Source organism: Streptomyces sp. NPDC059788 (assembly GCF_042732265.1).
Taxonomy (GTDB): domain Bacteria; phylum Actinomycetota; class Actinomycetes; order Streptomycetales; family Streptomycetaceae; genus Streptomyces.
The window spans coordinates 115,344-170,418 of the sequence record NZ_JBHWHY010000006.1; the positions used below are offsets into that span (position 1 = coordinate 115,344).

At 72.2% G+C, this 55,075-nt stretch carries 57 protein-coding genes (1 of these 57 running past the window's edge); 27 read left to right on the forward strand and 30 right to left on the reverse strand.

The features are described from left to right. Positions 1-64: 64 nt before the first annotated feature. The 3 genes from ACFV57_RS07390 to ACFV57_RS07400 all read left to right on the forward strand — a co-directional run bounded on the left by ACFV57_RS07390 (position 65) and on the right by ACFV57_RS07400 (position 1,962). Entirely contained in the window at positions 65-781 is a 717-nt protein-coding gene (locus tag ACFV57_RS07390; protein WP_385226687.1) for a DUF4232 domain-containing protein, read from the forward strand. A gap of 96 nt (positions 782-877) precedes the next feature. Continuing rightward, positions 878-1,108, forward strand: coding sequence for a DUF6458 family protein (locus ACFV57_RS07395; protein WP_385226689.1), 231 nt, complete (start codon positions 878-880; stop codon positions 1,106-1,108). A 95-nt stretch (positions 1,109-1,203) separates the two neighbouring features. Continuing rightward, positions 1,204-1,962: a class I SAM-dependent methyltransferase gene (locus ACFV57_RS07400; protein ID WP_385226691.1), complete on the forward strand. Its 759-nt coding sequence runs from the start codon at positions 1,204-1,206 to the stop codon at positions 1,960-1,962. Positions 1,963-2,180: 218 nt separating this feature from the next. Here ACFV57_RS07400 and ACFV57_RS07405 read toward each other — a convergent pair whose 3' ends face one another. Together ACFV57_RS07405 and ACFV57_RS07410 are read right to left on the reverse strand one after the other, a co-directional pair. Then, on the reverse strand, positions 2,181-2,351 hold the full coding sequence (locus ACFV57_RS07405) for a hypothetical protein (protein ID WP_385226693.1): 171 nt from the start codon (positions 2,349-2,351) through the stop codon (positions 2,181-2,183). A gap of 24 nt (positions 2,352-2,375) precedes the next feature. Then, entirely contained in the window at positions 2,376-2,861 is a 486-nt protein-coding gene (locus ACFV57_RS07410) for an ATP-binding protein (protein WP_385226695.1), read from the reverse strand. A gap of 266 nt (positions 2,862-3,127) precedes the next feature. On the opposite strand from ACFV57_RS07410, the gene ACFV57_RS07415 reads away from it, so the two are divergent. The 4 genes from ACFV57_RS07415 (at position 3,128) to ACFV57_RS07430 (ending at position 5,493) form a co-directional block, all read left to right on the forward strand. Further along, positions 3,128-3,982 carry a helix-turn-helix domain-containing protein gene (locus ACFV57_RS07415; RefSeq protein WP_385226697.1) on the forward strand — a complete coding sequence of 285 codons (855 nt, stop codon included), beginning with the start codon at positions 3,128-3,130 and terminating at the stop codon, positions 3,980-3,982. 10 nt (positions 3,983-3,992) lie between these two features. Further along, positions 3,993-4,187 (forward strand): DUF397 domain-containing protein, encoded by a 195-nt coding sequence (locus tag ACFV57_RS07420; protein WP_385226699.1) that lies wholly within the window; start codon positions 3,993-3,995, stop codon positions 4,185-4,187. A gap of 95 nt (positions 4,188-4,282) precedes the next feature. After that, positions 4,283-4,480 (forward strand): DUF397 domain-containing protein, encoded by a 198-nt coding sequence (locus ACFV57_RS07425; RefSeq protein ID WP_385226700.1) that lies wholly within the window; start codon positions 4,283-4,285, stop codon positions 4,478-4,480. A 344-nt stretch (positions 4,481-4,824) separates the two neighbouring features. After that, a complete protein-coding gene (locus ACFV57_RS07430; protein ID WP_385226702.1) occupies positions 4,825-5,493 on the forward strand; it encodes a DUF4232 domain-containing protein in 669 nt (222 codons plus the stop codon). A gap of 77 nt (positions 5,494-5,570) precedes the next feature. Here ACFV57_RS07430 and ACFV57_RS07435 read toward each other — a convergent pair whose 3' ends face one another. After that, a complete protein-coding gene (locus tag ACFV57_RS07435) occupies positions 5,571-7,421 on the reverse strand; it encodes an NHL domain-containing thioredoxin family protein (RefSeq protein WP_385226704.1) in 1,851 nt (616 codons plus the stop codon). An 88-nt stretch (positions 7,422-7,509) separates the two neighbouring features. Continuing rightward, positions 7,510-7,698 carry a hypothetical protein gene (locus ACFV57_RS07440; RefSeq protein WP_385226706.1) on the reverse strand — a complete coding sequence of 63 codons (189 nt, stop codon included), beginning with the start codon at positions 7,696-7,698 and terminating at the stop codon, positions 7,510-7,512. Between the two features lie 167 nt (positions 7,699-7,865). Here ACFV57_RS07440 and ACFV57_RS07445 point away from each other — a divergent pair, with 167 nt between their 5' ends. Further along, the gene (locus tag ACFV57_RS07445) at positions 7,866-8,360 is read left to right on the forward strand and encodes an LURP-one-related/scramblase family protein (protein ID WP_385226708.1); all 495 of its coding nucleotides are present in this window, start codon (positions 7,866-7,868) and stop codon (positions 8,358-8,360) included. Positions 8,361-8,458: 98 nt separating this feature from the next. Here ACFV57_RS07445 and ACFV57_RS07450 read toward each other — a convergent pair whose 3' ends face one another. Beyond that, positions 8,459-9,247 (reverse strand): carbon-nitrogen family hydrolase, encoded by a 789-nt coding sequence (locus ACFV57_RS07450; RefSeq protein ID WP_385226710.1) that lies wholly within the window; start codon positions 9,245-9,247, stop codon positions 8,459-8,461. 143 nt (positions 9,248-9,390) lie between these two features. Between ACFV57_RS07450 and ACFV57_RS07455 the strand changes: the two genes are divergently transcribed. Beyond that, positions 9,391-10,215 carry a maleylpyruvate isomerase family mycothiol-dependent enzyme gene (locus ACFV57_RS07455; protein ID WP_385226712.1) on the forward strand — a complete coding sequence of 275 codons (825 nt, stop codon included), beginning with the start codon at positions 9,391-9,393 and terminating at the stop codon, positions 10,213-10,215. Between the two features lie 87 nt (positions 10,216-10,302). Here ACFV57_RS07455 and ACFV57_RS07460 read toward each other — a convergent pair whose 3' ends face one another. Then, positions 10,303-11,556: a nitrate/nitrite transporter gene (locus ACFV57_RS07460; protein WP_385226981.1), complete on the reverse strand. Its 1,254-nt coding sequence runs from the start codon at positions 11,554-11,556 to the stop codon at positions 10,303-10,305. A 65-nt stretch (positions 11,557-11,621) separates the two neighbouring features. Continuing rightward, positions 11,622-12,353, reverse strand: coding sequence for a GntR family transcriptional regulator (locus ACFV57_RS07465; RefSeq protein WP_385226714.1), 732 nt, complete (start codon positions 12,351-12,353; stop codon positions 11,622-11,624). Between the two features lie 296 nt (positions 12,354-12,649). On the opposite strand from ACFV57_RS07465, the gene ACFV57_RS07470 reads away from it, so the two are divergent. Continuing rightward, a complete protein-coding gene (locus tag ACFV57_RS07470) occupies positions 12,650-13,267 on the forward strand; it encodes a TetR/AcrR family transcriptional regulator (RefSeq protein WP_385226716.1) in 618 nt (205 codons plus the stop codon). Then, positions 13,264-14,817 (forward strand): MFS transporter, encoded by a 1,554-nt coding sequence (locus ACFV57_RS07475; protein ID WP_385226718.1) that lies wholly within the window; start codon positions 13,264-13,266, stop codon positions 14,815-14,817. The genes ACFV57_RS07470 and ACFV57_RS07475 overlap by 4 nt, the downstream gene beginning before the upstream one ends. A 21-nt stretch (positions 14,818-14,838) precedes the next feature. Here the strand turns inward: ACFV57_RS07475 and ACFV57_RS07480 are convergent, their stop codons facing one another. Further along, the gene (locus ACFV57_RS07480) at positions 14,839-15,801 is read right to left on the reverse strand and encodes an NAD-dependent epimerase/dehydratase family protein (protein WP_385226720.1); all 963 of its coding nucleotides are present in this window, start codon (positions 15,799-15,801) and stop codon (positions 14,839-14,841) included. Between the two features lie 253 nt (positions 15,802-16,054). Between ACFV57_RS07480 and ACFV57_RS07485 the strand changes: the two genes are divergently transcribed. Together ACFV57_RS07485 and ACFV57_RS07490 are read left to right on the forward strand one after the other, a co-directional pair. Further along, positions 16,055-16,780, forward strand: a complete 726-nt coding sequence (locus ACFV57_RS07485; RefSeq protein ID WP_385226722.1) for a TetR/AcrR family transcriptional regulator — start codon at positions 16,055-16,057, stop codon at positions 16,778-16,780. 181 nt (positions 16,781-16,961) lie between these two features. After that, positions 16,962-17,651: a hypothetical protein gene (locus tag ACFV57_RS07490; RefSeq protein WP_385226724.1), complete on the forward strand. Its 690-nt coding sequence runs from the start codon at positions 16,962-16,964 to the stop codon at positions 17,649-17,651. Positions 17,652-17,724: 73 nt separating this feature from the next. On the opposite strand, the gene ACFV57_RS07495 is transcribed toward ACFV57_RS07490, so the two are convergent. Continuing rightward, the gene (locus ACFV57_RS07495; protein WP_385226726.1) at positions 17,725-18,021 is read right to left on the reverse strand and encodes a hypothetical protein; all 297 of its coding nucleotides are present in this window, start codon (positions 18,019-18,021) and stop codon (positions 17,725-17,727) included. A gap of 246 nt (positions 18,022-18,267) precedes the next feature. Between ACFV57_RS07495 and ACFV57_RS07500 the strand changes: the two genes are divergently transcribed. Continuing rightward, positions 18,268-18,390 carry a hypothetical protein gene (locus tag ACFV57_RS07500; RefSeq protein WP_385226728.1) on the forward strand — a complete coding sequence of 41 codons (123 nt, stop codon included), beginning with the start codon at positions 18,268-18,270 and terminating at the stop codon, positions 18,388-18,390. Here ACFV57_RS07500 and ACFV57_RS07505 read toward each other — a convergent pair. Together ACFV57_RS07505 and ACFV57_RS07510 are read right to left on the reverse strand one after the other, a co-directional pair. After that, complete coding sequence (locus ACFV57_RS07505) at positions 18,384-18,602, reverse strand: DUF397 domain-containing protein (RefSeq protein ID WP_385226730.1); 219 nt, start codon at positions 18,600-18,602, stop codon at positions 18,384-18,386. The genes ACFV57_RS07500 and ACFV57_RS07505 overlap by 7 nt on opposite strands. A gap of 3 nt (positions 18,603-18,605) precedes the next feature. Further along, the gene (locus tag ACFV57_RS07510) at positions 18,606-19,487 is read right to left on the reverse strand and encodes a helix-turn-helix domain-containing protein (RefSeq protein WP_385226732.1); all 882 of its coding nucleotides are present in this window, start codon (positions 19,485-19,487) and stop codon (positions 18,606-18,608) included. A gap of 148 nt (positions 19,488-19,635) precedes the next feature. Here ACFV57_RS07510 and ACFV57_RS07515 point away from each other — a divergent pair, with 148 nt between their 5' ends. After that, positions 19,636-20,079 carry an ATP-binding protein gene (locus ACFV57_RS07515; RefSeq protein ID WP_385226733.1) on the forward strand — a complete coding sequence of 148 codons (444 nt, stop codon included), beginning with the start codon at positions 19,636-19,638 and terminating at the stop codon, positions 20,077-20,079. Here ACFV57_RS07515 and ACFV57_RS07520 read toward each other — a convergent pair. Beyond that, on the reverse strand, positions 20,042-20,821 hold the full coding sequence (locus ACFV57_RS07520; protein ID WP_385226735.1) for a GNAT family N-acetyltransferase: 780 nt from the start codon (positions 20,819-20,821) through the stop codon (positions 20,042-20,044). The two genes, ACFV57_RS07515 and ACFV57_RS07520, sit on opposite strands and share 38 nt — an antisense overlap. A 296-nt stretch (positions 20,822-21,117) precedes the next feature. On the opposite strand from ACFV57_RS07520, the gene ACFV57_RS07525 reads away from it, so the two are divergent. Further along, entirely contained in the window at positions 21,118-21,294 is a 177-nt protein-coding gene (locus ACFV57_RS07525; RefSeq protein ID WP_385226737.1) for a hypothetical protein, read from the forward strand. Positions 21,295-21,379: 85 nt separating this feature from the next. On the opposite strand, the gene ACFV57_RS07530 is transcribed toward ACFV57_RS07525, so the two are convergent. The 3 genes from ACFV57_RS07530 to pdhA (ACFV57_RS07540) are packed head-to-tail and all read right to left on the reverse strand — an operon-like array spanning position 21,380 to position 24,999. Continuing rightward, complete coding sequence (locus tag ACFV57_RS07530) at positions 21,380-22,807, reverse strand: dihydrolipoamide acetyltransferase family protein (protein ID WP_385226739.1); 1,428 nt, start codon at positions 22,805-22,807, stop codon at positions 21,380-21,382. 21 nt (positions 22,808-22,828) lie between these two features. Further along, entirely contained in the window at positions 22,829-23,812 is a 984-nt protein-coding gene (locus ACFV57_RS07535) for an alpha-ketoacid dehydrogenase subunit beta (protein ID WP_385226741.1), read from the reverse strand. A 2-nt stretch (positions 23,813-23,814) separates the two neighbouring features. Further along, on the reverse strand, positions 23,815-24,999 hold the full coding sequence (pdhA, locus tag ACFV57_RS07540) for a pyruvate dehydrogenase (acetyl-transferring) E1 component subunit alpha (protein ID WP_385226743.1): 1,185 nt from the start codon (positions 24,997-24,999) through the stop codon (positions 23,815-23,817). Between the two features lie 351 nt (positions 25,000-25,350). Here pdhA (ACFV57_RS07540) and ACFV57_RS07545 point away from each other — a divergent pair, with 351 nt between their 5' ends. The 3 genes from ACFV57_RS07545 (at position 25,351) to ACFV57_RS07555 (ending at position 27,716) form a co-directional block, all read left to right on the forward strand. Next, on the forward strand, positions 25,351-26,010 hold the full coding sequence (locus ACFV57_RS07545) for a response regulator (RefSeq protein ID WP_385226984.1): 660 nt from the start codon (positions 25,351-25,353) through the stop codon (positions 26,008-26,010). A gap of 225 nt (positions 26,011-26,235) precedes the next feature. Then, positions 26,236-26,652, forward strand: a complete 417-nt coding sequence (locus ACFV57_RS07550; RefSeq protein ID WP_385226745.1) for a pyridoxamine 5'-phosphate oxidase family protein — start codon at positions 26,236-26,238, stop codon at positions 26,650-26,652. 23 nt (positions 26,653-26,675) lie between these two features. Beyond that, positions 26,676-27,716, forward strand: coding sequence for a phosphotransferase (locus ACFV57_RS07555; protein ID WP_385226747.1), 1,041 nt, complete (start codon positions 26,676-26,678; stop codon positions 27,714-27,716). Between the two features lie 115 nt (positions 27,717-27,831). Here the strand turns inward: ACFV57_RS07555 and ACFV57_RS07560 are convergent, their stop codons facing one another. Next, positions 27,832-29,478 (reverse strand): protein kinase, encoded by a 1,647-nt coding sequence (locus ACFV57_RS07560; RefSeq protein ID WP_385226749.1) that lies wholly within the window; start codon positions 29,476-29,478, stop codon positions 27,832-27,834. A 467-nt stretch (positions 29,479-29,945) separates the two neighbouring features. On the opposite strand from ACFV57_RS07560, the gene ACFV57_RS07565 reads away from it, so the two are divergent. Continuing rightward, entirely contained in the window at positions 29,946-31,670 is a 1,725-nt protein-coding gene (locus ACFV57_RS07565; protein ID WP_385226751.1) for a protein kinase, read from the forward strand. 231 nt (positions 31,671-31,901) lie between these two features. On the opposite strand, the gene ACFV57_RS07570 is transcribed toward ACFV57_RS07565, so the two are convergent. From ACFV57_RS07570 to pdhA (ACFV57_RS07610), 9 genes are all read right to left on the reverse strand, one after another. Beyond that, positions 31,902-32,468, reverse strand: coding sequence for a bacterial proteasome activator family protein (locus tag ACFV57_RS07570; RefSeq protein WP_385226753.1), 567 nt, complete (start codon positions 32,466-32,468; stop codon positions 31,902-31,904). 125 nt (positions 32,469-32,593) lie between these two features. Continuing rightward, entirely contained in the window at positions 32,594-33,070 is a 477-nt protein-coding gene (locus tag ACFV57_RS07575) for a hypothetical protein (RefSeq protein WP_385226755.1), read from the reverse strand. A gap of 686 nt (positions 33,071-33,756) precedes the next feature. Further along, positions 33,757-34,734: an NAD(P)H-quinone oxidoreductase gene (locus tag ACFV57_RS07580; protein ID WP_385226757.1), complete on the reverse strand. Its 978-nt coding sequence runs from the start codon at positions 34,732-34,734 to the stop codon at positions 33,757-33,759. A gap of 206 nt (positions 34,735-34,940) precedes the next feature. Beyond that, a complete protein-coding gene (locus ACFV57_RS07585; protein WP_385226759.1) occupies positions 34,941-36,089 on the reverse strand; it encodes a potassium channel family protein in 1,149 nt (382 codons plus the stop codon). Next, positions 36,086-38,701 carry a molybdopterin molybdotransferase MoeA gene (locus ACFV57_RS07590; protein WP_385226761.1) on the reverse strand — a complete coding sequence of 872 codons (2,616 nt, stop codon included), beginning with the start codon at positions 38,699-38,701 and terminating at the stop codon, positions 36,086-36,088. Before ACFV57_RS07590 ends, ACFV57_RS07585 begins: the two co-directional genes overlap by 4 nt. Then, positions 38,698-39,597, reverse strand: coding sequence for an NTP transferase domain-containing protein (locus ACFV57_RS07595; protein ID WP_385226763.1), 900 nt, complete (start codon positions 39,595-39,597; stop codon positions 38,698-38,700). The genes ACFV57_RS07590 and ACFV57_RS07595 overlap by 4 nt, the downstream gene beginning before the upstream one ends. Positions 39,598-39,870: 273 nt before the next feature. Then, a complete protein-coding gene (locus tag ACFV57_RS07600) occupies positions 39,871-41,559 on the reverse strand; it encodes a dihydrolipoamide acetyltransferase family protein (RefSeq protein WP_385226765.1) in 1,689 nt (562 codons plus the stop codon). Continuing rightward, positions 41,559-42,593: an alpha-ketoacid dehydrogenase subunit beta gene (locus ACFV57_RS07605; protein WP_385226767.1), complete on the reverse strand. Its 1,035-nt coding sequence runs from the start codon at positions 42,591-42,593 to the stop codon at positions 41,559-41,561. The genes ACFV57_RS07600 and ACFV57_RS07605 overlap by 1 nt, the downstream gene beginning before the upstream one ends. Next, complete coding sequence (gene pdhA / locus ACFV57_RS07610; RefSeq protein ID WP_385226769.1) at positions 42,590-43,795, reverse strand: pyruvate dehydrogenase (acetyl-transferring) E1 component subunit alpha; 1,206 nt, start codon at positions 43,793-43,795, stop codon at positions 42,590-42,592. Before pdhA (ACFV57_RS07610) ends, ACFV57_RS07605 begins: the two co-directional genes overlap by 4 nt. 226 nt (positions 43,796-44,021) lie before the next feature. On the opposite strand from pdhA (ACFV57_RS07610), the gene ACFV57_RS07615 reads away from it, so the two are divergent. Further along, the gene (locus tag ACFV57_RS07615; RefSeq protein WP_385226771.1) at positions 44,022-44,513 is read left to right on the forward strand and encodes an Lrp/AsnC family transcriptional regulator; all 492 of its coding nucleotides are present in this window, start codon (positions 44,022-44,024) and stop codon (positions 44,511-44,513) included. Positions 44,514-44,582: 69 nt separating this feature from the next. Here the strand turns inward: ACFV57_RS07615 and ACFV57_RS07620 are convergent, their stop codons facing one another. Both ACFV57_RS07620 and ACFV57_RS07625 read right to left on the reverse strand, forming a co-directional pair. Then, a complete protein-coding gene (locus tag ACFV57_RS07620; protein ID WP_385226773.1) occupies positions 44,583-45,170 on the reverse strand; it encodes a TetR/AcrR family transcriptional regulator in 588 nt (195 codons plus the stop codon). 2 nt (positions 45,171-45,172) lie between these two features. Next, the gene (locus ACFV57_RS07625) at positions 45,173-46,693 is read right to left on the reverse strand and encodes a 3-hydroxyacyl-CoA dehydrogenase (RefSeq protein WP_385226775.1); all 1,521 of its coding nucleotides are present in this window, start codon (positions 46,691-46,693) and stop codon (positions 45,173-45,175) included. A 224-nt stretch (positions 46,694-46,917) separates the two neighbouring features. On the opposite strand from ACFV57_RS07625, the gene paaN reads away from it, so the two are divergent. Then, complete coding sequence (gene paaN / locus ACFV57_RS07630) at positions 46,918-48,624, forward strand: phenylacetic acid degradation protein PaaN (protein ID WP_385226777.1); 1,707 nt, start codon at positions 46,918-46,920, stop codon at positions 48,622-48,624. A 69-nt stretch (positions 48,625-48,693) separates the two neighbouring features. Here paaN and ACFV57_RS07635 read toward each other — a convergent pair whose 3' ends face one another. The 3 genes from ACFV57_RS07635 to ACFV57_RS07645 all read right to left on the reverse strand — a co-directional run bounded on the left by ACFV57_RS07635 (position 48,694) and on the right by ACFV57_RS07645 (position 51,931). Beyond that, positions 48,694-49,512, reverse strand: coding sequence for a TrmH family RNA methyltransferase (locus tag ACFV57_RS07635; protein WP_385226779.1), 819 nt, complete (start codon positions 49,510-49,512; stop codon positions 48,694-48,696). Positions 49,513-49,592: 80 nt separating this feature from the next. Beyond that, positions 49,593-51,062 carry an HTTM domain-containing protein gene (locus ACFV57_RS07640; RefSeq protein ID WP_385226781.1) on the reverse strand — a complete coding sequence of 490 codons (1,470 nt, stop codon included), beginning with the start codon at positions 51,060-51,062 and terminating at the stop codon, positions 49,593-49,595. A 200-nt stretch (positions 51,063-51,262) separates the two neighbouring features. Then, positions 51,263-51,931 (reverse strand): DUF5819 family protein, encoded by a 669-nt coding sequence (locus ACFV57_RS07645; RefSeq protein WP_385226783.1) that lies wholly within the window; start codon positions 51,929-51,931, stop codon positions 51,263-51,265. A 168-nt stretch (positions 51,932-52,099) separates the two neighbouring features. Between ACFV57_RS07645 and paaA the strand changes: the two genes are divergently transcribed. From paaA to ACFV57_RS07670, 5 genes are all read left to right on the forward strand, one after another. Further along, positions 52,100-53,059, forward strand: coding sequence for a 1,2-phenylacetyl-CoA epoxidase subunit PaaA (gene paaA / locus ACFV57_RS07650; RefSeq protein WP_385226785.1), 960 nt, complete (start codon positions 52,100-52,102; stop codon positions 53,057-53,059). Between the two features lie 179 nt (positions 53,060-53,238). After that, positions 53,239-53,505, forward strand: coding sequence for a 1,2-phenylacetyl-CoA epoxidase subunit PaaB (gene paaB, locus ACFV57_RS07655; RefSeq protein WP_385226987.1), 267 nt, complete (start codon positions 53,239-53,241; stop codon positions 53,503-53,505). Continuing rightward, positions 53,502-54,299: a 1,2-phenylacetyl-CoA epoxidase subunit PaaC gene (gene paaC, locus ACFV57_RS07660; protein ID WP_385226787.1), complete on the forward strand. Its 798-nt coding sequence runs from the start codon at positions 53,502-53,504 to the stop codon at positions 54,297-54,299. Before paaB ends, paaC begins: the two co-directional genes overlap by 4 nt. Continuing rightward, positions 54,293-54,787 carry a 1,2-phenylacetyl-CoA epoxidase subunit PaaD gene (paaD, locus tag ACFV57_RS07665; RefSeq protein ID WP_385226789.1) on the forward strand — a complete coding sequence of 165 codons (495 nt, stop codon included), beginning with the start codon at positions 54,293-54,295 and terminating at the stop codon, positions 54,785-54,787. Before paaC ends, paaD begins: the two co-directional genes overlap by 7 nt. Next, positions 54,787-55,075: the start of a 2Fe-2S iron-sulfur cluster-binding protein gene (locus ACFV57_RS07670; RefSeq protein ID WP_385226791.1), read on the forward strand. Its footprint extends 842 nt past the window's final position; 289 of the gene's 1,131 nt are visible here — the first part of the coding sequence; its start codon is at positions 54,787-54,789; the stop codon falls past the right edge of the window. Before paaD ends, ACFV57_RS07670 begins: the two co-directional genes overlap by 1 nt.

A 55,075-nucleotide genomic window follows, 5' to 3' on the forward strand; every position in this document is an offset into this window, starting at 1 on the left:
GGCAGGGTGGCACGTCAGGGTGGCACCACACCATGTAGAAACCGCAGCGACCCCGGGAGTCCCCATGCCGCGCCCCACCGTTACGGAGGCCGCCACCATCCGCAGCGCTCGCCGCCGTACCGACGGCGGGCGCGCTCGGGCCCGTACGCTCGCCCGTACCCGCGTGCTGCGGGCCACCGCCGCCGGGCTCACGGCGGTCGCCACGCTCGGCCTGCTCAGCGCCTGCGGCGGGCAGGAGGCGCTCAAGACCAGCGACGCCAAGCCGTTCCACCCCTTCGGCAAGGACTCCGGCGGCTCCGACGAGCCGCTGGGCCCGGGCATGCCCAGCAGCTCCCGTACCGACCGGGCCGCCAGCAACGACGGCCACCCGGCCTGCGACCCCACCAAGGTGGTGCTCGCGGCCAAGCCGCTTTCCCAGCCGCCCGGCCGCCTCCTCCTCCAGGTCACCAACACCTCCGCCCACACCTGCGACCTGTACGGCTTCCCCCGCCTACAGGGCGCCGGCGCGGCCCCCACCACCGCCCCGCACGGCAAGAGCGCGCCGCGCACCCCGATCGGCCTCTCCCCGGGCGGCACCGCGTACGCCTCCCTCACCCCGTCCGCCGCCGAGTCCGGCTCCGGCCACGAGGTGCGCTCCCTGTCGGTCGGCTTCACCGACCACCACGGCCGCGGCATACCCGGCCCCCGCGCGCACGTACGGCTCCCCGACGGCGTCCGCATCGACGACGGAACGCGCGTGTCCTACTGGCAGCACGACGTGAACCAGGCGATCCGGCCGTAACATCCCGTCCGCGCACTCCCGCGATTGGCGCCACCGGCCCCGGGTACCCGGTCAACGACCGGCCCGGAACATCCAATTGCGTACGGAGGCACAACCATGGGCATCGGATGGTGCATCGGTCTGCTCGCGCTGGGAGGCATCCTGACCTTCGCGGTGGACTGGCACATGGCCGGAGTCAACCTCCACCTCGTCGGCCTGATCCTGATGGCGGTCGGCATCATCGGCATCGCGGCCTACGTCAGCATCTTCAAGCGCCGCCGTATGCAGCCGCCGAGCCCGGCGGCCCCGGTGGTCGAGGAAACCCACCGGATGCACTACGACGACTGACGGCGCGCCAGGAGGGCTCTCGTCTCCCGGCTGACGGCGACCGGCTCGAAAAAACCCGTCGCCGCCACGCCCCACCCTGGTGGATCGTGGGCGCCATGCGACAGGACGACATCTGGGGTGAGGAAACCGCCCGTAGTTACGACACGTTCCACGCCGATATGTCCGCTCTGGAGGCACTCGCCCCGGTGGTGAGCCGCCTCGCGGAACTCGCGGACGGCGGCCGGGCCCTCGAATTCGCCGTCGGCACCGGCCGCGTGGCCGTACCCCTCGCACGGCGCGGCGTACCGGTCACCGGCATCGAACTCTCCCAGCCGATGATCGACCAACTGCGCACCAAGGCGGACGAGGAGACGATCCCGGTCATTCTCGGCGACATGGCGACCGCCGAGGCCCCCGGCCCGTACCAACTCGTCTACCTCGTCTACAACACCATCTCCAACCTCCTCACCCAGCCCGAACAGGTCGAGTGCTTCCGCAACGCCGCACGTCACCTCTCACCGGGCGGCCGGTTCGTCATCGAGCTGAGCGTCCCGGAACTGCGACAACTCCCGCCCGGCCAGCAGGCCGTGGTCTGGAAGACCGAGCCCGGCTACGCCGGACTGGACACCTACGACGTCCTCAACCAGCACCTCATCTCCCACCACTTCCGCTACGACGAAACCGGCCGCGCCCGCCTGACCCGCAGCCCCCACCGCTACATCTGGCCCGCGGAACTCGACCTCATGGCCCAACTCGCCGGCTTCCACCTGGAAACCAGGCACGCCGACTGGAACGCCACCGAGTTCACCGCCGAGTCGGGGTCGCATGTGTCCGTGTATCGGCTGGCGGGCGAAGAGCAGCGGCGGGGGCTGTAGCACCGCGTAGTCGCCGAAATCGCGGCGATAGCGCAGGTGTCCGGTCTCCTGCGTGTGCTTGCGCTGCCATTCCTCGACCGGCCCAGGACCGTGATGCGTGCCGGACCCCGCACCACACTCGGTTTCCTCGCCGGACACGCAGCGCGCCTCGTACTCCGGCTCCGCCGTCCGGTCCTGCGTGATCGTGAAGGGCACGTACCGGAACGTCCGCCGGGGCATCACGCGTGCTCCCGTCGCTGATGCTGGCGCATGAGGACGTTGGCGTCGGTCTGTGCGCTGGCGTCGAACCGCGCGCGGGCCTCAGTTCGTTGCGCGGCGAGCGCCGCGCACGTCTCGCAGCCCGGGGCGGGTACGGGCGGGCGGCTCAGGTCTTCCTGCGGTTCGTTCACGGCCTCTGGTTCTCCCATTTCAGGTCAGGCCGCCAGCGCGGGCGGCGTCTGCGGTGGCGGAGGGCCGGTACGTACCGCCAGCTCGAACCAGATGCTCTTGCCACCCGGCCCGAGCAACGAATCCCCGAGCGCGCAACCGCCCCACCGGTCCGCCACGCGGTCGAGGATGAACAGGCCGCGTCCGCCGCCTGCTTCCGGCGAGAGCGGTCGCAACGCGGCGGGCAGGAACGGAGCCGTGTCCGAGACGCTGACCCGCAGGACGGGGTGTGTCCAACGCAGGCGGACACTCGCGGAGCCCTTGGCGTGCCGTACGGAGTTGGTTGCCAGCTCCGAGGTCAGCAGCTCGGCTCGTTCGATGAGTTCCGGCACCCCGTGGGCGGCCAGCACCGCGCGCAAGGTCATACGGGCGATCCCGGGCCCGCGCGGATCACCGGGAAAGGCGAGTTCGTACTCCCACGGGTCGGTGAAAGCGAGGGGTTCGGGGGCCGGGGGCCACGGTTCGAAGTTCACGGGGCACCTCCATGCGGGGCGCGAAGGGGGGTACGGCACATGCGTGCTGTACGGGTCGAGACGCTCGGGGTGCTGGACGGTGGCCTTGCCGTGCCGGGTGCACGGTGCGCTTCCGCCGAGCAGACAAGGAGTGAGCGATCGGGCACCGACCGTAGCCGATGGCTACATAACAGTTCTACCGTTTGCCCTGAACGAGTTAATTTCTCGATTGCCGTGACTCGCCGACCATCACCTCGGCACACTGTGCGCGAGCGAGGAGAGAGAACATGGCACCGAGGCATACTCCAACGATCCGTCAACGCCGGTTCGGCGCCGAGCTGAGACGCCTACGCGAGGCGGCGGACATGTCCGCGCCGACGGCTGCGAACCTGCTCGGGACGGACCGCACAGTGATCTCCAACATCGAAGCCGGGCGCTTCGGTATCAGCGACGAACGCCTCCGCCGCCTCGCGAGCATCTACGAATGCGACGACGTCGCCCTGATCGATGCCCTGAGCCAGATGGCCGGGAGCCGCAAAGGCGGCTGGTGGGAGGAGTACCGGGGCAAGATCCCGCCCGGCTTTCTCGATGTCGCCGAGCTGGAGCACGATGCCGTACGACTGCGATCCGTGCAGACTGCCCACCTGCCGGGTCTCTTCCAGACAGAAGATCACGCGCGGGCGGTCTTCGAGCTGTTCACGCCGCAGCTCCCTCGTCTGGAAGTCGAGCTACGGGTGGCTCACCGCCTCAGAAGGCAGTCCGTTATCACGGGAGACCGCCCCGTCCCCTACGTGGGTGTGATCCATGAAGCCGCTCTGCGTATGCAACTCGGCGGCCGCGATGTGGCACGCACCCAACTCGATCACCTGCTGGAGTCCAGTGACCGGGACGACGTGACCTTGCTCGTCATCCCGTTCGCGGCCGGCGGTTTCCCTTTGATGGGCGACTCCTCCGTACTATATGCCTCATCGGCCAACTCCCGTTTGGACACGGTTCAGATGGACTCGCCGACAGGAGCAATCTTCATCGATGCTCCGACCCAACTGGCCCACTTCCGCACCCGACTGGACTTGGCGGGGAAGAGAGCGTTGACTCCGAAGGAGAGTGCCGACTACATCCGCGAAATCGCCAGAGAGCTGTGAGGTGCACACGGTGGCCGAGCTGAAGTGGCTCAAGTCCACGTACTCCGACGCCGGAGGGAACAACTGCGTCGAAGTCGCCGCGACAGGCGATGGCATCGCTTTGCGTGAGAGTGCCGCACCGGCCCAGGTCATGACCGTCGGGCAGGACGCCTTCCGAGCGCTGCTCGCCGGCGGCAAGGCGGGCTCGTACGACGCGGAACACTGAGAGGCGCAGTACGGAAGCCGCATTCGTCAGAAGCCGCAGGTTCTCGTCCTTGGCATCGTCAAGCGCCTCCAAGAAGGGTCCGAAGGGGTACTGCCATGCTCGATTCCCCGTGGCTCAAATCCTCGTTCTCCGAGGATTCCGGCAATAACTGCGTCGAGATCGCCTCGACGGGTCACCACGTGGTGCTCCGCGAAAGCGAAGATCTCAGCCGCACCATCACGACCGGACCAAGAGCATTCCGGAACCTCCTGGTCGGCATAAAGGCCGATATAATCGGTGCTACGCACCGCTGAGCACGACGTTCGGGCGCCACGCTCGCCCCATCGGGGCTCCGCCCGCCTCGCGTGGGGAAATGTGGCGGGCTGGTGTCGGGGAGGGGCGCCAAGTGGAGATTCGGTGCCGGATTACGGCGGACGAGGAGCGTCTGAGCCCCGCCCCGGCCCGCTCGCCCCGCCCCAACACCACACCTTCCACCCGCCCGGAAAGATGCCAATTGCGAATCATTGCGGTCTTGTGGGACTGAAGATGACGGCACTGGCGCGCCACGCCCCACTCGCTATGGTGGCGTTGCCATGACACCGACGCACGCACCGCCCAACCCGCACCACTGAACGCAGTGACATCACTGGGGGACCCCATGACCGCACGCCGCTCCCGCCGTTCCGCCGCCTATGCGGCGTTGGCCGTCTCGATGGCCGGGGCGCTCGCTCTGACCGGCTGTTCCGGGAATTCGAAGAGCAAGCAGAGCGCGAAGAAGTCGTCGTCGAAGTCGTCGAAGTCCTCGTCGAAGAGCAAGAAGAAAAAGATCATCGGTGGCGGCGCGGCGGCCGGTGCGGGCGCCGGTGCGGCGGCCGGGTCGCGTAGTGCGCGGGCGTGCGGTCCGGGGATGTTCCGGTTCGAGATTTATTCGCACGCGCCGAACGACCATGTCGTGATCAAGGCTGTGAACACCAGCAGCACCCGTTCGTGCCTGGTCTACAACCACCCGCTGATCCGTTTCGGCGGCGCCAAGGACCCGTTGCCGCTGCTCAAGGACAGCAACGTCATGGGCGGGGACGTGGAGACCGTCGCGCCCAAGGGCACCGTCTGGGCGAGCATCCCCACCGCCACCGCCGCCCAGAAGGGCAGCGGCAAGAAGACGTACGCGACGGTCGAGTTCAGCGGCAGCGACCTGAACGGCTCCCCGAAGGGGCCGCCGCAGCGCGTCGACTTCCCGAACGCGCCGGTGGCGGTCGGGGCCTCGCAGGTCACGTACTGGCAGAAGACGCTGAACCGGGCGGAGAGCTACACGAAGCCGAAGGGGTAAAGGGGGAGAAGGGGTAAAGGGGCAGGATAGGGACAAGGGGTGGGTGGCCCCGGCCGGGGCCACCCGCACGCGTGCGGCTACTGCCCGGCCGCGCCCTCGTCCATCCCCGCCAGCACCAGCGCCAGCCGGCCCGTGCCGCCCTCGACGACCCGAACCGGCACACCCCAGTCCTGCTGGTGCACGTGGCAGGCCGGGTACTCGATCGCCGGGTCGTCGTCGCAGGACGCCGCCATCGCGGAGACGTGCAGCACGCCCTCCGTCACGCCGTCCGCGAGGACCAGGTCACGGCCGAGGTCGGTGTCCGCGCCGTCGCCCGAGGCCAGCAGCTCCGGGGGCGTGGAACTGACGAGCAGCCGGGTAGACGGGCCGTAGCGGAGGTCCAGCTTCTGGCCCGCCGGGGCCTGGAAGACGACGTCCAGGCGGAGCTTGCCGGGGCCCACCTCGGTCGCCGCGCGCTGCGTGCGGTGCGCGACCGACTCGACGCGTACGGCCTCCTCGGGCAGCCGCAGCCGGGTCAGCCGGTGCCGCGCCGACTCGACGACGACGATCTCCGGGTCGCCGGAGCCCTCGCCGCCCACCAGCACCGCGTCCGACGGCTCGCGCAGGTCGGTGGCGAGCGTGGTGACCTGGCCGGTCGCCGGGTCGTAGCGGCGCAGCGCGTGGTTGTACGTGTCGGAGACCGCCACCGAGCCGTCGGGCAGCGCGGTGACGCCCAGCGGGTGCTGGAGCAGGGCCTGGTCCGCGGCGCCGTCGCGGTGGCCGAAGTCGAACAGGCCGGTGCCGACCGCGGTGTGCACGACCAGGTCCGTGTCCAGCCAGCGCACCGCGCTGGTCTCGGAGTCCGCGACCCACAGCCGGTCGCCGCCCGCCGCCAGGCCGGACGGCTGGGCGAACCAGGCCTCGGCGGCGGGGCCGTCCACCAGGCCCTCGTTCGTCGTGCCGGCGACCGCTTCGACGGTCCCGGTGGCCGGGTCGTACGTCCACAGCTGGTGCACGCCGGCCATCGCGATCCACAGCCGGTCCTGCCACCAGGCCACGTCCCACGGCGAGGACAGATCGACGTCGAGGGCGGGCCCGGTGGTCGCCGAGCCCTGCCACCACTGCTTGCCGGTCCCGGCCACGGTGCGGATCTCGCCGGTCTCCGGGTCGAACGTACGGATCGCGTGGTTGACGGTGTCGGCGACGGCGACCTTGCCGTCCGGCAGCAGCGCCAGCCCCTGCGGCTCGCTGAAGGCGTCCGGTCCGAGGCCGCGCTCGCCGCCGCCGATCCGGCGCAGTACGGTCTCGCCGTCCGCGGCCAGCTCCACGAGCTGGTGCCGGGTGGTGTCCGAGGCGAGGAAGGTGCCGCCCGGCAGACGCAGCGCCTTGCCGGGGAAGCGCAGGTCGGTGGCGACCGGCTCCGGCGGCACGTACGGGCCGTCGCCGCGCCGCAGCGTGCCCTTCGCCCCGTGCTCCGCCTCCAGCTCCGCCACCAGCGTCTCGATGGCGTGCGCGTGCCCCTCGCCGGCGTGCTGCGCGACGACGTACCCCTCGGGATCGATCACGACGAGCGTCGGCCAGGCCCGCACCGCGTACTGCTTCCAGGTGGCCAGCTCCGGGTCGTCCAGCACCGGGTGCTCGACCTCGTACCGCTCGACGGCGTCCACGACGGCCTGGTGCTCGGCCTCGTGCACGAACTTCGGCGAGTGCACCCCGATGATCACCACGGTGTCCCGGTGCCGCTCCTCCAGCTCCCGCAGCTCGTCGAGGACGTGCAGGCAGTTCACGCAGCAGAAGGTCCAGAAGTCCAGGATGACGATGCGTCCTCGCAGGTCGGCGAGGGTGTAGGCCTTTCCGCCGGTGTTCAGCCAGCCGCCCTTGCCGATCAGCTCGGGGGCACGGACACGGGCGCGGCGCGGGGTGTTCGGGGCGGGGGCGGCGTCGTTCATGGTTCAAGGGTGCCACCTGGGCATGAACACGCGATCACAGGAGTACGGCGGGCGGCCGGCAGCGGCGCGGAGCGGGCCGGGGCCCCTTTCACGTCCAGTCCGCTTCCAGCACCGTTCCGTGCGCGCTGTTCATGTGCGCTCTGATCAGGACCCGGGCGTCCGTCTCGGCGCTGCGGTCGCGGGTGGTCACCGCGCGGCGGCGTGCCGTGTCGAGGTGGGTGCAGCGGGGGCAGCCCGCCTCCGGGGTGAACCGCCGTTTCGTCACCGCTTCTGCCATGGGGCCATGGTCCGTGCGGGGCGGCCCGGGGCGGCGAAGGACCCGCGCAAGGGGCGGGCAAGGTCACCTGGCTGTACGGGCCGGGCCGCGGCGGACCGGGTCGGGCGGCGGCGTGTCCCGGAGCGCGCGGGGGGCATTGCGGCGGGGCGGCCGGGAACATGTCCGGCATGAAATTTCTCGTTCACGACCGGATCTTCGGCATCGGTGACGACTACTGGATCGACGACGAGCACGGACGGCACGTGTACCTCGTCGACGGCAAGGCGCTGCGGCTGCGGGAGACCTTCGAGCTGAAGGACACCGAGCGGCGGGTGCTGATCACCATCCGCAAGAAGTGGCTCGCCCTGCGCGACACGATGACCATCGAACGGGACGACCGGCCGCTGGCCACCATCCGCCGCAAGCGGCTGTCGCTGCTGCGCAACCACTACCGGGTGGAGCTGGTGGACGGTACCGAGCTGGACGTCAGCGGCAAGATCCTGGACCGCGAGTTCGCCGTCGAGTACGACGGCGAACTGCTGGCCGACATCTCGCGGCGCTGGCTGTCCGTACGGGACACCTACGCGGTGCACGTCGTACGGGAGGACGCCGACCCGCCGCTGCTGATCGCCATCGCGGTGTGCGTGATCCGGCTCGCGGAGCGCGAGAGGGGGGAGGACTGAAGGGCCCGGCGGGGCGCACTCGCCGTGCGGGGAGGGGGCCCGGGCGGGACTCGCCGAGCCGTCCCTCCCGGTTACGGCGCGCCGGGCCGAGCACCCGGTTACGGCGCGTCGAGGCCGAGCACCCGGTCGCGCAGGACCGGGAAGTCCTCGCGGGTCTTGCCCACCTTGGCCGGATCGAGCTCCACGGTCAGCACCTCCTCGTACGGCCCGGCCTCCGCGAGGACCTCGCCCCACGGGTCGACGACGACGCTGTGGCCCGCCTGCTCGACGCCGCCGTTGGTGCCCGCGGTGCCGCAGGCCAGTACGTAGCTCTGGTTCTCGACCGCGCGGGCGCGGGCCAGCAGCGACCAGTGCGCGCGGCGGCGGGCGGGCCAGCCCGCGGGGATCACGAGGGTCTGCGCGCCGGCGTCCACCAACTGCCGGAAGAGTTCGGGGAAGCGCAGGTCGTAACAGGTGGCCAGGCCCAGCGTCGTTTCCGGGAGCGGCACGGTGACGGGCCGGTCGCCGGCGCCCATCAGGACGGCCTCGCCCTTGTCGAAGCCGAAGCGGTGGATCTTGCGGTAGGAGGAGGCGAGGCTGCCGTCGGGGGAGAAGACGAGGGAGGTGTTGTAGAGGGTGCCGTCGGGGGCCCGCTCGACGAACGACCCCGCGTGCAGCCAGACACCCGCGTCCCGGGCGGCCTGCGACATCGCCTGGTGCGTCGGGCCCTCGAACGGTTCCGCCCGGTCGGCGAACGTCTCGAACGCGAAGGCGCCGACCGGCCACAGCTCGGGGAGCACGACCAGGTCACTGGCCGAACGCTCGCGGACCAGCGAACCGGCCCGTTCACGCCGTGAATTGACCGGTTCCTCCGTGTCCACACCGATCTGGATCAGTGAAGCGCGCACAGTACCACCGCCTAAGCATTCGAGCCGGTCCGCCGTCAAAAATCGACCTACGATGGTCACCCGAAAGCACTGCCGGGGTGCCCGTGCGCAGCGTAACTTAACTGCACAGACAGCAGCCCGCGTACGACCGTCCGAGGGGTTCCGTGACCGTCCATCCCAGCCTGCAGCCCTCCATCGACGCCTGGACGCACTCCATCGAAGCGATATCCGAGCTGGTCGCACCACTCGTCGAAGGGGAGTGGAACAGGGCGACGGACCTCCCGGGGTGGTCCGTCCGCGACATCGTCTCGCACATCATCGGCCTGGAGAGCGAGATGCTCGGGGACCCCCGGCCCATCCACTCGCTGCCGCGCGACCTCTACCACGTACGCACGGAATTCGCCCGCCGGATGGAGCTCCAGGTGGACGTCCGGCGGCACCACACCGGTCCGGAGATGACCGCCGAGCTGGAGTACATGGTCATCCGCCGCGCGCGGTCGCTGCGCAACGAGACCCGCGACCCCGAGACGGTGCTGCGCACCCCGCTCGGCGAGGAGCGCACCCTCGCGTACGCCCTGCGGCAGCGGGCGTTCGACGTCTGGGTCCACGAACAGGACCTGCGCCACGTGCTGAACGCGCCCGGCAACCTCGACTCCCCCGGCGCGCACCTCACCCGCGACCTGCTGCTGCTCGCGCTGCCGAAGGTGGTCGCCAAGGACGCGGGCGCGCCCGCCGGTTCGGCCGTGGTCTTCGACGTGAGCGGCGCGCTGGAGTTCATGCGTACGGTCCGGGTGGACGCGCAGGGCAACGGCACGATCGACGCGAGCGTCTCCCTCGGCCCGGCCGTGACCCTCTCCATGGACTGGGAGATCTTCCTCCGGCTGGCCTGTGGCCGGGTGCGGCCCGCCGCCGTCGCCGGACAGGTGAAGATCGACGGCGACCGGCCGCTGGCCGACGCGGTCCTCGCGCACTTCGCGGTCACGCCGTAGCCGGTCCCGGACCGCGCGCACCCCCGCGTACGCCCCCGCGCCCGCCCCGCACGCACGCCCGCGCGCACCCCCGCGCCCGCCGCCCGCTCACACCGGTACGTGCACCGCCTCCACCCGGCTGGTCACCAGCCGCTCCCGCTCCCGCCGGTGCGCCTGCCCGCGCAGCCGCAGGATCTGCGCGACGCCCAGCGCCTCCAGGACGAAGACGGAGACGAACGCGATCCGGTAGTTGTCGCCGGTGGCGTCCAGCAGGACGCCGATCGCCAGCAGCGTCGTCATCGACGCGGTGAAGCCGCCCATGTTGACGATGCCGGAGGCGGTGCCCTGGCGCTCCGGCGGGTTGGCCGGGCGGGCGAAGTCGAAGCCGATCATCGAGGCGGGACCGCAGGCGCCGAGCACCGTGCACAGCACGATCAGCAGCCATACGGGCGCGTGGTCGGCCGGCCAGGCCAGCGTGATCGCCCACAGCAGCGCGGTGACGGCGACGGTGCCGAGCGCCAGCGGCGTACGGGCGCTGTGGTGGCGGGCGATGACCTGCCCGTAGACCAGGCCGACGACCATGTTGGACAGCACGACGAGGGTGAGGAGTTCGCCCGCCTCGCCGCGCGTCAGGCCCTGGGCCTCGACGAGGAACGGCAGGCCCCACAGCAGCAGGAAGACCATCGCCGGGAACTGGGTGGTGAAGTGCACCCACATGCCCAGCCGGGTGCCCGGCTCGCGCCAGGCGTCGGCTATCTGACGGCGGACGAAGGCGGCGCCGGTGTGGGTGGCGGGCGCCGGGGCGGGTTCGAAGCCCTCGGGGTGGTCCTTGAGGAAGGCCAGCACCAGGGCGAGGACGAGGAAGCCGCCGAGCGCGCTGGCCGCGAAGGTCGGCGTCCAGCCGAAGGCGTGCAGCAGCCGGGCCAGGACGAGGGTGGAGACGAGGTTGCCCGCCATGCCGATGAGGGCGGCGATCTGGGCTATCAGCGGACCCCTGCGGGCCGGGAACCAGCGCGCGCCCAGCCGCAGCACGCTGATGAACGTCAGCGCGTCACCGCAGCCGAGCAGGGCCCGCGAGCCCAGCGCCATGGCGTACGACTGCGACAGCGCGAAGCCGAACTGGCCGACGGTGTAGAGCACGACGCCGAGGATCAGCACCTTCTTGGTGCCGAGCCGGTCGACCATCAGGCCGACGGGTATCTGCATGCCCGCGTACACGAGCAGCTGGAGGATGGAGAAGGTGGAGAGCGCGGAGGCGTTGATGTGGAAACGTTCCGCCGCGTCCAGTCCGGCGACGCCGAGGCTCGTACGGTAGGTGATCGCCACGAAGTAGACGGCGACGCCGATGCCCCAGACCGCCATGGCCTTGCGGCCGCCGGGCGGGTCCCCGGGCAGCAGGGCGCCATGGCCCCCGGATGATCCGTTGCTCATCGGACGTCCCCCTGCGCCAGGTTCCGCACCCAGCTGACGTGCCGGTGCACGGCGTCCACGGCCGCCGCCGCGTCCCCGGCGCGCAGCGCGCGGAGGATCTCCCCGTGCTCGGCGATGTTCTTGGCGATCCGGTCCGGGTTGGCGTGCATCACGGCGACGCCCATCCGCAGCTGCCGGTCCCGCAGCTGCTCGTACAGCCGGTCCAGGATCTGGTTGCCGGCGCTGCGCACGATCGCGGCGTGGAAGCAGCGGTCGGCGACGGACACGGCGGCGAGGTCGCCGGAGGCGGCCAGCTCCTCCATCTTCGCGAGCTGCTCCTCCAGCTCGGCGATGAGCGCCGGGGCGGCCGGCACGGCCTTGCGCGCGGCGTGCTCCTCGACCAGCAGCCGGGTCTCCACCACGTCCGCGATCTCCTGCGCGGAGACCGGCAGGACCATGGCGCCCTTCTTCGGGTAGAGCTTCATCAGCCCTTCGACCTCAAGGCGCAGCAGCGCTTCGCGTACGGGCGTGCGCGATACGCCGACGGCCTCGGCCAGCTCGCCTTCGGTGAGCAGCATGCCGCCCTCATAGCGGCGCTCCAGCACGGCCTGCTTGACGTACGCGTAGACGCGCTCGGCGGCGGGCGGGGCTTTGGTGGGGGTGGCGGGAGCGGCAGGGGTGGAGCCGGTGGCGTTCGGGGTGCGTGAGGTGTCCGGGGCAGACGTGACCGGAGCGGCGGCTGATGGCATGCGCACAGCATAGATACAACACGTATGCGTCGAGCAGGGCGGTCCAGGATGCGGACGGACGCAGAGCGGATGCGGACAGGCGCAGGGGAGATGCGGACGGGTGCGGGACGGGGGCGCGCGGGCCGATGGGGGGCGCACACGCCGGGCGCCCGCCCGGACCGCACCCCGTACGCGCTCCGAGCCCGGCGGCCGGTGGACGGCGAGCTGCGGGCCTTGGACCGCGGACCCGCCTCCGGAGACGCCCTCCACCCAGCAGGCGGTAGACACTGTCTACTCCCTGCTGGTAGACAGTGTCTATGCACAAGTCGAGCGGGGCGGCCGAGCCGCCGCAGGAAGACGGCGGCCTCCGGGACCGGCTGGTCGCCGTCGGGGCCGAACTGGTCGCGTCCGAGGGGGCGCAGGCGCTGACACTGCGGGCGATCGCCCGCGGCGCCGGCGTCTCGCACGGGGCACCGCGCCGCTACTTCCCCACGCACCTCTCCCTGCTGTCGGCCATCGCGCGGCGGGGATTCGACGAGCTGGCGGACCACCTGGCCGCGAGGACCGCGGAGGCGGACAGTCAGGCCGACCCGCGCACCCAACTCCACACCCTCGCCCGGACGTACCTCGACTTCGCCCGCACCCACCCCGGCATGTACGAGCTGATGTTCCGCCACGACCTGCTGGAAAGCGGCCACCTGGGCCTGCGCGAGACGAGCCTGCCGCTGTTCGGGACCCTCGTCGGCCTCGTCACCCGGGTACGGCCCCGCCCGGCCGCCGACCCGCCGGCCGTCGCGGGCGCCCTGTGGGCGAACCTGCATGGCATCGCCCAGCTGTGGGGCTGGGGCAGCCTCCAGCTCGCGACGGGCGCCGACGACGTCGAGCCGCTGCTGCGTGCCGCACTCGACGCGCACCTGGGCCCGGCCCCACGGTGACCTCCGGCCGCCTCCGGCATCTCACGCTCGTCAGCAGCATCACCGGGGCCGTGATCGTCGCCCTGGACGGCACCGTACTGACCGTCGTGCAGCCCACCGTTCAGCGGGACCTGGGCGCATCGTTCGTACAGGTCCAATGGGCGGGGACCGGATATCTGATCGCCGTGGCCGGTCTTCTCGTCTTCGCGGGACGCCTGGGCGACCGGTACGGCCACCGGCGGGTGTTCGCCGCGGGGGTGCTCGGCTTCGCCGCCACGTCGGCGGGCATCGGTCTGGCCACCGGCATCGGCTGGGTCATCGGCCTGCGCGTCGCCCAAGGGGTGTTCGGCGCGCTGCTGCAACCGGCCACGCTGGGGATGCTGCGCGCCGTCTATCCGCCCGACCGGCTCGGTACACCCATCGCGATACGGACGAGCGCCATCGGACTGGCAGCCGCGGCCGGGCCGGTCGTCGGGGGCGCGCTCGCCGCCCACCTGGGGTGGCGGGCCGTCTTCTTCCTCAACGTCGTGCCCGCGCTGGCCGCGTGTGCGCTGGTCCTCGCCGTACGGATGCCCGCGACGCAGGACCGGGCCTCGTCCGCCGACGTACAGGCCGTACGGCTCGACCTGCCCGGTGCCTGCCTGCTCGCCGTGGCTCTGGGCGGCCTGGTCCACACCCTCGTCGGGCTGCCCGGGACCGGCTGGACTCCGGCCGCCGCGCTGGGCCCGACCGCCGCCCTCGTGGCCGGCGCGGCCTTCGTACGGCACGAGCGGCGCACCGCCGACCCGCTGATCCCGCCGGGCGTGCTCCGCGCCCCGGGCGTCGGCCCTGCGCTCGGCATCCTGGTCACCGCGTCGGCGGCCATGTTCGGCGCCCTGTTTCTCTGCACGTACTACCTCCAGGACGTCCTCGGTCTGGACCCGTTCCGCGCAGGCCTGGAGACGCTGCCGCTGGCCGTGACGATGGTGCTGGGCGCCCCGGCCTCGGCCGTACTGATGCGGCGGCTGGGCACCCGGCGTACGACGGTGTACGGGACGGCGCTGGTCGCGGGCGGCGTGCTGCTGATGTCCCGGCTCGGCCAGGCGTCGGGCACCGTGGCCGTCGGCAGCTGCTTCCTCCTGCTGGGCGCCGGGTTCGGCACGGTGATGGTCACCGGTACGGCCGCTGTCGTACGCCAGGCGTCCGCGCACACCGCCGGGGTGGCCGGCGGCCTCCAGCAGACGGCGATGAACATCGGGCCGACGCTCGGGGTGGCCGCGGCGACCATGCTGATGGCGGCGTTCGCCGGGCCGGGGGACGGGGGTGCGCCGGGCGCCGGGCCGGATGCGGGCGGTGGTGTGGACGGCCATGCCTTCGTCTCCGCCATGACTCCCACGCTGACGGCCCTCGCGGGGGTGGCGGCCGTCGGCGTGGGGCTGGCAGCCTTCCGGCTGCCGGGGCGCGCAGGTGCGGCGGGGAGCGCGGGGGCGGCGGGGAGCGCGGGGGCGGCTGCGGCGGGAAGCGCCGGTGCGGCTGCGGCGGAGAGCGCGGGGGCGGCGCCCACCGCACCGCCCCGGCAGCCGACGCCCTGACGGCAGCCCCCTCCCCCTCTCTCAGGCCGCGTTCTGCTCCGCGAGCCAGCCGCGGTACCAGTCGACGGTCGCGCCGATCCCTCCGCGCAGCGGCATCGGCGCCATGCCGAAACGCTTCTCGAAGGCGTCCGAGACCATCGTCTGCCCCTCGGTGTGCTGGTAGAACAGCTCGGCGTACTCCGCCATGAACGACTCGTCGAACGGCCCCCAGGCGCGCGGCTCCGCCAGCACCTCCGTCTCGAACGGCACCCCGGCACACTCCCGGACCAGGGCCAGCGCCTCGCGCACGGTCGGCGCGGGGGCCGACGGCAGGTGCCAGGCCCGCCCGTACTCGTCCGGCTCCTGGCCGAGGCGGGCCAGGCCGCGGGCCACGTCACCTATGTACGTGAAGCTGTGCGGCAGGTCCAGGTCGCCGAAGGCCACGACCGTGCCGCCGTTCAGGGCTGCCGGGAAGGTCGCCGCGCCCAGGGTCGAGTTGAGGACGCGCGGCCCGTAGAAGTCGGCCGCGCGGGCCAGCACCACCGGCAGCCGACCCGCTTCGTGGGCCGCCAGGTACGCCTCGTCCAGCTGCGCCCGCATCCGGCCCTTACGGGAGGTCGCCCGCCACGGGGAGTCCTCGGTCAGCGGCTCGCCGCCGGACGGCCCGTACGGATACACCGTGTCCATCACCACCAGGCGGGCTCCCGCCGCGGCCGTGGCGTCCACGATCACCTTCTGGAGCCTGGGCATCACCTCGACCTGGAGCTCGTAGGCGACGTTGACGCAGTGGTAGACGACATCGGCCCCCCGCACCGCCTCCCGTGCGGCGTCCGGCGAGCCGAGGTCGGCGGCGACGGCCTCGGCGCCGGGCACCGTCGACCGGCCCGACCGGTCGACGGCCCGTACGCGGAGCCCTTGCCGCACGAGGATGTGGGCCAGCGTGGTGCCGGCCGGGCCGGTGCCGAGGATGACGTGCAGCGGGCGGGACGGCTTGGCAGCGGACATGTGCGAAACCCCAGTCTTCGAAGGAACACGGCAGCGGACGTACTCGGCAGCGCGGGACGCCGGACCACGGCACCCCTCGCTAGCACTCATCACTATAGCTATAACCTCTAACCGAAACTACAGGCGATACCCTCTCCGTACGAAACCGCGGCTAAAACCGCCGGGAACGACCCCCGGGAGACTCCCCCGTCGAGCCTCCACCGGGACAACACGTTTCCCGCCGCCGCCCTTCCCGCCCCGATGGAGCCGCCCCATGCCGCCGTCCACACCCGCCGCCGCGCAGACCCCACGCCAGCGCTACCGGGCCCAGGTCCAACAGGAGATCAAGCAGGCCGCACTGGCACAGATCGCCGCCGGCGGCATCGAAGCGCTCAGCATCAACGCCATCGCCAAGACCCTCGGCATGTCGGGCCCGGCCCTCTACAAGTACTTCCGCAACCGTGACGACCTGCTCACGGCGCTCATCACGGACGGCTACGACGACGCCGCCGAAGCCATCCGTACGGCGGGCCGCCAGGCCGCCGACCGGTCACCCCGCGACCGGCTGCTGGCCCTCGCCCACGCCTACCGCGACTGGGCCCTCGCCCAGCCGCACCGCTACCTGCTCCTCTCGGGCACGCCCGCCATGACGTACGAGGCGCCCGCCCACACCACGGACAGCGCCCGCGCGGTGATGGGACCGTTCCTGGCGGTCCTCGCCGAAGGCCGGCCGTGGCCCGCCGCCGAGGCCCTGTACGACCAGGTCCGCGCCTGGGCCGAGGACACCCCCGCGGTCACCGAATGGGCCGCCGCCCACGCCCCCGGCGCCGACCCGGTCCCCGTCCTCGCCGCCCACGTGCTCGTCTGGTCCCGTATGCACGGTGTCGTCAACCTCGAAGTCCACGGCAGCTTCGCGGGCATGGGCCACGACCCGGCCACCCTCCTCACCGTCGAAATCGGCGCCCTGGCCGACGCGCTGGGGCTCGCCGCCGACGCCTGAGCCCGGGTCCGGGCCTCGGGTGCGGATCTCCGGCGAGCGGACACGGCCCGGCGGTGTGCCCGCATACGTCGGGCCGCCGCTTCAGCGGTGCCCGCGGAACTGCCGACAGCAGCGCGCGGTGACTGAAAAGCGGAACCCCCGCGGCACGCCCCGCAGCCGCGGTCAAGGCCATACTGCCGAGATGGGCACCCACTCACGGGACGACGGGTCCAGTACCGAAGGCGCCGCGGCAAACCTGGACGAGCGTGAACGTGCCGTCGACGAACGGGAGCGGCTGTCCGACGCGCGGGAGGCCGCCGCCGACGCGCGCGAAGCGGACGCGGACGCGCGCGAAGCGGACGCGGATGCCCGCGAAGCGAACGCCAACTCACGCGAAGCGGACGCGGACGCCCGCGAAGGCCGTCTGGCCTCCTGGGAAAGGCAACTCGACGAGCAGGCCCGCGCGGCGGGGCGGCCGGCCGTCAGCCGGCGGGAGCGCTCCTACGAGCACATCGAGCGCTCCCGCCACCTGCTGATATCCGCCCACGACCGGCTGCAGCGCAGCGAAGCGGCGCTGCGCCGTGCGGACGCGCGCGATGCGCGGGAGCAGGACGCCATCGCCCGCGAGGCGGCTGTCACGGAGGCCCAGCAGGCGGCCGAAGGACCGGCGCGGCAACAGGCCCTGGAGGAGCGGGAGCGCCAACTGCACAACCTGGCGGTCACCGCGACGCTCGCGCTGGCCGACGCGCAGGACATCCTCGCCCGCGAGCACGAACAGCACGGCCGCCGGGAGCAGGCCGCCCAGTACCGTCGCAGCGCCCAGGAGTCCCGCCGCGCGGCGGTCAGCCTCCGCGCCGACATCTCACCGGCCGACGGCGAAGCCCCCGCCTGACCAGCCGACCACACACGCGGAAGGGCCCCGGCGAAGCACATCGCCGGGGCCCTTTCGCGTACAGGGCGCGCCCCTATCGCGCGGCACCCTTCTTGCAGGCGGGCTTCACGTGCTTGTCCTTGACGTGAATCCCCTCAAGCTGCTGCCTGCACCGGTCGAGCGAGGTCGCCGACCCCTCACCGTCCTCGGCGGTCGAGCACGCGTTGGCGGCCTTGCCGCCGACGGGCACGTTGTAGCCCGCGTGCCGCAGGTACTGCTGGCAGTCCCACGACATCGCCTGCGCCGGGCTCGCCGCGACCAGCGGAAACGCCCCCGCCACGACGACACCACTCGCGGCCACCGCTGCCCGCTGGACCCACTTGCTGCGCATCTCACGTTCCTTTCCACGCTCGGCTGTGCCGGGCCCGCCTGCCCACGATCGCAACGCGTCATGCCCGGTGCGCCGACGCGAGTCCGACCGGGCTCGCCATCTCGCCTCAGCAGCGCGCGGCCCGTGCGCCGCCTTAGGTTGCGAAGGCACGACGCCACCCAGCCTGCGTGCTGCCCGCTCGCGGATCGCGCCCACACGGGTACCCGAGATGCCGGCCGACCGCGACGATGCTCGCCGCGGTCACCGGTGGCTGAGTGGCGCTGGGAGTACGACCCCACCGCGGACCACGTCATCGGCGGTATCGACGGCTTGGCGTTCACCGCCACGATCTGCGTGCACGTCCTTCAGCGCACCGTGTCGCCCTACTGATGCCGCCCGGTGAGCAGCGCTGCGCGTATCCGCCCGTCGACCACGGCGGACCGGAACGCCAGCCACTCGCGGTCGCCGAACAGCAAGGTGCGTCCGGAGGGGTTCTTGGAGTCGCGGACGGCCACGACGGCGGGGACGTTGGTGGCCACCTCGACGCACTCGCCTCCGCCCGGGCTGCTGTAGCTGGACTTGGCGAACTGAAATTCGCTCACAGGTCAGAGCTCCTTGCGGATTGTGTCGATCAGAGCGACCGAGTCGCGTGGGGCCAGGCTCAGCCTGGCGGTCCGGTCGAAGAACGCCGCGTAAGTGGCACTGTCGTCCGCGTTCTCCACCCAGACGGTAGAGGCGATGCCGTCGACGTGTACGACGTCCACCGCCTCGGTCTCGGCGAACGAGACGATATTGAACGGGCCCGTGATGCACGGGTGACCGCCTGCCCGGTACGGCAGAACTTGCAGCCTTACGTTGGGCAACCCGGCCAGGTCCGTCAGGTGCTCCAACTGTTTGCGCATGACCTCGGCGCCGCCCACCAATTGCCGGAGTGCGGCTTCCCAGACCACGGCGTACATCTGGAGGGGCTGCTCTCCACCGAGCCTCGCCTGCCTGCGCATCCTGACTTCGACGACGTGCTCGATCTCATCCGGGTCCTGCCACGCCCCGTAACTCACCTCAAGCGCCCGGGCGTACGCACGGGTCTGGCACAGCCCGGGAACCAGCGACAACTGCCAGTTCCGTACCCGGTTCGCCACGTCTTCCAAAGCGACGTATTCGGTCAGCGACCCCGCATTCGGCGAGTGGTGCCACCACCCTTTCGCCTTACGCCTCTCGCGGTCCAGCTTCGCCAAGCTCAGCAGACGCCCCAACGTGGCCGCGTCGTCCGTCTCGTAGAGATGACACAGCGCACGGATGTCCGGGTCCCGCATCGGAACCAACCCGCGCTCCATCTTCGCCACCTTCGGGACCGAAGCGGTCAACGCCTCCGCCGCATGGGTCTGGCGCAGGCCCCGTGCCTCACGCATACGCAGCAGTTCGCCGCCCAGTCTGCGTCCCAGCACCGTCGAAACCGAAGTACCGCGTTCGGGTCGGTCACCCGCCATCTCCCGCCCCTTCCCGTCGAGTTGACCAAGCTATCGCGAGTAGAAATTTCTGCGCGTGCTACTTGCCTCATTACGCACAGCAACACTACCGTCTGTGTCGACTCGCTCGCACAGCGAGAACGTTGGCACCCCGACGGAGGCGATCGCCATGCCCGTTCCCCAACTCACCCACGAAGACAAGCTCGACTACACCCCCACCGCGCGCAGCGTCTCCCTCGCCCGGCGGCGAACGGCGCGGCTGGTGGCGGAGTGGGGGCGGGCGGACCGGGCCGGGGATGTGGCGCTGATCGTCTCGGAGTTGGCGACCAACGCCCTGCTGCACGGGTCGCTGCGGGGGCGGTTGTTCCGGGTGCGGCTGGTGATGAGCGCGACGGTGGTGCGGATCGAGGTGAGTGACCCGCGCGGTGAGCGCATGCCGCGGAAGAGGCGTGGGGTGGGCTCCACCTCGGGCTACGGGCTCGTGCTCGTGGGCGGGCTGGCCGACCGGTGGGGGACCGAGCCGCGGACGGTCGGAAAGACCGTGTGGGCGGAGATGGAGCTCCGCGACCGCTCCGCTACGCGGCCATGTGCCCCTGGGCGATCAGGCGGTTGACGACCTTCATGTGCGCGGGGGCGCAGCGTTCGCGCGCCTCGTGGCGGTCGAACCACGCGTACTCGGCGATCTCGCGGCCGGGGGCGGGGGCGATGTCCTGCGGGCCGCCGGTGAAGCAGGTCATGTGGAGGCGGCGGCCGGCGTTCACGCCGTGAGCCGTGGCGTGGATGACGAAGGCCTCGGTGAGGTCGGAAGCCGCAACGCTCAGGCCCAGTTCTTCCGAGAGTTCGCGGGAGAGCGCCTCGGGGGCGGTCTCGCCCGGTTCGTACTTGCCGCCGGGCAGGTAGAACGTGTCGTTACCGCGCGTACGGACGCTGAGCAGACGGCCGTCCCGTACGTGCAGCCAGCCGACGGAACGGAGGGGCGCCGGGCGGTCGAGGGCGACCAGGGTCTCGCCGGTGGCCTCGTCGGTGCGGCGGGAGTGTTCCGTGAAGCCGAGGTGGGTGCAGAAGGCGCGGGCAGCCGTGTTCACGCCTGGAACTTCCAGCGTGAGCGCGCCGTGCAGCGACGCGGCATGTTCCACGAGTTGGGTGCCGATACCGCGGCGCTGCGCCCCGGGGGCGACGTACAGGCCGCCGATCTCGGAGCCGAGCAGGACGAGGAGGCCGACGACACCGTTGCGCCCGTCCACCGCGACCCAGGTGTCCGCCCGGGACGACTGCCGTACGGCGCGGGGCCACAGGCCGGTGACGGCCGGCTCGTCCGCGGGGCGGCAGGGGCGGATGGTCATCGGGGTGCTCATCCGGCAGACGGTAGGCAGGAAGGGCGGAGCGGGCAACTCCATTTCGGCCGGGACGGCCCCGCCGGCGGCCCCGGCCGACGGCCCGCTGCCGCCCCGGCCGGCGGCCCGCTGCCGCCCCGCCCCCGCCCGACGGCCCCGTCCCGGCCGCCGGGATCTGCCGAAGGATGTATCGGGTGTCCGACTTAAGGCTGACGTGAGTCTGTACCTGGCGCGTACGAGATCGGCGATTTCCCGTGACGTAATGGAAGGGAGGGGCCGACAGGCAGGCTCCGCACCGTACGCAAGGGGAGACCACCATGCAGTCCAGGACGAACGCCGGCCGACGTGCTCGGACCACCGTCATGGTCGCGCTGCTCGTGGCCGCGCTGTGGGGCGGTATCGCGCTGACGAAGGGCGCGGCACAGGCCGACCACTCCGCGCCGGGCGGGCCCGTGGGGCACTTCAGCCGCGCCGTGGACATCATCCGGGGCTGAGAGCGGGCACCGAAGACACCGCAGGGCGGGCCCGGGACGACCTCGTCGGTCGTCCCGGGCCCGCCCGCGTGTGGTGCCCGAAAGGTTACGCCCAGGTGATCAGTCGCTTGGGGTGTTCCAGGATCGCCGCGATGTCCGCGAGGACCTTGGAGCCCAGTTCGCCGTCGACCAGACGGTGGTCGAAGGACAGCGCCAGCGTCGTGACCTGGCGGGGCTTGACCTTGCCCTTGTGGACCCAGGGCTGGAGCTTGACCGCGCCGAAGGCGAGGATCGCCGACTCCCCGGGGTTCAGGATGGGGGTGCCGGTGTCGACGCCGAAGACGCCCACGTTGGTGATGGTGACGGTGCCGCCCGCCATGTCGCCGGGCGCCGTCTTGCCCTCACGGGCCGTGGCGACCAGCTCGCCGAGCGCGGCGGACAGCTGCGGCAGCGTCTTGGCCTGGGCGTCCTTGATGTTCGGCACGATCAGACCGCGGGGGGTGGCCGCCGCGATGCCCAGGTTCACGTAGTCCTTGCGGACGATCTCCTGGTTCTCCTCGTCCCAGGCCGCGTTCACCTCGGGGTTGCGCCTGATGGCGACCAGCAGCGCCTTGGCGACGAGCAGGAGCGGGTTGACGCGCAGGCCCGCCATGTCGGGGTCCTGCTTCAGCTCCTGGACGAGCTTCATCGTGCGGGTCACGTCGACGGTCACGAACTCCGTCACGTGCGGCGCGGTGAAGGCGCTGTTGACCATCGCCTGCGCGGTGGCCTTGCGTACGCCCTTGATCGGGATACGGGTCTCCCGGGCGCGGACGGCCTCGGAGCCGCCGGTGGCCACGTCGGCGGACGGCTGCGGGGCCGGAGCCGGTGCCTCGGCGGCGGGCGCGGGCGCGGCGGCGGCGTGCACGTCCTCGCGGGTGATCACACCGTCCGGGCCGGTCGGGGTGACCGTGGCCAGGTCGATGCCGAGGTCCTTGGCCAGCTTGCGGACCGGCGGCTTGGCCAGCGGCCGCCCGGCTGCGGGGACGGCAGCCGGGGCGGCCGGGGCGGCCGGAGCCGGGGCCGGAGCCGCGTGCCCGTTCAGCTCCGCCTGGACCGCCGCGGCGGCCGGCTCCTGCGCCGGTACGCCCGCCTGCGGCTTGCGCGCCCGCCGCTTGGTGGACGAGGGCGCCGCGCCGTAACCGACGAGGACGGCCTGCCGGCCCTGCGGCTCGGCTTCCTCCTCGGCGGCGGGTGCGGCCTCGGCCGCCGCGGGGGCCTCGGCCGGGCCCGCGCCCGGGTCGGTGTCCACCGCGATGATCGAGGTGCCCACGTCGACGGTGGCGCCCTCCTCGAAGTGCACCGCGTGCACCACGCCCTCGAACGGGCTGGGCAGCTCCACGGCGGCCTTGGCGGTCTCCACCTCGCAGATGACCTGCCCGTCGGTGACGGTGTCACCCGGCTGTACGTACCACTTGAGGATCTCGGCCTCGGTGAGCCCCTCGCCCACGTCGGGCATCTTGAACTCGCGGAAGCGCTGCTCGGTTGCAGTCATGGTCACTACTCCTCAAGCCCTTCAGTACGCCAGCGCGCGGTCGACCGCGTCGAGCACCCGGTCGAGACCCGGCAGGTATTCGTCCTCCAGCCTGGACGGCGGGTACGGCGCGTGGAAACCGCCCACCCGCAGCACCGGTGCCTCCAGGTGGTAGAAGCACCGCTCCGTGATGCGGGCGGCGATCTCCGAGCCCGTACCGAGGAAGACCGGTGCCTCGTGGACGACGACCAGCCGCCGGGTCTTCTCGACCGAGGCCTGCACCGCGTCGAAGTCGATCGGCGAGATCGTGCGCAGGTCCAGCACCTCGACCGACTTGCCCTCCTCGGCCGCGACCTTGGCCGCGTCCAGACAGACCTTGACGGTCGGGCCGTACGCGGCGAGCGTCAGGTCCGTACCGGGCTGCGCCACCCGCGCCTTGTGCAGCTGGTCGGGGATCGCCTCGGTGTCCAGGCGGCCCTTGTCGTGGTAGCGGCGCTTGGGCTCGAAGTAGATGACCGGGTCGTCGCTCTCGATGGCCTGGCGCATCATCCAGTAGGCGTCCGAGGCGTTCGAGGGGGACACGCACTTGAGGCCCGCGACGTGCGCGAAGAGGGCCTCGGGCGACTCCGAGTGGTGCTCGACCGCGCCGATGCCGCCGCCGTAGGGGATGCGGATGACGACCGGCACCTTGACCTTGCCGAGCGCACGGGCGTGCATCTTGGCGAGCTGGGTGACGATCTGGTCGTACGCGGGGAAGACGAAACCGTCGAACTGGATCTCCACGACGGGCCGGTAGCCGCGCAGCGCCATGCCGATGGCGGTGCCGACGATGCCGGACTCGGCGAGCGGGGTGTCGATCACCCGCTCCTCGCCGAAGTCCTTCTGCAGGCCGTCGGTGACGCGGAAGACGCCGCCGAGCTTGCCGACGTCCTCGCCCATGACCAGGACCTTGGAGTCGGCCTCCATGGAGGCGCGCAGCGATTCGTTGATCGCCTTGGACAGCGTGATCTTCTCGAAGACGGTCATGGTCAGTTCTCCTCCGCGTCCATGAACGACGCCTGATACGCGGCGAACTGCGCGCGCTCCTCGTCGACGAGCGCGTGCCCGTCGGCGTAGACGTTCTCGAAGATCGCCATCATGTCGGGGTCCGGCATCGCGCGCACCACCTCGCGCACCCGCTTGCCGAGGGCCTCGTTCTCCTCCTCGACGGAGTCCAGGTACGCCTGGTCGGCGATGCCCTCGTTCTCCAGGTAGGTGCGCAGCCGCAGGATCGGGTCCTTGGCCTCCCACGCCTCGCGCTCCTCGTCCGGGCGGTAGCGCGTCGGGTCGTCGGAGGTGGTGTGGGCGCCCATCCGGTACGTGAACGCCTCGACCAGGGTCGGGCCCTCGCCGGCGCGGGCCCGCTCCAGAGCCGCCTTGGTCACGGCCAGGCAGGCCAGGACGTCGTTGCCGTCGACCCGTACGCCGGGGAAGCCGTAGCCGCGGGCGCGCTGGTAGAGCGGGACGCGGGTCTGGCGCTCGGTCGGCTCGGAAATGGCCCACTGGTTGTTCTGGCAGAAGAACACCACGGGGGCGTTGTAGACCGCGGAGAAGGTGAAGGACTCGGCCACGTCGCCCTGGCTGGAGGCGCCGTCACCGAAGTAAGCGATGACGGCCGAGTCGGCGCCGTCCTTCTGGACACCCATCGCGTAGCCGGTCGCGTGCAGCGTCTGCGAGCCGATGACGATCGTGTACAGGTGGAAGTTGTTGCTGTTGGGGTCCCAGCCGCCGTTGTTCACGCCGCGGAACATGCCCAGCAGGTTCGTCGGGTCCACGCCGCGGCACCAGGCGACCCCGTGCTCCCGGTAGGTCGGGAAGACGTAGTCGTCGTCGCGCAGCGCGCGCCCGGAGCCGATCTGCGCGGCCTCCTGGCCCAGCAGCGAGGCCCACAGGCCCAGCTCGCCCTGGCGCTGGAGGGTGGTCGCCTCGGCGTCGAAGCGGCGCGTGAGGACCATGTCCCGGTACAGCCCGCGCAGTTCCGCGTCCGACAGGTCGATGGCGTACTCCGGGTGCTCGACGCGCTTGCCTTCCGGCGTCAGCAGCTGTACGAGCTGGTCCTGCTCGGCATCGGCCGGGGCCGCCGCCTTCGCCTTGGCGGGTGCCGCCTTTTTTGCGGTGGTGCGCTTGCCGCCACCGCGGGTGTTCTTCCGCGCGGCAGTGCTCTCCACGGTCACGTGCTGCTCCTCCGTCTGTCCGGCCCCCGGGGTCCGCCGGTGGCCGTATTGCGGCTCACCCGGTATCCGATACGGCGCACGGGGTGTGTGCGGCACGGCGCGGCCCGGGTGGAACAAGGTGCCCCGGCCACGGCCTGCCGGAAGGGGCGGTGTGCCCTACTTCCGGAGCCTAGGCGAAAGGGGCCCTGACCTGCGACTTTGCTTGGGGTTCCAAGTATTTTGCTTGGATTTCCGAGCAATGCGCCGACCAGTCGGCAATCCCCTGTTCACAGCGTTGCAGTCCGCCGGGACAACGGCACGTTATATCGGTGACCTGGAGCACGGGAAGAGTTCGTGTGTGAGACTGAGCAGGTGCGCGAAGAAGGAAAAATCACGGTATTCCTGCTCGACGACCACGAGGTCGTGCGGCGCGGCGTCCACGAGATGCTCTCCGTGGAAGCGGACATCGAGGTGGTCGGCGAGGCCGGCACGGCCGCAGATGCCCTGGTCAGGATCCCTGCGACCCGTCCCGACGTGGCCGTGCTGGACGTCCGGCTGCCGGACGGCAGCGGTGTCGAGGTCTGCCGGGAGATCCGTTCCCAGGACGAGAACATCAAATGCCTGATGCTCACGTCTTTCGCGGACGACGAGGCCCTCTTCGACGCCATCATGGCGGGCGCGTCCGGCTACGTGCTCAAGGCCATCCGGGGCAACGAGCTGCTGACCGCCGTACGGGACGTGGCGGCCGGCAGGTCGCTGCTGGACCCGGTGGCCACCGCCCGCGTACTGGAGCGGCTGCGGGACGGCAACGCCGCCCGCGGCGACGACCGGCTGGCCAACCTGACCGAGCAGGAGCGCAAGATCCTCGACCTGATCGGCGAGGGACTGACCAACCGGGTCATCGGCGAGCGGCTGCACCTCGCGGAGAAAACGATCAAGAATTACGTCTCCAGCCTGCTGTCGAAGCTGGGCATGGAACGCCGCTCGCAGGCGGCCGCGTACGTGGCGCGGATGCAGGCGGAGCGGCACTGACGGAGGCCGGGCGCCTTTCCGGGAACCTCGCGTAACGGAAAGTGCGCGGCTCCCTTTCCTGGGTGATGATTCAAGAAAGGTAAAAACTTCGTACCCGTCAGTACGTTTCTGACCTCGCCAAACACCCACGTAGGGAAAAACCCCGCACGATTCAGGACCAACGTCCCGTTTCCACGAGGGCTGGTGCCCCTACTTTCGCGGGCACCGGCACGGCAGGGTGTATCCATGCCCACCGACGATCTACACGCCATAGAGCTGCTGAACCGCGTCCCCTACGGACGGGTGTCGGCCAGCCAGCGGGCACTGCCCTTCACCGCCGTCACGCGACACGTCGTGACCGACGGCCGCCTCCTGCTCCGGCTGCATCGCGGCTACGGCTACCACCGCGCCCTGGACGGGAACGTCGTCGCCTACGAGGCCGACAACGTCAACTCCGGCGCCAACGACACCTGGTCCGTCCAGTTCACCGGCACCGCCCGCGTCATCGTCCCGGACACCACCGTCTACGAGCTGTTCGGCCCGACCCCCCGGCTGGCCGACGGCGAGCCCTTCGACCCGGTTTTCCTCCGCATAGAACCGGAGTTTGTCAAGGTCCACTACCTCTGCGATGTCCCTGTGTTCCGTTACGCCCACTCAGCGTGACGCAGTGATCTAACATCTGGCGCGTGCTGCGCTCATCCGATGTCCGGGCGATGACCACGCCCGACGGACCCACCCTCGGCTCCCTGCTGCGCCGTTACGGCGCCGGGGAGCCGTTGGCGTGCCGGCCGGTCGCCGAGGGGCTGCTCAACCGCGGCTACCGCCTCGCCACCACACACGGCCGCTACTTCCTCAAGCACCACCTCGACGGCGACCAGGCCGCCATCGCCCGCCAGCACCGCGCCACGCGCCGCCTGGGCGCGCTCGGCCTGCCGGTCGCCCCGCCGCTCGCCGACGCGGACGGCCGTACCGTCACCGTCCTCGGCGGCCGCTGCTACGCCCTGCACCCGTGGGTCGAGGGCCGGCACCGCGACGGCGCCGCCCTCACCCGCCTCCAGTCCTGCCGCCTGGGCGCCCTGCTGGGGCGGGTGCACACCGCGCTGGAGCAGGTCATAACGGGCGACCCGGCGGGCCCGGGACCCCCGTACGAGCACGCGGGCGCCGATCCCGCGCGGACCTTCGAGATGATCGACGAACTGCTCGCGCTCGCCCGCCGGTCCCGGCCGCGCAGCAGCTTCGACGAACTGGCCGAACACCGGCTGCTGGAGCGCCGGTCCCTGCTCGAACGGGAGGCCCACCGGCGGCCCGGGGCGGCGCAGGTGCCGGCCACCGGCTGGGTGCACGGCGACTTCCACCCGCTCAACCTGCTCTACCGGGGCGCCGAACCCGCCGCCATCGTCGACTGGGACCGGCTGGGTGTACACCCCCGCGCCGAAGAGGCCGTACGGGCCGCCGCGATCTTCTTCGTACAGCCGGCGGGCACCCTGGACCTGCCGAAGGTACGGGCCTACGCGGCCGCCTACCGCCGCGCCTCCGGGGCCGGCGCGGCGGAACTGGCCGCCGCCGTGCACCGGGTGTGGTGGGAGCGCCTCAACGACTTCTGGATGCTCGACTGGCGCTACCGGATGGGCGACCGGCGCGCCGATCCGCAGTTCCCGGCCTCGGCGGCACTGGCCGTCTGGTGGACGCGGGAGTACGCGGCGGTGCGGGGCGCGTTCACGGAGTGAACGCTTCCACCAGGAGGGCGGCAGGGGGCCGGAAACGCCGCGACGGGCGGCCGGTGGTCCGGCCGCCCGTCGGATCAGGCGCCAAGCGGTGCGGTTGTGGTGCGGGGCGGCGCGGTCAGTCGACCAGGTCGCCGTTCGCGCCGGTGCCGGCCGGACCGCTGCCGGCGGTGGTCCCCGCGTTCGTGCTGCCGCTGCTGGTGTTGCCGTTCGACGTGTTGCCGCCGGAGTCACCGTTGCCGCCGTCGCTGCCGGTGCTCGTGTTGCCGCCGTTCGACGTGCCGTTGGTCGGCTTGGTGGGCGGCGGGGTCGACGGGTTCTTGGTCGTCGGCGGCGGGGTGGTGGGCGGCTTGGAGGTGCGCGGCGTGCTCGGGTAGCGCGTCGACGGCCGGTTCCACGTACCGCTGTTGCCGCCCGTGCTGCCGGGCTGCGAGTACGAGGGCGACGCCTCGTCGGACGGCGACTCGGACGGCTCGTCCTCGGAGCTCTGGGAGGCCGACGGGCTCTTGGTCGGCGTCGGGTCCTTCTTCCCGTCACCGCCCGCGCTCTGCAGCGCGATGGCCACGCCGACCGCAATGGCGATCACCGCGAGCGCCGCGATCAGCCAGATCTTGCCCCGGCTGCTCTTTGCGGGCCGGTGCCCGCCCTCGTAGCCGCCGTCCCCGTCCCGCATACCGGGGGGCAGGATCGGCTGCGCCGTGGTGTGCCCCTGGTCCGGGTGCGGCAGGGCGGTGGTGGCGGCGGCGGAGCCCATGGCCGGGGTGTGGCCGCCCTGGTGCACGGCGACCGGGCCGGTGTTCCACGTACCGGTGTGGCCGCCCTGCTCGTGGAGCATCTGCAGGGCGTACTGGACCAGCCCGCGCATCTCCTCCGCAGTCTGGAAGCGGTCGTCCGGGTCCTTGGCGAGCGAGCGCATCACCAGGCCGTCCAGCTCCGGCGGCACCGCCCCGGCGACGTCCGAGGGCGGCACCGGCATGTCCTGGACGTGCTGGTAGACGACGGAGAGCGGCGTCTCACCGGTGAACGGGGGGCGCAGGGCCAGCAGTTCGTACAGCAGGCAGCCGGTCGCGTACAGGTCGGAGCGGGTGTCCACGGTCTTGCCGAGGGCCTGCTCGGGCGACAGGTACTGCGGCGTGCCCATGACCATGCCGGTCTGCGTCATCGTCGACTGCGCGCCGTGCAGCGCACGGGCGATGCCGAAGTCCATCACCTTGACCGCGCCGCCATGCGTGATGATCACGTTCGCGGGCTTGATGTCGCGGTGCACGATGCCGTGCTGATGGCTGTAGGCCAGCGCCTCCAGCACCCCGGAGACGATGATCAGTGCCTGGTCCGGCGGCGGGGCGTCCGCGTTCAGCAGCAGGTCGCGGATGGTGCGGCCCTCGACCAGCTCCATGACGATGTACGGCACGGTGCTGCCGCCGACGTAGTCCTCGCCGGAGTCGTACACCGCCACCACCGCGTGGTGGTTCAGGCCCGCGACGGACTGCGCCTCACGGGTGAAGCGGGCCTTGGAGACCGGGTCCTCCGCGAGGTCGGCGCGCAGCAGCTTGACGGCGACGGTGCGACCGAGACGCACATCCTCGGCGGCGAACACCTCCGCCATGCCGCCACGGCCGAGCCGGTGCGTGAGCCGGTAGCGGCCGTCGCCCACCAAACCGCCATTGCCCCACATCTCCGGTGCATCGGGGAGATTTGCATCAGGAGAGTTGGAGCCGGTGGCATCAGGATCGGACGGGCCCTGGGGGCTCTGCGTCGGTGCCATCGGTCCTCGCCGTCGTATCGATCCGCATCACAGCGGTAAGGTCTCGGTCTTCGCTAGAGCACGCTACAGGCTCCGCGGCACACGCCGGTCCCGTGATGGACCGGTCATCACACCTTCCACAGCCCCATTGTCGCAAGTTGACCCGGGGTAATCAGAGGCCGAGCGGCGCTGTGCAGGCTTCAGGACCGTAATGGGATCTTGCGCATCTGGTCACGGAACGGGCACACGGCTTGACGTGTCCGGGCCCTGGGGCAAACTGGGCTGCGATTCGGACGGGATCTCGGCACAACCCATACTGATCTCGGCACGTCCGCAGCCGCGCGTGCCGCGGGCCCGCGACGTTGAGTAACGTCTGTACACGTCAACACGTCATGTGTCGCCGCACGGACGGGCCCGGCACACAGCCACGAGGCGCGGCGCGCCGCGACACGTGCGCAGGAACAGCGCGCCAAGGGGGAAGCGGAACCATGAGCCAGGACGGCGCTCAGGGCCAATTCGAGGGCCGTTCGGTCGGCGGGGGACGCTACCGGCTCCGTGACCTGCTGGGCGCCGGCGGCATGGCGTCCGTACACCTCGCGTACGACAGCGTGCTGGACCGCGAGGTCGCCATCAAGACCCTGCACACCGAGCTGGGACGCGAGCAGGCCTTCCGCGAACGCTTCCGCCGCGAGGCGCAGTCCGTGGCCAAACTCACGCACACCAACATCGTCTCGGTGTTCGACACCGGCGAGGACGACCTCGACGGCAGCATGGTGCCGTACATCGTCATGGAGTACGTGACGGGCCGGCCGCTCCGCTCCGACCTGGACAGCGACATCGCCCGGCACGGCGCGATGCCCACCGACAAGGCGCTGAAGATCACCGCCGACGTGCTGGCCGCCCTGGAGGTCAGCCACGAGATGGGCCTGGTCCACCGGGACATCAAGCCCGGCAACGTCATGCTCAACAAGCGCGGCGTCGTCAAGGTCATGGACTTCGGCATCGCCCGCGCCATGCAGTCCGGCGTCACCTCGATGACGCAGACCGGCATGGTCGTCGGCACTCCCCAGTACCTCTCCCCCGAGCAGGCGCTGGGCCGCGGCGTGGACGCCCGCTCCGACCTGTACTCGGTCGGCATCATGCTCTTCGAGCTGCTGACCGGACAGCTGCCCTTCGACGCGGACTCGCCGCTGGCCATCGCGTACGCGCACGTCCAGGAGGAGCCGCCGGTCCCCTCCGGCATCAACCGGTCGCTGCCGCCCGCCGTCGACGCGCTGATCGCCCGCGCCCTGAAGAAGAACCCCAACGAGCGCTTCCCCACCGCCGAGGCGATGCGGGACGAGTGCCTGCGCGTCGCCGGGTCGGGCCAGCCCGGCGCGACACCGCTCATCATCAGCGAGGGCCCGCGGGCCCGTACCAGCGGCTCCTCGGTGTCCTCCGCGGTCTTCCCGGCCGCCTCGGCGAACGCCGCCGGGCCGCACACCCCCGCCCCGCCCAGCGTCCAGACGCCGTACCAGCCGACGCAGGCCGCGCCCCAGGCAGGCCCGCCGATGGGCCCCGGCCCGGCGGCGAACGGCGGACCGGGCTTCGGCCCCACCGCGCCGTCCACGCCGCCGCCGGTCAACGCCTACCAGCCGCCGGCGCCGATCCCCGCCCAGGGCCCGGCCCCCTTCAACAACAGCTTCCAGACCCCGCCGCCGTACGCGGGCCCGCCCTCGCCCGCCCCCGGCCCCACGCCCCAGCCGGTCGGCCCGCGGCCCGGCGGCAACCGCTCCGGCGGCCGGGGCAACACCCCGGTGGTCATCGTCTGCGCCATCGTCGGCGTGGTCGTCGTCACCGCGATCGCCATCGGCATCGGCCTGAGCGGGGGCGGCGACAGCCCGAACCCGCGCCCCACCCACGCGTACAGCTACTCGCCGTCCCCCTCGGTCCGGAGCGAGGACCCCACGGCCACGATCGCCACCACGCGGTGCACCGACCCGGTCCAGAGCTACAGCCAGAAGGGCAAGATCTTCCTGCCGTCCTTCTACGGCAAGAACCTGGACTCGGTGAAGAAGTGCATGGACGCGGCCGGCTGGTCGTACGACGTCTCCGAGCGCAACAACTCCCTCTACGGCAAGAACACCGTCATCGGCCAGTCGCCGATCTCCATGTGGGACCCGAAGTCGGGCGAGAAGATTCACCTGACCGTGTCGACGGGGCGCAGTTCGTAGGACCGGGGCATGAGGTAGGGCGGGGACATGAGAGAGGCCCGGCGCGCGAGGCGCGGCGGGCCCTCTTCATTGGGGTCATCGGGGGGAGTTCATTCGGGGGCGGGGTTCATCGGGGATGGGGCTCATCCGGGGATGGGGTTCATCCGGGGGTATCGGGGGTGGGGGGTAAACAAGACCTGTCCGGCCCGGGCCGGCGGCAGGTCGAAGGCCTGGAGGGCAGACGCCGGCAGATCAGAGGTACGGGCCGGAGCGGGCGCCGCCCTGGCCGGGCGCGGGCTGTTCCATGTCCTCGGCCGGCACCGCACCGGGCGGCAGCGCACGCCGCATCTGCTCCAACTGGGCGCGGGCCGCCATCTGCTGGGCGAACAGCGCGGTCTGGATACCGTGGAAAAGGCCCTCCAGCCAGCCCACCAACTGAGCCTGCGCGATGCGCAGTTCCGCGTCCGTGGGCACCGAGTCGTCGGTGAAGGGCAGCGACAGCCGCTCCAGCTCCTCGACCAGCTCGGGCGCTAGGCCGTCCTCCAGCTCCTTGACCGAGCTGGAGTGGATCTCCTTCAGCCGGACCCGGCTCGCCTCGTCCAGCGGCGCCGCCTTCACCTCTTCCAGAAGCTGCTTGATCATGCTGCCGATGCGCATGACCTTCGCGGGCTGTTCCACCATGTCCGTCACGGGAACCTCGCGGGACTCGTCGTCGCCGTCCCCGCCACCGGAGCCGGCGCTGCCGAGAGCCATTCCGTCCGGGCCGACAACCAGGACGTGCGGGCTCTCCTGCGACCGTTCGTTCATCGGCATATCCATGCCGCCATTCTCTCGTACAGCTGACTAGGAACGGTTGTGCCCTGGGAGAAAGATGATCCAACCTCCGGGTGGGGACGAGCTTTGGTGTGAGGTCCGGGGAGCGGGCGGGCGGCGGGCCCAGCGGGTCACGCGCGCCTCAGTCGCAGGGCGATGAAGGCGAGCCCGAGGCCGGTCAGGGCCATGCCCGCGCCCAGCGGCAGGACACGGTGGACTCCGTTGCCCTGGTCGGTGGCGGGGTACGGGGCCCGCGACGCGGCGGAGGCGGCCCCGGGCACGGCGCCGGGCGCGTACCGGGAGGGGCCGTGCGGCCTGGCCCCGGCGGCCGACGAGGCGGGGGCCTGGAGGGGCGGCAGCGGTACGTAGGGCCGGTGGGCGAGGCGTCCGGCCAGGTCACCCCTGCGGGAGGCGGTGGGGAGGGGCGAGGCCTTCCCGGTGGGCCGGGGCGAGGCGGCGGGGGACGCGGGCCGGGACGGGCCGCCTTGGGCGTCCTGGGCGCCTTGGGCGCCTTGAGCGCCCGCATCGGCGGAGGGGGCGTCCGGGGTGGACGTGCCGGTCTCCGACGGGGCGGCCGGGCGGGATGAACCGGTTCCGGAGCCGGGCAAGGGGCCGAGCGGGATCGGGAAGAGGGGGCCGAGCCCGGTGAGAGGGTCGGTGGGGGCCTGGTGGGGAGTGGGGGCGAGCGTGGAAGTGGGTGTGGGAGCGGGGGTGGGGGCCTCGGGGTTTGTTGTGGGGGCGGGCTGGGGGTCGCGGGCGTCGTCGTCACGGTGGTGGGCAGGGCCCGGAGGGTTGGCGATGCCGGAAACCGCTGCGGAGGCTGCTGCCGTGGAGGCCGCTGCTGCTGTCGCTGTCGCTGTCGTGTGGGGAAGGGGCAGCAGTGTGACGGCGAGCAGCAGACCGGCGGCGATGCGGATAGGGGGCCGGTGGGAGCGGCAGCGGCAGCGAGAGCGCGAGGGGGACGGGCGGGGGCAGTGATGGGGGGAGCGGTGGGCGGGTTCCGGGGCCACGAGTCCTGAAGTCACGCCCATGACCTCCCGTACCTGCGGAGTTGTCGCTTGATCTCCTCAGCGTCACATGAGGGGATATTCGCGGCATCTCGGGCATGTCGGAGGCGGTAAGGGTGCGCGGGGGGCGTATCGGGGCGCGTGGGGGCTCGTACGGCTTCGTACCGGGGCGCGCGCCGGGGCCCGTGCCGGAGTGCGAGACGGGGCGCGATCCGGGGCGCGGGCCGGGCTCGTACCCGGGCCGGGCCCCGGACCTCGTACCCGCCGCCCCCGGGTGCGGGCCGGGCTCAGACCGTCAGAACGACCTTGCCCACGTGGCCGCTCGCGTCCACGACCCGGTGTGCCTCGGGCGCCTCGGCGATCGGCAGCGTACGGTCCACGATCGCCCGGACCCGGCCGTTCTCGATCAGCGGCCAGACGTGCTCCCGTACCGCCGCGACGATCGCCGCCTTCTCGGCCAGCGGACGCCCGCGCAGCGAGGTGGCGGTGACCGCGCCCCGCTTGGTGAGCAGCGCGCCGAGGTTCAACTCGCCCTTCACCCCGCCCTGGAGGCCGATGATCGCGAGCCGCCCGTTGGTGGCCAGCGCCTTGACGTTCGGGCCGAGGTACTTGGCTCCCATGATGTCCAGGATGACGTCCGCGCCCTTGCCGTCGGTGGCCTTGCGCAGCTCCTGGACGAAGTCCTGCTCCCGGTAGTTGATGAGGATGTCGGCGCCCAGTTCGGCGCAGCGGGCCAGCTTCTCGGCGCTGCCCGCGGTGACCGCGACCCGGGCGCCGACGGCCTTGGCCAGCTGGATCGCCATGGTGCCGATGCCACTGGAGCCGCCGTGCACGAGCAGCGTCTCACCGGGCCGCAGGTGCGCGATCATGAAGACGTTGGACCAAACGGTGCACGTCACCTCGGGCAGCGCGGCCGCCGCGACCATGTCGAGGCCCTTCGGCACGGGCAGCAGCTGCCCCACGGGGACGACGACCTGCTCCGCGTACCCGCCGCCCGCCAGCAGCGCGCACACCTCGTCGCCGACCGACCAGCCGCTGACCCCGGGGCCGAGGGCCTTGACGCGGCCGGCGCACTCCAGGCCGGGGTACGGGGGCGCGCCGGACGGCGGGTCGTAGAAGCCCTGGCGCTGGAGGAGGTCGGCGCGGTTGACGGCGGTGGCCGCCACCTCGACGAGGACCTCCCCTTCGGATGGTTGCGGATCGGGCACCTCGGCCCATACGAGGGCGTCGGGGCCGCCGGGTTCGGGAATGGTGATCGCACGCATGGCCGCGAGGCTACTCGCCCGCGCGGGACTGCGTACGGAGGCGGTCCGGTGGCGGGGTCCGGAGGGGGTGGCCCTGGCCGTCGCGGGCGGGCGCGAGGGAGGGGAGAGACGGCCAGGGCGGGCGGCCGGGGCGGACGGTCAGGGCGGACGGACGGCCGGGGCGGGCGGACGGGGCGGACGGCCAGGGCAGGCGGCCGGGCCGCGGGCTACCTCTGGTCGTCGCGCCGCACCGGCGACATCGGGGACACCCCGGTCCCCGGGATCATCGGCTTCGAGCCGGGCTTGACCGGTCCGTCCACCTCTTCCGTGGCCGCCCGGACGATGGTGATCACCCGGTCGGCGGGCTGCAACGGGCTGGCCGCCGGGTCGTCGTACCCGAGCAGCCGGTGACCGCGCAGCACGGAGACGATCAGGTCCTCGGTCTCCCGTACCGACTTGCCGACCTCGGCCTTCACCACCGGACGCTCGATCAGGTCCAGGCCGCTGCCCTGCTGGATCAGGTCCTCCAGGACCGTGCCGGCGCTGGGGCTGTGCACCGACAGACCCAGCAGGCGGCCCGCGGCGCTGGCCGAGGTGATGACCATGTCGGCGCCGGACTGGCGCAGCAGCGGCGCGTTCTCCTCCTCGCGTACGGCGGCGACGATGTTGGCCTTCTTGTTGAGCTGGCGGGCGGTCAGCGAGACCAGGACGGCCGTGTCGTCGCGCTGGGTGGCGATGACGACCTGGCGGGCGCGCTGGATCTCGGCCCGTACGAGCACGTCGCTGCGGGTCGCGTCGCCGACCACGCCCGCGAAGCCCTCGGCCACCGCCGAGTCGATGACCTTGGGGCTCGGGTCGACGATGACGATGCGGTCGCGGGTCAGGCCCGTCGCGCGCAGGGTCTGGGCCGCGGACCGGCCCTTGGTGCCGAAGCCGACGATGACGGTGTGGTCGCGCAAGGCGTTTCTCCAGCGGTTCAGTTGCCACTGCTCGCGGGTGCGCTCGGTGAGGACTTCGAGAGTGGTGCCGACCAGGATGATCAGGAAGAGGACCCGGAGGGGCGTGATGAGCAGGATGTTCAGCAGCCGCGCGCCGTCCCCGTACGGGACGATGTCGCCGTAACCGGTGGTGGAGAGCGTCACGGTGGCGTAGTAGACGCAGTCGAGGAATTCGACCGAGCCGTTGGCGTTGTCGTGGTACTCGTCGCGGTCGATCCAGACGATGGCCACCGTCGCGACGAGCACGAGCAGGGCCATCAGAAGGCGGCGCGCGACCTGCCGCAGCGGCGCCACCGGGGTGCGGCGGGGCAGCACGATGCGGTGACTGGAGTCCTCGGGGACCTCACGCGCCGCGGCGTCGTGGGTGGGGAGCTTCACGCGGCGCCTCCGCCGGTCGGGTCGGTGGGGCCGGGTGGGGTGATACGGGAGGGCCGGTCCGCGGAAACGTTCGGGCGGGTGGGTGGGGCTGCCGTGGTGCCCGTGTTGGGGGCGTTGGAGGCCCTGGAGGCGCTGGGTGTGTCTGCTGCGTTGGGTGTGGCGGGCGCATTGGGGGCGACGGATGTGCTGGGTGCGGCGGACGTGCTGGGTGCGGCGGGTGCGTCGAATGCTTCGGGCGTCCAGCCCGTCACCGCGTCGGCCGAGCCGTCGGCCGTCCAGGGCAGGTCGAGGAGTTCGGCCTCGGTGCCGCGCGCCGCGCCGCCGGGCGGTACGACGGCCATCGCGTCGGCCGCCGCGATGCCGCGCAGCATGGCGGGCCCGCTGAAGCGCAGCGGCACGACCGCGCCGCCGTCGCCGTCCCACTCGTCGTCCGTACCGTCCCGGAAGGCGACCGGGACGAGCCGCGTGTCGTGCGGATGGCCGGGCACGGCGGCGGTCAGCGGCGCCCGGTATACGGGGGTACGGCGGCGCGCGGAGAGCGTGCGCAGCACAGGTTCCGCCAGGGTGAGCAGGCCCGATACGGCGGCGAGGGGGTTGCCGGGGAGCCCCACAAGGAGGCGGGCGGGGGCGGGGGCGGACGCGGACGTGGGGCCTTCGGTGCGAGTGGTGCCCTTCGGGTGCTCGGGGCCCGGGTGGTGCGGGAGGCGGGCGAGGAGCATGGGGTGACCGGGCCGTACCGCGACACCGTCCACCAGAAGCTCCGCGCCCAGCCTGCGCAACGTCGGATGCACATGATCGACGGGCCCGGACGCCGTTCCCCCGGTCGTGATCACCAGATCGGCGGTCGAGGCCGCGAGCGCGTCGTACAACGCCTCGGGGTCGTCGCCGAGATGGCGGGGCGGCCCGGCGTCCGCGCCCAGCGCGCGCAGCCAGGGCGTGATCATCGGGCCGAGCGCGTCCCGGATCAGCCCGTCGGCGGGCAGGCCGTCGTGCAGCAACTCGTCGCCCAGCACGAACACTTCGACGCGCGGACGGGCATACGCCGTCACCTCGTCATAGCCCGCCGCCGCGGCCAGACCGAGCACGGCCGGGGTCACCAGGGCGCCGGCGGGCAGGAGTTGCTCACCCCGGCGGCACTCCTGGCCGCGCGGCCGGATGTCCTGGCCCGGCGGCACGGGGGCGGGTGCGTACAGCAGTGCGCTGCCGTCGGACCGCCGGCGGACCTCGCCGTGTTCGCTGCGCAGTACGGCCGTGGCGCCGGGCGGGATGCGCGCACCCGTGGCGATCGGTACCGCATCGCCGTCGGCGACCGCTTCGGACGACTCGTGACCGGCCAGGATGCCGCGCTCGTCCGCGTCGTCTCGGCTACGGGCGGCGAGGTGCCAGGGGCCGGGACCGGCGACCGCCCAGCCGTCCATCGCGGAGGTGTCGAAGGACGGCAGGTCGGTGAGCGCGCACAGCGGCTCGGCGAGGATGCGCCCGAGCGCGGCGCTGCCGAGCGGGCAGACGACCGGGGGCAGCGGTCCGTGCGGGGCGCGAGCGGCGATGCCCCGTGCCTTGCGCCAAGGGGTCGGGGTGGGGAGATCGTGCCGGGTGCGGCGGCCGTGGTCGTGGGGGTGGTTGGGGGCGTCGGGGTGGTTGGGGCCGTCGTGAGGGGGGCTCTGGTCGCGCTCATCGTGCTGGTCGTACTGGTCGCGCTGGCCGCGCTTGCTGTACTGGCCGTGCTGGCCGTGCTGGCCCTGCTGGCCCTGCTGGCCGTGCTTGCTGTACTGGCCACGTTCGTCGTGCTGATCGTGCTCGCCGTGCCGGCCGTACGCGGAGGCTTCCGCTGCCGACGACGGGACCGCTGTGGCCGGCACCGGCGCGTCGCCGGGGCGCGCGGGAGGGGGAGTGCGGCGCGCGGGCGGGCGCTGCGCCGAACTGCCGGGCTCGGACGACGGCTCGTGCGCCTCCGGGGACGCCGCGCTACAGGTGTCCCACGGCGTGTAGGGGCCCAGGCGCGTATCGGCGTCCAGGCCCGTACCGGCCGTCGGCGCCTTCCTGCTCCCGCCGGTCTCCCGGGTCGGCTCCCGGTCGTCGAAGATCCAGGCGTAACCGTCGTCGAAGACCGGCGCGTAATGGTCCCCGGGGGCGGGCGTGCGGCCGGGAACGCCCGGGGTGGGCGTGCCGCCGGGAACGCCAGGAGTGGGCGTGCGGGAAGCGCCGTACGCGGGCGTGCGCCCCGGGACACCGGTGTCGTACCCAGAGGCGGGACCGTACCCGGACACCGGTGTCCAACGTGTACCGACATCGGAACCGGCATCGGCGTCAGCACCCCCGCCATCGACACCGCTGCCGGCACCGGCGTAGGGCGAGCGACCGTCCTCGTACGGGCCCGACGCGCGGTGGGCATCGGCGCGGCGGGTGTCGACGCGGTGGGTGTCGACGCGGTGGGTGTCGGTCCCCTGTGTGTCGGGCCGGTGCTGGTCGGGCCGGTGCTGGTCGGGCCGGTGCTGGTCGGGCCGGTGGGCATCCGAACGGTGACCCGTAGGCCGACAGGCATCGCGGCGCGGCATCTCGACGGAGCCGCCGTTGGCCAGCGCCAGCGCGTCGTCGAACTCCCCGTCCGTCATTTTTCCGGCTGCGCTTTCGGCTTGGCCTCGGGCGCGGCCTCCGGCGTGGCGTCGGCGTTCTCGGCGGACTCGGCGGCCCAGCGGTTGGCCAGCGCGGCCGCCTTCTCCGCCAGTGCGGACACGTCCCGGCCCTGCTGAGCGGCCGCGTAACCGACCAGGAAGGTCGTCAGCGGCGCCGCCGGGCGGGCCACGCCGTGCGCGGCGTCGCGCGCGAGGTCGAGGAGTGCCGCCGTGTCGACATCGAGTTCGATGCCCAGTTCGGCCTTGGCTGCGGTGATCCATTCGTCCAACACGGTTCCATGCTCCCTGATACGGGCGCGTGCCGCTTCGATGTCCTCCCAGGTGTCGCAGTCGAAGGACGCCGTGGCCGTCGGGTCGGGCACGCGGCGCAGGGTCAGCCGCCCGAGCAGCGCACGCAGCGGCAGCCCGTCGAGCGCCCCGCGTTCCGCCCGTACGGCGTCCAGCACGCGGCGCAGCGGCTCCGCCCGGTAGGCCGCGACCAGCGGCTGGTCGCGGCCCGCCGCGTCCCGGAGCAGCGCGCCGTCGGTCTCCTCCACCGCCGCGAGCAGGGCCCGTACCGTCGCGCCCGTCAGGAAGGGCAGATCGGCGGAGAGCACGAGCACGACCGGGGCCGTGGTGTGCCGCAGGCCCGCGTCCAGCGCGGCGAGCGGCCCACCGCCGGGCGGCTCTTCACGGGCGTGGACGACCGGCCGCGCGGTGGGCCGCCGCGGGCCGACGACGACGGCGGTCGCCGCGTCCGGGCAGGCGTCGAGCACCCGGTCCAGCAGCGACCGGCCGCCGACGGACAGTGCGGGCTTGTCCGCCCCGCCGAGCCGCCGGGCAGCACCCCCGGCCGGCACGATCACGTCGTACCGCCCGGCTGCACCACACGGCACGGAACCGGGTGGAGCCGAGCCGGGTGGAGCCGAAACGAGGGGAACGGAGCCAGGCGAAGCGGACCCGGGCGAAGCGGCTGCGCACGCCGCGTCGTCGGCCTCGTCGGCGCCGCGCTCCGGACTCGAACCCGCCGGCGCCGCCGCGCGCGCGACACCGTCGGGCCCGGATGCGCTGCCCCCGGTGTCGTCACACGGGCCCCGGTCATGAGCGGACTGGTCGTCGGTCACCCCTTGAGTATCGCCGGGACCGTCCCGATCACCGACCGGGCCCGCTCACAACGCGCGCAACAACACCGCCGGCCGCTCCACACAGTCCGCGACGAACCGCAGGAACCCTCCGGCGGTCCCCCCGTCGCACACCCGGTGGTCGAAGGTGAGCGACAGCTGTACGACCTGGCGTACCGCCAACTCCCCCTCGTGCACCCACGGCTTCGGGGTTATTCGGCCCACGCCCAGCATCGCGGCCTCGGGGTGGTTGATGATCGGCGTGGAGCCGTCGACGCCGAAGACGCCGTAGTTGTTGAGCGTGAAGGTGCCGTGCGTCAGCTCGGCGAGGCCGAGCGAGCCGGTCCGGGCCGCTTCGGTCAGCCGCGCCATCTCGGCGGACAGCCCCTCGGCCGTACGGCGGTGCGCGTCCCGTACGACCGGCACCACCAGCCCGCGGTCGGTCTGCGCCGCGAAGCCCAGATGTACGGCGGGCAGCCGCACGATCTCGTTGGCCTCCGCGTCGACCGTGGCGTTGAGCTGCGGATAGCGCGCGAGGGCGGCCGTACAGACGCGGGCCAGCAGCGCGAGCAACGACACCTTGGCGCCGCCGACGGCGTTCATCTCCCGGCGGGCGGCGAGCAGTTCCGTGGCGTCGGCGTCCACCCAGCACGTCGCGTCGGGGATCTCCTGGCGGCTGCGCCGGAACTTCTCCGCCGCGGCGCCCCGCATCCCCCGCAGCGGTATCCGCTCGGCCTCCGCCGGCAGCCCCCCATACGGCCCGAACCCGCCTTCCGCACCGGGCGCGCTTCCCGGCATGGACGCGCTTCCTGAACCAGCCGTCGGCACGCTCCCCACCCCGAGCCCAGCCCCGGGCCCGGCTCCGAGTCCAGCCCTGGTCCCAGCTCCGAGTCCAACCCCGGGCTCGGCTCCAACTCCCGTTCCGGCCCCGATCCCGGCTCCGGTGCCCGTTCCGATTACGCCTCCGGTGCCCGACCCCACGGTGCCCCGCGAACGCACCGCCCGCTCGACATCCGTACGCAGGATCAGCCCCTCCGGGCCCGTCCCCCGTATCTCCCGCAGGTCCAGGCCGTGCTCCCGCGCCAGCCGCCGCACCAGCGGCGAGATGACCGGCACCGGCCCGCCCGGGGCACCACCCCGCTCCAGGGCCTCGCCCGGCACCCGAGCCTCGCCGCTCCGCTCCGGAACCGCCCCGGCCCCGGGCGCCCCCGCAGCGGCCCCTGCCGCCGGCCGGACCCTGCGCCGACGCGCCGCCGCGGCGCTCGTCCCGTAACCGACGAGCACGTTCCCCGACCCTTCGGCCGCCGCCTCGCCGTCTCCTCCTCGGGAGCCCCGCTCCGCCCCGGCTCCTTCGCCCGCCGCGCCCGTCCCCGCCCCGGGCGCCCGGCCCGCTTCCGCACCCTGCCCGGCTCCCGCGGCAGCCCCGGCCGTCGCAGTGGAACCGGTGGTCGCGGAGGAACCGGCTGCCGCGGCGGCACCGACCGTCGCGGTGGAACCGACCGCCACCGTCAGCAGCGGCGACCCGACAGGCAGCTCCGTCCCCTCGTCACCGAACCGCGCGGTGACCACGCCTGCGTACGGGCACGGCACGTCCACCAGCGCCTTCGCGGTCTCCACCTCGACCACCGGCTGGTCGACGGCCACGACCTCGCCGACCTCGACCAGCCACCGCACCACCGTCGCCTCGGTGAGACCCTCGCCGAGGTCGGGCAGGGTGAATTCACGGACCACGGCCATCAGTCACCGCTCCCCTCGGTCCAGTCCGACTCCCACTGGAGCCGGCTGACGGTGTCCAGAATCCGGTCGACGCCCGGCAGGTGGTGGCGCTCCAGCATCGGCGGCGGATACGGGATGTCGAAGCCCGCTACGCGCAGCACCGGCGCCTCCAGGTGGTGGAAACAGCGCTCCGTGACCCGCGCGGCTATCTCCCCGCCGGGGCCACCGAAGCCGGTGGCCTCGTGCACGACGACCGCGCGCCCCGTACGCCGCACCGAGGCGCAGACCGTCTCGTCGTCGAACGGAAGCAGCGAGCGCAGGTCGAGGACCTCCAGGTCCCAGCCCTCCGCCGTGGCCGCCTCGGCGGCTTCCAGACAGACCGGCAGCGACGGACCGTACGTGATCAGTGTGGCGCTGCTGCCGGGCCGCCGGATCTCCGCGCGGCCCAGCGGGGCCACCGGCGCCGGGTCGTCGGGGGACCAGTCGGCACGCGACCAGTACAGCCGCTTGGGCTCCAGGAAGACCACCGGGTCGTCGGAGGCGATGGCGGCCCGCAGCAGCCCGTACGCGTCGGCGACCGTCGCCGGGGTGACGACCTGGAGGCCGGGGGTGGCGAGGTAGTACGCCTCGGAGGAGTCGCTGTGGTGCTCGACCCCGCCGATTCCGCCGCCGTAGGGGACGCGGATGGTCAACGGCAGCGGCATGGCGCCCCGGGTGCGGTTGCGCATCCGGGAGACATGGCTGATCAGCTGCTCGAAGCCGGGGTAGGCGAAGGCGTCGAACTGCATCTCCACGACCGGACGCAGCCCGTACATGGCCATGCCGACCGCCGTACCGAGGATGCCCGCCTCGGCGAGCGGGGTGTCGCCGCAGCGCTCCTCGCCGAACTCCTTCGCCAGGCCGTCCGTGATGCGGAAGACCCCGCCCAGCTCGCCCACGTCCTCGCCCATCACGTGGACGGACGGGTCGTCGGCCATCGCGTCGCGCAGCGCGCGGTTCAGTGCCTGCGCCATGCTGGCGGGCTTGCGCCCGGTCTCCGCCGCGGTCGCCGTCATGGCCGCTCCTCCCCTGCCGTGCCGCCCGCCGTCCCGCGTTCGGCGGTCGTGTCTTCTCCGGTGCCCGCGGCCTCGGCCTCCAGCTCGGCCCGCAGCTGCGCCGCCTGCTCCCGCAACTGGCCGGTCTGGTCGGCGTAGACATGCGCAAACAGGTCCATCGGGTCCAGGGCCGGGTCCTGGTTCATGCGGTCCCTGAGGTCGGCGGCCATTTCCTCGGCGCCGTCCCGGGTGCGCTGCACGAACTCGTCGCAGAGCAGGCCGCGCTCCGCCAACTCGCGCTCGACCAGGGCTATCGGGTCGTGTCCGCGCCACTGCTCGACCTCGGCGTCGGTGCGGTAGCGGGTGGCGTCGTCGGCGTTGGTGTGTGCCTCGATGCGGTACGTGAGCGCCTCGACGAGCGTCGGTCCGCCGCCCCGGCGCGCCCGCTCGACCGCCTCGGTGAGGACCTCGTGCAGCGCGGGCGCGTCGTTGCCGTCCACCAGGCGGCCCGGCATGCCGTAACCGACCGCCTTGTGGGCGAGGGACGGCGCGGCGGACTGCTTGGCGAGCGGTACGGAGATCGCGAAGCCGTTGTTCTGGACGAGGAAGACCACCGGGGCCTGCCACACCGCGGCGAAGTTCAGCGCCTCGTGGAAGTCGCCCTCGCTGGTGCCGCCGTCGCCGACCAGGGCGAGCGCGACCACCTCGTCACCCTTCAGGCGCGCGGCGTGCGCGAGGCCCACCGCGTGCGGGAGTTGGGTGGCCAGCGGGGTGCACAGCGGGGCGATGCGGTGCTCGCGCGGGTCGTATCCCGTGTGCCAGTCGCCCCGCAGGAGGGTGAGGGCCTGTACGGGGTCGAGGCCGCGGGCGACGGCGGCGAGGGTGTCGCGGTAACTGGGGAAGAGCCAGTCCTGCTCCTTCAGCGCCAGCGCGGCGGCGACCTGGCACGCTTCCTGGCCGGTGGAGGAGGGGTACACCGCCAGCCTGCCCTGCCGCGTCAGGGCCGTGGCCTGGGCGTTGTACCGGCGGCCGCGCACCAGCTGCTCGTACAGCCCGGTCAGCAGCCCGGCGTCGACCTGGGCGGCGGCGTCCGTGCCCAGCAGCCGGTACGGCTCCGCGTCGGGCAGGAGGGGCGCGGGATCCACGCGGGGGCGCCACGCGGGCGGCGGTGCGGGCCAGTAGCTCCCGCTCCTACTGCTGCCGCGCTGCTCAAGAACCGTCATGACGAGCACCTCCTTGGACTTGGGAAAGAGTGGCGCGGAGCGCCTCGCTGAGGGCGGTGATGGACGAAGGACGGGTACAGATGCGAAGGGGCGGGCGATTGGCCCGTCCCTACCGATTGTTCGGTCGCCAGCACATTTTGGCTACAGGCGGGCTCAGCCTGTGGACAATCGGTTCTCCACAGCCTGAGATGAGGACAGGGCGTCCATAAAGGGGAGGCGAGGCGGTATGCCGGACGAACAGATGGCCAGCAACGGAGGGCATCACCCCCCGCGCCCCTTGGACACCATTGACCGCGCGATCCTGAACATGCTCCAGAGCGACGGACGGGCCTCGATACGCTCCGTGGCCGAGCGCGTACACGTCTCGCGCGCCAACGCCTACGCGCGGATCAACCGTTTAATCGACGACGGCGTGATCCGCGGCTTCAGCGCCCGCATCGACCAGGAACGGGCCGGCCAGGGAGCCTCCGCGTACGTCACGCTGAAGATCGTGCAGAACTCCTGGCGGACGGTACGCGCCCAGCTCACCGCGCTTCCGGGGGCCTCGCACATCGCGCTGGTCAGCGGCGACTTCGACGTCCTGCTGCTGGTGCACACCAAGGACAACCAGGAGCTGCGGGAACTGGTCCTCACCCGTATCCAGTCGATTCCGGAGGTGCTCAGCACCCGCACCCTGCTCGTCTTCGAGGAGACCGACCTGGGGGCCGAGCAGGGTTAGGGACAGGGACCGGGCGGCCGACGCCGTACGCCCGCCGCCCGGCCCTGTGCGCGCTCCTGCGCGTACCGCCTACGTCCGCAGCCCCGCGAAGGCGGTCCGCACCACGGCCTCCGCGACCTCGTCGCTGCTCGCCGAGCCGCCCCGGCCCGGCCGGTACCACTCCACGATCGAGTTGATCATGCCGAAGAGCAGCCGGGTCGCCAGCCGCGCGTCCACGTCCGGGCGCAGGTCGCCGTCGGCCGCGGCCTGCTTGAGCAGCTCGGTGACCTCGTTGTCGAACTCCCGGCGGCGCTCCATGGCCCAGCGCTCGGTGTCGGTGTTGCCGCGCACCCGCAGCAGCAGCGTCACGTACGGCAGCTCCTCCATCAGCACTTCCGCCTCGCGCCTGGCCACGTACTCCAGGCACTCGATGGCCCGCCCCGTACGCGCCCCGGGCTCCTGGAGGACCCCGAAGAGCCCGTCCAGCGCCCTGCTTATGGCACGGTGCAGCAGTTCTTCCTTGCTGCGCACGTGGTGGTAGATCGAGGACTTGGAGATGCCGGCCGCCCGGGAGAGGTGCTCCATCGAGGTGCCGTCGTAACCGCGGTCGTTGAACACCTCGACGGCGACCGCGAGCAGCGAATCAGGCGTATAGGTGTCGCGCTTGGCCATGGTCATGATTAGAGCATCCGGCCGGTCAGCTTCAAACTGCGCCTCAGGGCCCGGGACGGTGCGTAGCGGCCGTTCGCGTACTGGTGGTGCAGGCTGTCCAGCAGGTTCCACAACCAGGGACGGCCGATTTCCGAGGCCCACTCCGAAGGGCCGCCGGGGTAGTTCACGCCCAGTTGCATGGCCGTGTCGATGTCCGCACGGCTCGCGACCCCGCAGGCCTCGGCGTCCGCGGCGAAGTCCACGATCATGGCGACCGTACGGGCCACGATCATGCCCGGTACGTCGTCGATGACGCTGACCTTCTTGCCGAGCGCCTGGAAGAGGCCCACCGCTTCCCGTACGTCCTGGGGCGATGCCTGCGCGCCGGGCGCGATGGCGACACGGGTCGCGGCCCGGTAGTCGAGCGCCAGGTCGAAGCGGATCGCCGCGCCGGACACGTCGTCGGTGGCGGGGGTGCCGTCGGTCAGGGCGAGGCGGGCACCGCCCGGCAGCCTCATGCAGCCCTCGCGCTCCCCTGGCGTGCGGTCCCGGGTGACCTTGATTCCGGCCTCGTCGATCAGCTCCTCCAGTACGGCGGCGGGCCCGGCGAGCCGCGTCTGCACCACCACCGCGGCCGGCGCCGGGCACGGTTCAGCGGTGTGCGGCTGCGGCCCGGCGGCGCCCTCGGCGTAGTCGTACCAGCCCCGACCGGCCTTGCGGCCCAGGAGACCGGCCTCCACAAGACGCCGCTGCGCCAGGGAGGGCGTGAACTTCGGGTCGCGGAAGAAGCCCTCCCACACCGAGTGGGTGACGGCCTCGTTCACGTCCTGGCCGATGAGATCCATCAGCTCGAACGGCCCCATACGAAAGCCACAGGACTCGCGCAGCACGGCGTCGATGGTGGCCGGGTCCTCGGCCCGCTCCTCGTACAGGCGCAGGGCTTCCGCGTAGAAGGGGCGGGCGATGCGGTTGACGATGAAGCCGGGGGTGTCGGCGCTGCGCACGGGGGACTTGCCCCAGGCCGCCGCCGTCTCGTAAGCGGTGCCGGCCGCCGCCGGGCTGGTCGTGAACGCGCTGACGACCTCGACGAGGGGCAGGAGCGGCGCCGGGTTGAAGAAGTGCAGGCCGACGAAGCGCCCGGGCAGCCGCAGCGCGCCGGCGACGGCGGTGACGGACAGGGACGAGGTGTTGGTGGCCAGCAGACAGTCCGCGCCGACCACGTCCTCCAGGGCGGCGAACAGCTGCTGTTTCGCGTCGAGTTCTTCAACGATCGCCTCGATCACGAGCGCGGCGTCGGCGAGTTCGGGGAGCGCGGTGGCGGGGGAGAGGCGCGCGCGGGCCGCTGCACGCTCCGCGGGCGGCAGCTTGCCCTTCTCCACCAGACGGTCCAGGCGCCGCCCGATCGCGTCGGCGGCCTCGGCGGCGCGGCCCGGCAGCGCGTCGTAGAGCCGGACCGGATGGCCCGCGACCAGCGCGACCTGCGCGATTCCCTGGCCCATGGTGCCCGTGCCGACGACCGCGACGGTGCGGCCCGATTCGATGGCTGTCATGACGGCTGAATCCTTCCCGACGGAGTTGTCCACAGGTTCGCCGGACCCTCTTGCCCCGACCGATCGTTCGGTTACTCTAGCCCCGTCGCCGAAATTGTTCCCAGCCCTGTCCTCGGACCTGTCGTCGCACGTGGCGTCGCTTCCTCGGCGTGGCGTCTGCGCCCGCGAAGCAGGCGCCCCGTGACGGCAGGCCCCAGCCCCGCCCGACGAGGAGTTGGTCTTCGATGGCCGCCGAACTGACCGCAGCGCAGCTGCTCGAAAAGCACCGCACGACGCTCGACCAGGCGCTGGAGACGATCCGTACCCGCGCTTACTGGTCCCCGCACCCCGAGCACCCCAAGGCCTACGGGGAGAACGCCGCGGCGGACGGCCAGGCCGCCTTCGAGGCGCTGCGCGGCAAGCGCTTCGACCTGGACCAGCCCGGCACGGACGACTGGACGGGCGCCGAAGTCTCCCCGTACGGCATCGGGTTGAACATCAGCTATCCGCACCCGGACGCGGACGTCCTGCTGCCCGCGATGCGCGCGGCGATGCCCGCGTGGCGCGACGCGGGACCGCAGACCAGGGCCCTGGTCTGTCTGGAGATCCTGTCGCGGATCAGCGCCCGCACCCATGAGTTCGCGCAGGCCGTGATGCACACCAGCGGCCAGGCGTTCATGATGGCGTTCCAGGCGGGCGGTCCGCACGCACAGGACCGCGGCCTGGAGGCCGTCGCGTACGCCTACGCGGAGCAGATCCGCACCCCGGACGCGGCCGCGTGGTCCAAGCCGCAGGGCAAGCGCGAGCCGCTGGAGCTGGCCAAGTCCTTCAAGGCCGTGCCCCGGGGCGTCGCCCTCCTGGTCGGCTGCAACACCTTCCCCACGTGGAACGGCTACCCGGGCCTGTTCGCCTCCCTGGCCACCGGCAACGCGGTCCTGGTGAAGCCGCACCCGCGCGCCGTGCTGCCGCTCGCGCTCACCGTCCGGGTGGCGCGCGAGGTGCTGGCCGAGGCCGGGTTCTCCCCCGACCTGGTGGCCCTGGCCGTCGACCGGCCCGACGAGGGCCTGGCCAAGACCCTCGCGGTCCGCCCCGAGGTCCGCGTCATCGACTACACGGGCTCGACGGAATTCGGTGACTGGCTGGAGGCCAACGCCCCCCAGGCGCAGGTCTACACCGAGAAGGCCGGCGTCAACACGGTCGTCATCGACTCCACGGACGATTACAAGGGAATGCTCGGCAACCTCGCCTTCTCCCTGTCCCTGTACAGCGGCCAGATGTGCACCACCCCGCAGAACCTCCTCATCCCCCGCGACGGCATCACCACCGACGCCGGCCCCAAGTCGTACGACGACGTGGTCAGGGACCTCGCGACCGCGGTCGACAAACTGCTGGGCGACGACGCGCGGGCCAACGCCCTGCTGGGCGCGATCGTCAACCCGCAGGTCAAGGAGCGGATCGAGGCGGCCTCGGGGCTGGGCGAGGTGGCCCTGGCCTCCCGCGAGGTGGCCAACCCCGACTTCCCCGACGCCACGGTCCGTACGCCGGTGATGGTCAAGATGGACGGCGCGCGCAAGCTCTGGGAGGGCGCGGGCGCCGACGCCGCCTACCTGTCGGAGTGCTTCGGGCCCGTCTCCTTCGCGGTCGCCGTCGACTCCGCGGCCGACGCGGTGGACCTGCTGCGGCACACGGTCCGCGACAAGGGCGCGATGACGGTCGGCGCGTACACCACCTCCGAGGAGGTGGAGAAGCTGGTGGAGGAGGCGTGCCTGGAGGAGTGCGCGCAGCTCTCCCTCAACCTGACCGGCGGGGTGTACGTGAACCAGACCGCCGCCTTCTCCGACTTCCACGGCTCGGGCGGCAACCCGGCGGCGAACGCGGCGCTGTGCGACGGCGCGTTCGTGGCGAACCGCTTCCGGACGGTGGAGGTGCGCAGGCCCGCCCAGGAGAGCTGACCGGCCCATGCGCGCCTCTCCCGCCCGGCTCCCCCGGGCGGGAGAGGCGCGCATGGCAGCCCGGGAGAGCTAGAAGAGCGTCGGTCCGGCCGCTCCGGTCACCCCGGCCGTCGCGGCCGGGGCCGCCGTGCCGCGGGACATCCAGTGGAAGAGCCCCATGGCCACGCTCGTAGCCAGGTTGAAGCTGGACACCCGCGCCTGCATCGGCACCGCGACCAGCGCGGACGCCCGTTCCCGCAGCTCGTCCGAGATGCCCTGCCGCTCGGACCCGAAGGCCAGGATCGCGTCGTCGGGGAAGGCCACGGAACGGATGTCCGCACCCTCGGGGTCGAGGGCGTAGACCGGACCGGCCGGCAGTTCCGGCAGCGTCAGGCGCTCCACGGCGCCCGCGAAGTGCAACCCCGCGCTGCCGCGTACGGCGTTGGGGTGCCAGGGGTCGAGCGTGCCCGTGGTGACGACTCCGGTCGCGCCGAAACCGGCCGCCAGGCGTACGACGGCGCCGATGTTGCCCAGATTGCGCGGATTCTCCAGCAGGACGACGGGAGAGGTCCGCGGGGCGCGGCGGAGCCTGGCCAGGTTCGCCTCGGCGTCGGGACGTACGGCGAGCGCCGCGACGCCCGTGGGGTGGACCTTCGGCAGCAGCGTCCGCAGCGCCGTCGCGGGCACCTGCTCCGCCAGCGCGTCGAGGTCGCCGGTCAGATCGTCGGCGAGTTCCCCGGCGAGCGCCAGCAGGGCGGGCTTGTCACTGGTCAGCACCTGCCGTACGTCCCCGCCGAAGCGCAGGGCGTGCTTCAGTGCGTGGAAGCCGTCCAGGAGGACCGAGGCCGGGTCCCCGGCGCTCGCGCGCCAGCGCCGTACCGGATCGTCCGAGGTCCCGTTCTCGATCATTTCCCCACTATCTCAACTGTCCGCCGGGCGGACACCCGCCGCTCGTGGCCACGGGCGCCACGGGCGTCCCGGCCCTGCGTTCAGGGCGAACCGACGGCCGCCGTCGGGCCGCGCTCCCCCGCCCCCGTACGCCGCGGCAGCACCCGGTCCCGTACGGAACCGACCCGGCCGCCCAGCCACACCAGGAAGACCGTCGGCAGGAACACCGCGTCCGCCGTGACCATCGCGAGCGAGAAGAACGGCAGGCCGAGCAGGACGGCGATCGACACGTGCTCGCAGATCATGGCGACCAGCAGCACGTTCTTCAGACGGCGGTTGAAGAGCGTGAAGGGGAAGGCGACCTGCACGATCACCGTGCCGTAGGTGATCAGCATGATCATCAGGCCGCTGTCGGCGAGCACCCGGGACAGCTCCGGCCAGGGCGAGAAGTAGTCCAGGTGCATCGGGTAGTAGACCGCGGTGCCGTCCTGCCAGCGCGAGCCCTGGATCTTGTACCAGCCGGCGGTGGCGTAGATCAGGCAGACCTCGACGACGATCACCAGCAGGGCGCCGTTGTGCACCATCTTGGTGATCATGTCGAGGACGATCCGCGGCTCTCCGGGCGCGTACCGTCGCGCCGCCCACCAGACACCGTGGCTGAGCCACAGGACCCACAGCGTCAGACCCCAGCCCAGGTTCGGGAAGGGCCCGGGACCGAACCAGGACAGTCCGGACATCCCCAGGGCCTGGGCGACGGCGAGGGACAGTCCCAGGACCGCCCAGAGGACGATGCCGGTGATGTCGCGCCCGGGGCGGTCGGCAGGCCGCTTCGCGGCGCGGCGGGCGTCCAGGGACCACACCTGCCCGCACCGGGTCAGCACCAGATACATGGCCATCAGGTGGATGGCGTTGTCGCCGCCGTCCCCGATGAAGATGCTCCGGTTCTGCAGCGACAGCACACCCACCATGAACAGCACCGACATGGTGCGGGTGCGCCAGCCGACCAGCAGCAGGGCGCTGGAGACGATGGCGAGGGTGTAGACGAACTCGAACCAGCCGCGGCCGTCGGTCCAGGTCAGGACGGAGAAGGCCTCGTTGCCGTCGAGGAGCCGGCGCGCCATGTCGCCGCTCCAGGGGCCGTGCGGCCCGTACAGCTCCTGGCGGTTCGGCCATTCCCGTAGCAGGAAGAAGAGCCAGGTGGCCGCGAAACCGATGCGGATGACGGCGGACTGGTACGGGGCGAAGGCGGTGCCGGTGACGCGCCGGAAGGCTTGGCCGAAGGCACGTTCAATGCGTGTCTCTCCGGGGGTGGTGGGCGGCGCGGCGCGTGGTTCCGGGGGCGGGCCGGGGTGCGGGTCGGCAGGCGGTCCGGGATGCGGACCGGAGGGCGGGCTGGGGTGCGGGATGACGACGGGCCAGGCGGTTGTGGGGGCCGGGGTGGGGGAGGTGGCTCGGCCTGTGGGATCGGTGGGGCGGGCGGGGGGCGTGGGGGAGCCGGATTCGGTCTGACCGGCCGTCGCCGCCGCGTCCTTCGCTGCCACCCCTTCCTTCACCGCCACCGCTTCTGTCATCTCGGGCGCTTCTGCCGCCGCCGTCGCTTCTGCCGCTCCCGTCCCCGCCGTCGCTTCTGCCGCTCCCGTCCCCGCCGTTTCCGCCGTTTCCGCTCTTTCCGCCGCCGGAGAGCCGGTGTCCGCCCGCCCGCTCGTAGCCCGGGCCGGAGAGTCGCTGCCCGCCCCGTCCCGCGCCGCCTGCGGAGGCAACCTGTGCGCTGTCACTGGATCGTCGCTCCTTCGGGCAGATCGCCTACGGTGACCGGCCACCAGGGCAGCTCGCGGTACCTGGGCTTGTCGCTGATCTTCTCCGAGCTCCACGGCGGCGGGCTGACGGCCGTCGTCATCGAGCGGACCTGCATCTGCTCGATCGCGCCGCGCGTCACCCACTCCTTGCTCATACGCTGCATCACGATCCGCCGGACGTACTCTTCGGCCAGTTCGCCGCGCGTACCGGTGGCGCGGTTCTGCGCGTCGTGGGTGCTGAGGAAGTACTCCCAGGCGCGCCGGAGTTCGTTCTGCTGGGTGTGACTCGGTACGGGGTTGTGCAGCAGCGCCCGGCCGTCGTCGGCGGAGAGGTCGGTCCAGCCGGTGGTCAGCCGGTCACCGGCCTTGGTGCGCACCTGGGCGCGCACCTGCACCGCGATGTTCTGCTGCAGCGGGTTGGGCGCGAACAGCTTCCAGTTCTGCTCGTACTCCGGGTAGACGTAGTCGTTGATCACCTCGCCGTGCTGCTTGCTCAGCGTGTTCGGCGGTGCCACGTGCAGGAACATCATCGCGAGGTGGATCGCCACGGCCAGCGTCACGGCGCCCGCCACCACGGTCACCACGATGCGTGACGGTAGCGAGAGCGCGGCCGGTGGCCGCGATTCATCCCCGTATTGCTGCATTCCTGCCCCGTTCCCAGAACCCGAGCGGCTTTTCACCGCCCCGGAACCGTACCTAGGCGGCCCCACACGGCACACCCTTCCCTGAGTTATCCACAGGCTTGACACCCCGCGTGTCCGAGCCACACCATTGAACCGAACGATCGGTCGGTCGGGAGCTAGGGGGATCACATGACGACGATCGCGCCGGGCGAGGAATCCCTCGCGGCCCTGGAGGCCGGCTTCGACGCGGCCGTGGCCGCGGACGAGCGCATCGAGCCGCGCGACTGGATGCCGGACGCCTACCGCTCATCGCTGGTGCGCCAGATAGCGCAGCACGCCCACTCCGAAATCATCGGAATGCAGCCGGAGGCGAACTGGATCACCCGGGCGCCGTCGCTGCGCCGCAAGGCGATCCTGATGGCGAAGGTGCAGGACGAGGCGGGCCACGGCCTGTATCTCTACAGCGCCGCCGAGACCCTCGGCGCGAGCCGGGACGAGCTGCTCGGCAAGCTGCACTCCGGCCGCCAGAAGTATTCGTCGATCTTCAACTACCCCACCCTGACCTGGGCCGACGTCGGCGCCATCGGCTGGCTGGTGGACGGCGCCGCGATCACGAACCAGGTCCCGCTGTGCCGCTGCTCGTACGGGCCCTATGCCCGCGCCATGGTCCGCGTCTGCAAGGAGGAGTCCTTCCACCAGCGCCAGGGCTATGAGCTCCTGCTCGCCCTGAGCCGCGGCACCGACGCCCAGCACGCCATGGCACAGGACGCGGTGGACCGGTGGTGGTGGCCGTCGCTGATGATGTTCGGCCCGCCCGACGACGAATCGGCGCACTCCGCCCAGTCCATGGCCTGGAAGATCAAGCGCCATTCCAACGACGAGCTGCGCCAGCGCTTCGTGGACATCTGCGTACCGCAGGCCGAATCGCTCGGCCTCACGCTCCCCGACCCCGACCTGAGGTGGGACGAGCAGCGCGGCCACTGGGACTTCGGCCCCATCGACTGGGCCGAGTTCCGCGAGGTCCTCAAGGGCAACGGCCCCTGCAACGAACAGCGGATCAACCAACGGCGCCGGGCCCATGAGGACGGTGCCTGGGTGCGCGACGCCGCGGCGGCGTACGCGGCCAAGCACGGGGAGGGGACCCGATGACCACGACCGGCACCCAGGACGGCGCACGCCCTGAGGGCCAGGCAGCCCCGGACGCCCCCGGGAGCCGCCCCGGGCCGGGGAGCCCGGGCGCCCCGGCAGAACCTCCCGCTGCAAGCACGCCTACCGCGCCCCGGGACAGCACGCCGACGGCACCTTCCGCGGGCCCCGCCGAGTGGCCGCTGTGGGAGGTCTTCGTCCGCAGCCGTCGCGGCCTGTCCCACACCCACGCCGGCAGCCTGCACGCCCCGGACGCCGAAATGGCCCTGCGCAACGCCCGCGATCTCTACACCCGCCGCTCCGAAGGCGTCTCGATCTGGGTGGTCCCGTCCGCCGCGGTCTCCGCCTCCTCCCCGGACGAGAAGGACTCCTTCTTCGAACCGGCCGCCGACAAGCCCTACCGCCACCCGACCTTCTACGAAATCCCGGACGGGGTGCAGCACCTGTGAAGCCCGCACGGACCGCCCAGGACCCGGCCGCCGCCGACCGCACCGCCGCGGCCAGCGCCCCCGCGGGCTCCCTGGCCCGGGACATCGCCGCCGCTGCCCCGGCCCTGGCCCTCGGCGACGACGCCCTCGTCCTGTCCCACCGGCTGGGGGAGTGGGCGGGACACGCGCCCGTCCTCGAAGAGGAAGTGGCCCTCGCCAACATCGCGCTGGACCTCCTCGGCCAGGCCCGCGTCCTGCTCTCCCTCGTAGGGGAAGAGGACGAGCTGGCCTATCTGCGCGAGGAGCGCTCCTTTCGCAACTGCCAGCTCGTCGAGCAGCCCAACGGCGACTTCGCCCACACCATCGCCCGCCAGCTGTACTTCTCCACCTACCAGGAACTGCTGTACGGGCAGCTGGCCACCGCAGACGGCCCCTTGGCCCCGCTCGCGGCCAAGGCGGTCAAAGAGGTCGCCTACCACCGCGACCACGCCGAACAGTGGACCCTGCGCCTGGGCGACGGCACCGAGCAGAGCCACGAGCGCATACAGCGCGGCCTGGACGCCCTGTGGCGCTTCACCGGTGAACTCTTCGAGCCCGTACCAGGACTGGACATCGACCCGGCCACCCTGCACGACGCCTGGGCCACGCGCATCGAAGCCGTCCTGACGCGTGCCACCCTCACCGTCCCGCAGGGGCCGAGCCGCGGAGCCTGGACCGCGGGGGCCGGGCGCCAGGGACTGCACACCGAGCCGTTCGGCCGAATGCTCGCCGAGATGCAGCACCTGCACCGCAGCCACCCGGGGGCGACATGGTGACCACCACCCTCGAAGAGCGGTTGCGCGAACTGGCCGGCTCGGTGCCGGACCCGGAGCTGCCGGTCGTGACCCTGGCCGAGCTGGGCGTGCTGCGCGGCCTGCGGATGACCGGACCCGGCCAGGTCGAGGTCGAGCTGACCCCCACCTACACGGGCTGCCCCGCCATCGAGGCGATGTCCGCCGACATAGAGCGCGTCCTCCACGAGCACGGCATCCCCCAGGTCGAGGTGCGTACGGTCCTCAGCCCGCCCTGGACGACCGACGCGATCACGGACGAGGGCCGCCGGAAACTGACCGAGTTCGGCATAGCCCCGCCACGCCCCACCGGTCCGGCCGGCGGCCCCGTGGCGGTCGACCTCGCGATCCGCTGCCCGCACTGCGGATCGACCGACACCACCTTGCTCAGCCGCTTCTCCTCCACCGCCTGCAAGGCGCTGCGCCGCTGCCGGTCCTGCCGCGAACCGTTCGACCACTTCAAGGAGTTGTGATGTTCCACCCGCTCCGGGTCGCGGAGATCGAGCGGCTCACGGACGACGCCGTCGCCGTCACCTTCCAGGTCCCGCCCGGACTGCGCGAGACCTTCCGGCACATTCCCGGCCAGCACATCGCACTGCGCCGCACCGTCGACGGCCGGGAGATCCGCCGTACGTACTCCATCTGCACCCCCGCGTCGGACGAGCCCGAGCTGCGGGTGGGCATCCGCCTGGTCGAGGACGGCGAGTTCTCCACGTACGCGCTCAAGGAACTGGCCGTCGGCGACACGGTCGACGTCATGG

Coding starts and splice junctions, on each gene's coding strand:
- ACFV57_RS07390 (WP_385226687.1), top strand. CDS start 65: ATGCCGCGCCCCACCGTTACGGAGGCCGCCACCATCCGCAGCGCTCGC.
- ACFV57_RS07395 (WP_385226689.1), top strand. CDS start 878: ATGGGCATCGGATGGTGCATCGGTCTGCTCGCGCTGGGAGGCATCCTG.
- ACFV57_RS07400 (WP_385226691.1), top strand. CDS start 1,204: ATGCGACAGGACGACATCTGGGGTGAGGAAACCGCCCGTAGTTACGAC.
- ACFV57_RS07415 (WP_385226697.1), top strand. CDS start 3,128: ATGGCACCGAGGCATACTCCAACGATCCGTCAACGCCGGTTCGGCGCC.
- ACFV57_RS07425 (WP_385226700.1), top strand. CDS start 4,283: ATGCTCGATTCCCCGTGGCTCAAATCCTCGTTCTCCGAGGATTCCGGC.
- ACFV57_RS07430 (WP_385226702.1), top strand. CDS start 4,825: ATGACCGCACGCCGCTCCCGCCGTTCCGCCGCCTATGCGGCGTTGGCC.
- ACFV57_RS07435 (WP_385226704.1), bottom strand. CDS start 7,421: ATGAACGACGCCGCCCCCGCCCCGAACACCCCGCGCCGCGCCCGTGTC.
- ACFV57_RS07440 (WP_385226706.1), bottom strand. CDS start 7,698: ATGGCAGAAGCGGTGACGAAACGGCGGTTCACCCCGGAGGCGGGCTGC.
- ACFV57_RS07445 (WP_385226708.1), top strand. CDS start 7,866: ATGAAATTTCTCGTTCACGACCGGATCTTCGGCATCGGTGACGACTAC.
- ACFV57_RS07460 (WP_385226981.1), bottom strand. CDS start 11,556: ATGGCGGTCTGGGGCATCGGCGTCGCCGTCTACTTCGTGGCGATCACC.
- ACFV57_RS07465 (WP_385226714.1), bottom strand. CDS start 12,353: ATGCCATCAGCCGCCGCTCCGGTCACGTCTGCCCCGGACACCTCACGC.
- ACFV57_RS07470 (WP_385226716.1), top strand. CDS start 12,650: ATGCACAAGTCGAGCGGGGCGGCCGAGCCGCCGCAGGAAGACGGCGGC.
- ACFV57_RS07480 (WP_385226720.1), bottom strand. CDS start 15,801: ATGTCCGCTGCCAAGCCGTCCCGCCCGCTGCACGTCATCCTCGGCACC.
- ACFV57_RS07485 (WP_385226722.1), top strand. CDS start 16,055: ATGCCGCCGTCCACACCCGCCGCCGCGCAGACCCCACGCCAGCGCTAC.
- ACFV57_RS07490 (WP_385226724.1), top strand. CDS start 16,962: ATGGGCACCCACTCACGGGACGACGGGTCCAGTACCGAAGGCGCCGCG.
- ACFV57_RS07495 (WP_385226726.1), bottom strand. CDS start 18,021: ATGCGCAGCAAGTGGGTCCAGCGGGCAGCGGTGGCCGCGAGTGGTGTC.
- ACFV57_RS07510 (WP_385226732.1), bottom strand. CDS start 19,487: ATGGCGGGTGACCGACCCGAACGCGGTACTTCGGTTTCGACGGTGCTG.
- ACFV57_RS07515 (WP_385226733.1), top strand. CDS start 19,636: ATGCCCGTTCCCCAACTCACCCACGAAGACAAGCTCGACTACACCCCC.
- ACFV57_RS07520 (WP_385226735.1), bottom strand. CDS start 20,821: ATGAGCACCCCGATGACCATCCGCCCCTGCCGCCCCGCGGACGAGCCG.
- ACFV57_RS07525 (WP_385226737.1), top strand. CDS start 21,118: ATGCAGTCCAGGACGAACGCCGGCCGACGTGCTCGGACCACCGTCATG.
- ACFV57_RS07530 (WP_385226739.1), bottom strand. CDS start 22,807: ATGACTGCAACCGAGCAGCGCTTCCGCGAGTTCAAGATGCCCGACGTG.
- ACFV57_RS07535 (WP_385226741.1), bottom strand. CDS start 23,812: ATGACCGTCTTCGAGAAGATCACGCTGTCCAAGGCGATCAACGAATCG.
- ACFV57_RS07550 (WP_385226745.1), top strand. CDS start 26,236: ATGCCCACCGACGATCTACACGCCATAGAGCTGCTGAACCGCGTCCCC.
- ACFV57_RS07560 (WP_385226749.1), bottom strand. CDS start 29,478: ATGGCACCGACGCAGAGCCCCCAGGGCCCGTCCGATCCTGATGCCACC.
- ACFV57_RS07565 (WP_385226751.1), top strand. CDS start 29,946: ATGAGCCAGGACGGCGCTCAGGGCCAATTCGAGGGCCGTTCGGTCGGC.
- ACFV57_RS07570 (WP_385226753.1), bottom strand. CDS start 32,468: ATGGATATGCCGATGAACGAACGGTCGCAGGAGAGCCCGCACGTCCTG.
- ACFV57_RS07580 (WP_385226757.1), bottom strand. CDS start 34,734: ATGCGTGCGATCACCATTCCCGAACCCGGCGGCCCCGACGCCCTCGTA.
- ACFV57_RS07590 (WP_385226761.1), bottom strand. CDS start 38,701: ATGACGGACGGGGAGTTCGACGACGCGCTGGCGCTGGCCAACGGCGGC.
- ACFV57_RS07600 (WP_385226765.1), bottom strand. CDS start 41,559: ATGGCCGTGGTCCGTGAATTCACCCTGCCCGACCTCGGCGAGGGTCTC.
- ACFV57_RS07605 (WP_385226767.1), bottom strand. CDS start 42,593: ATGACGGCGACCGCGGCGGAGACCGGGCGCAAGCCCGCCAGCATGGCG.
- pdhA (WP_385226769.1), bottom strand. CDS start 43,795: ATGACGGTTCTTGAGCAGCGCGGCAGCAGTAGGAGCGGGAGCTACTGG.
- ACFV57_RS07615 (WP_385226771.1), top strand. CDS start 44,022: ATGCCGGACGAACAGATGGCCAGCAACGGAGGGCATCACCCCCCGCGC.
- ACFV57_RS07620 (WP_385226773.1), bottom strand. CDS start 45,170: ATGACCATGGCCAAGCGCGACACCTATACGCCTGATTCGCTGCTCGCG.
- ACFV57_RS07625 (WP_385226775.1), bottom strand. CDS start 46,693: ATGACAGCCATCGAATCGGGCCGCACCGTCGCGGTCGTCGGCACGGGC.
- paaN (WP_385226777.1), top strand. CDS start 46,918: ATGGCCGCCGAACTGACCGCAGCGCAGCTGCTCGAAAAGCACCGCACG.
- ACFV57_RS07635 (WP_385226779.1), bottom strand. CDS start 49,512: ATGATCGAGAACGGGACCTCGGACGATCCGGTACGGCGCTGGCGCGCG.
- ACFV57_RS07640 (WP_385226781.1), bottom strand. CDS start 51,062: ATGACAGAAGCGGTGGCGGTGAAGGAAGGGGTGGCAGCGAAGGACGCG.
- ACFV57_RS07645 (WP_385226783.1), bottom strand. CDS start 51,931: ATGCAGCAATACGGGGATGAATCGCGGCCACCGGCCGCGCTCTCGCTA.
- paaA (WP_385226785.1), top strand. CDS start 52,100: ATGACGACGATCGCGCCGGGCGAGGAATCCCTCGCGGCCCTGGAGGCC.
- paaD (WP_385226789.1), top strand. CDS start 54,293: ATGGTGACCACCACCCTCGAAGAGCGGTTGCGCGAACTGGCCGGCTCG.